A 56,359-nucleotide genomic window follows, 5' to 3' on the forward strand; every position below is an offset into this window, starting at 1 on the left:
CAACCCCTACGCAGTCCGGGCCGCGGCCCGCGCCGCCGGGGCCGCCGCCGAGCCGGAGGCGGCCGCGACCGGGGAGGGCACGCGCGTCGTCGTCGCCGTCGAGCACGGCGAGCGCGTGCTGCCGGGCCTGCTGCGCGAACTCGATCGCAGCGGCCACCCGGCGCGGACCGCGGAGCTGGCCCGCCCGACCCTCGACGACGTCTTCCTGCGGCTCACCGGCCGGAGCCTGCGCGAGCAGGACCCGAGCCCGTCCGAGGCCGGCCCGGCCGCCGAGGCCCCGAGCGTGGGAGCGGCCCCGTGACCACCGTCCCGCCTCCTCGCAAGGCGCCCGGAGCCCAGGCCCGCCCGGCCGGTGTGCTGCACGACTCCGTCAGCGTCTTCGTCCGCGAGCTGCGCCCGGTGGTCCGCGACCCCTTCAGCCTGGTGTTCTCGCTCGTGCAGCCGCTGATGTTCCTGGCCCTCTTCGGCCCGCTCCTGGGCGGGATGACCGGGCTGCCCCTCGACCAGGCCTTCCAGTGGTTCGTGCCGGGCATCGTGGTGATGATCGCGCTGTTCGGCACCGCCATGACCGGGTCGAACCTGCTGTTCGAGATCCAGTCCGGGGCGCACGAGCGGATGCTGGTGGCCCCCGTGTCCCGCTCGTCCCTCATGGTGGGGCGGGCGTGCAAGGAGATGGTGCCGCTGGTCCTGCAGGCCCTGGTGCTCTCCGGGGTGGCCGCGCTCGCCGGCTTCCGCCCGTCCCTGCCCGGCATGGTGGTGGGCCTGGCGATCCTCGCGGTCTTCGGGGTGGGGCTGGGCGCGCTGAGCTACGCCCTGGCCATCGTCTCGCGGAACCGGGACTGGATGTTCTGGACCGTGCAGCAGGGACTGCTGTTCCCGCTCATGCTGCTCTCCGGGATGCTCCTGCCCCTCGAGGCCGGCCCGCGCTGGATGCAGGCGCTCTCCCGGTTCAACCCGCTCACCTACATGGTCGACGCCGAGCGGGCCCTGTTCAACGGCCGGTTCGGCGACCCCTCCGTCGCGGCCGGCGCGCTCGCGGCGGCCGCACTGGCCGCCCTGGGGCTGGCCGTGGGGATCCGCGCGATGCGCCACAGCGTCTGAGACCCGGCGTCCGCACGCCGGGGCGCTCCCCCGGCGCCGCTCACAGCCACTTCTTCCACTTGAACACCCCGTAGAGCACCAGGCCCATGCCGAGCATGGCCAGCAGCGCGAACGGATAGCCCAGCGGCCACGCGAGCTCCGGCATGTGCTCGAAGTTCATCCCGTACACCGTGCCCACCAGGGTGGGGGCGAAGAGGATGGCCGCCCAGGAGGAGATCCGCTTGACCTCCTCGCTCTGCGCCAGGGCGGACTCGGTGAGCCGCTGCATCTCGTCGTTCTGCCGCTGCCCCACGAGGGTCGCGTGCACCGTGAGGGCGTTCTGCAGCAGCGCCCGGAACGAGTCGGCGCGGTCCGCGGCGCGGATGGCGTGGTCCTGCACGTCCCGCAGCCGGGTCTGCAGCTCCGCGTCCAGGCCGTACTTCTCGGAGCCGCGCTGCAGGGCGTCGAGCATGTGCACCAGCGGGTGCACGGCGCGCTGGAACTCGATCACCTCGCGGGAGAGCTCGTAGATGCGGCGGGAGACGTCCTGGTCCGCGGCGAAGATCTCGTCCTCGATCTCGTCGATGTCGTTCTCCAGCCCCGCGAGGACGGGCAGGTAGCGGTCGACCACCTCGTCGAGGATCCCGTACAGCACCGCCTGCGGGCCCATCCGCAGCAGCTCCGGCGAGGTCTCCAGCCGGTGGCGCACCGCAGCCAGGTCGGGGGACTCGGCGTGCCGGACGGTGACCACGAAGTCGGCGCCCACGAAGACGTGCAGCTCCCCGAACTCGACCTTCTCCACGTCGTCCAGGTACCGGGCCGGGCGCAGCACCACGAAGAGGGTGTCCCCGAAGCGCTCCAGCTTGGCGCGCTGGTGGCCCTTGAGGGCGTCCTCGACGGCGAGGGGGTGCAGGCCGAACTCCTGGGCCACGGACTGCACCTCGGCGGTCCCGGGGCGGTAGAGCCCGATCCACGCCATGCCGCCGCGGGCGCGCAGGGCCGCGTAGGTCTCGTCGAGGTCGCGCGGGCTGGAGGTCCGCACCCCGCTCACGTACACCGCGTTGTCCACCAGCGTCACCGCGCACCGCCTTCCGTCCGTCCCGGGTCCCGCCCCATCATGGCAGGACCCGGCGTCAGCCCTTCACCGCGCCGCCGGTCAGCCCGGAGACGATGTAGCGCTGCAGGAACAGGAACAGCACGACCACCGGGATCGCCGCCAGGATCGCCCCGGCGGTGAACACGCCCCAGTTCTCCCCGAACTGCACGGAGACGAACTGGTAGAGCCCCACGGCCAGCGTGTACTTCTCCGGGTCCTGCAGCACGATCTGGGCGAGCAGGAAGTCCGAGAAGGACGCGATGAAGGACAGCATCCCGACCACCACGAGGATGGGGGTGACCAGCGGCAGGATCATGGTCCAGTAGATCTGGGCGTGGGAGGCGCCGTCGAGCTCCGCGGCCTCGTCCAGGTCCTTGGGGATCGTGTTGAAGAAGCCGTACATGAGGAACGTGTTGGCCCCCAGCGCCCCGCCCAGGTAGACGGCCACCAGGCCCAGCCGGGAGTTCAGGCCCAGGACCGGGTAGACCTCGGAGATCGCGAACAGCAGCAGGAAGATCGCCACGAACGCCAGCAGCTGCGGGAACATCTGGATCACCAGCAGGGCCAGCAGCCCGCCCCGGCGGGAGCGGAAGCGGAAGCGGGAGAACGCGTAGGCCGCGGCCGCGCCCATCAGCACCGTGCCCGCGGCCGTGCTGACCGAGACGAACAGCGAGTTGCCGAACCAGGTCAGGTAGGGCTTCTGCGGGTCGCTGAGCAGGTCGGCGTAGTTGGCCCCCGTGAGGTCCGAGAACAGCTGGTTGGACCCCAGCAGGGACCCCGAGGCGGACAGCGACGCGGAGAAGGCGTAGACCAGCGGGAAGAGGGCGAAGACGCACGCGGCGATGGCGGCCAGGTGCTTCCACCCGCCGCGGGCGAAGCGCCGGCCCGCCGAGGGCCGCCGGCGCGGGGACGTGGTGGGAGTCGTGGGGGTGGACATGTCAGCTGATCTCCTCGAGAGCCTTGCTGCGGCGGAACGTCAGCGCGGAGACGACGGCCACCATGATGAAGATGAGGATGGACAGAGCCGAGGCCAGACCGTAGTCGTTGGTGCCGCCGGCGAACGCGATCTTGTAGACGAACGAGATGAGGATGTCCGTGGCGCCCACCCCGGTGGTGGACTCCAGGTCCTGCGGGCCGCCGCCGGTGAGCAGGTAGACCACGTTGAAGTTGTTGAAGTTCATGGCGAAGGACGCGATGAGCAGCGGGCCCACGGCCACCATGAGCATCGGCAGGGTGATCGAGCCGAACTGGCGCACCGGGCCGGCCCCGTCCATCTCGGCCGACTCGTAGAGCTCCCCGGGGATGGCCTGCAGGGCCCCGGTGGTCACGAGGAACATGTACGGGAAGCCCAGCCAGAGGTTGACCAGCAGCAGCGAGAGCTTGGCCAGCCAGGGGTTCTCCAGCCAGGGCACCCCCGTCCCGCCCAGCAGGACCTCGTTGACGAAGCCGAAGTCCGTGTTGAGCAGGCCCGCCCAGATGAGGATGGACAGGAACGCGGGGAAGGCGTAGGGCAGGAAGACGACGGCGCGGTAGACGTTGCGGAACCTCAGCCTCTCGTCGTTGAACAGGATCGCCAGCAGCAGGCCCAGGAAGAAGGTCAGCGCCACCGACAGGACGGCGAAGGCGAAGGTCCACAGGGTCACGGCGACGAACGGTCCGCCCAGGACGGCCGGGTCGAAGATCGCCCCGAAGTTGTCCAGGCCCACGAACACCCGCCAGCCGGGGCGCAGGACCTCGCCGTCGGGGCCGGCGAACGCGCCCTCGCCGTTGTCGGCGTAGACGGTGCCGTCCGCGGCGACCATCGCGTCGGCGGCCTCGTCGTAGGCGAGCGTGGGCTCGTAGGCGTAGGCGGTGCGGCCGTCGTCGGTGCGCAGCGCACCGTCCTCGGCCTGCCCGCTCACCGGGACCCGCAGCTCCCCGAGCTCGTCCTGGGCGCCGACGACCTCCGCGTAGGAGAGGACCTCGTGGCCGGGCGCCTCGACGACGCGCCCCTCCGTGACCGCGGCCCCCTCGAGCGGGGCCAGCGGCCGGTCCGCAGCACCCACGAGCACCCGGTCGTCCTGCACGGCGGCCAGCGCCAGCCCGTCCGGGCCCTCGAGCACCGTGACGGCGTACGCCTCGGAGCCCTCGACCCGCTGCTCGTACGTGGTGGTGAGCTGGGTGATCGCCGCGTCCTTGGTGGCGTTGTGCCCGTCCCCGTAGTTCGTGAACGCCGTGGCGGCGGTGTAGACCAGCACGAAGACCTGGAAGACCAGCAGGAAGGCCAGCCCGGGGAACAGGTACTTGGCGGGCAGCAGCCTGCGGGCCGGCAGGAAGTACACGAGGTCGGCGGCGAGGAGGGCCGCGGCGAGGAACACCAGGATGCCCCAGCTGCCGACGGCCCAGGCCGCCAGGATGCCGAAGAGGCCGAAGGCGTTGATCAGCGCCATCAGGACCAGCTTGACCACGAAGCCCGGGCCGAACCCCCGGGAGTGGGCGTGCCGGCGCTCGCGGGGGGCACCGGGCGCGGTGTCCCCGTCGGCCGTCCCGGAGGTGGCCGTCCCGTCCCGGGTGGTGGTGCTCGTGCTCATGAGATCTGTCCTTCGATGTTGTCGATCATGCGGTCCCACAGCTCCACGGGATCCCCGCGGCCGTCCACGACGGCGTTCTCGGTGGTGCCCCAGAAGCTCCACACGGCGCCCATCTCGGGAATGGCCGGCATGGGCAGGCCCGACTCGGCGATCCGCGCGTAGGCCGAGCGCAGCGGATCACCCTGCATCCGGTCCACGGCCACCTGGCTGGCCGGCGGCCGTCCCGTGCTCTCGTACAGGGCCGTCTGGGCCTCGGGGCGGGTGAGGTAGTTGGCGGCGAAGTCCTGGGCGGCGACCGGGTTGGCGGCGTGGGCGTTGACGAAGAACGCCTGGACGCCCACGAACGGGCGGGACTGCTCGTCCCCGGCCGGGGGCACGGGCAGGACGCTCACGTCCATCCCGGCGGCCTCGACGTCGGTCAGCTCCCACGGCCCGCCCAGATGGAAGGCGGACTCCCCGGTGAGGAAGGACTCCTTGGCGATGTCCGGGCTCATGGACGTGCGCAGGTCCCCGCTCCGCCCGAGGTCCTGCAGGTAGCGGGCGAAGGCGTGCCCGTCCGGGCCGCCCATGGTGAGGGTGCCGGTGTACTCCCCCTCCTCGGTGCGCTCGAACACCTCGGCGCCGAAGGAGGTCTGCAGGGCGTACAGGTGGTAGGGATCCCCGGCCTCCGCGGACTGGCTGACCGTGAACGGGTACTCGATGCCCTGCTCGTCCATGAGCCGGTGGCCGACGGCCCGCAGCTCGTCGAAGCTCGCCGGGTCCTCGGTGGTGAGCTCGTTGTTGCGCAGCAGGGCCACGTTCTCGATCGCGTAGGGCACCCCGTAGCTGACGCCGTCGTAGACCACGGCGTCGCGGGCGTTCGCCGAGAAGTCCGCGGCGCGCTCGCCCAGCTCCACCGGGACCACCACGCCGTTGGAGGCCAGCTGGCCGAGGTTGTCGTGCGGCGAGACGATGATGTCCGGGGCCTGCCCCGTGGGCGCCTGGGAGATGAAGTTGGAGATCGCCTGCGCGTTGACCTCCCGCTGGACGAACTCCACCTCCACCCCGGAGTCCGCGGTGAAGTCCGCGGCGATCTCGCGCAGGGCCGGGATCTCGTCGTCGCCGGCCTGGATCCTGATGCTGCCGGGCCCGCCGGCCAGACCGGCGACTCCGGCCGTGGGCGCGGAGGAGCACCCTGCGAGCAGGAGCACGGCCGCGGCCGCGACGGCCGTCCGGGGGATGCGTTTCATGGTGGGGGTTCCTCGGGGTCGGGCGCGATCGGGGCGTCCGGTCGGCGGCGGGGCGGCGCGGGCCGCGAGCTGCCGGTCCCGGGGGTCCGGTACGACGCCCGCACCGCGCTGAGTGAGACAGGTCACTACTGTAAGCGCTACCATTATCCCTGTCCACAGCGCTCAATCAGCCGACTGATCAGGGCGGAACGCGTGTAAGCGTTTCCACAACGGCGGTCCTGTCCGTAAGATGCCGCACATGCTGACGACCTCCGGCACACTGCCGTCCCTGCGCCTCACCCCTCTCCACGACCGCGACCGGGAGCCGAGGTGGTGGCGCTCCTCGGTGATCTACCAGGTGTACCCGCGCTCCTTCCGGGACCTCGACGGGGACGGTCTCGGCGACCTCGCCGGCATCACCGCCGAGCTGGGGCAGCTGGCCGAGCTCGACATCGACGCCCTGTGGCTCTCGCCCTTCTACCCGTCCCCGCAGCGCGACGGCGGCTACGACGTGAGCGACTACTGCGACGTCGACCCCGCCCTCGGGACCCTGGCCGACTTCGACGCCCTGGTGGCCGCGGCGGACGAGCTGTCCGTGAAGGTGATCGTCGACCTGGTCCCCAACCACTGCTCCACCGAGCACGTGCTGTTCCAGCGGGCCCTCGCGGCGGGGCCGGGCAGCCCCGAGCGCGGCCTGTTCGTCTTCCGGGACGGCCGGGGACCGTCCGGGGAGCTGCCCCCGAACAACTGGCAGTCCCACTTCGGGGGCCCCGCCTGGACCCGGGTGACGGAGCCCGGCGGAGCCCCCGGCCAGTGGTACCTGCACCTGTTCGACTCCTCCCAGCCGGACTTCGACTGGGACAACGAGCAGGTCCGGCAGGAGTTCGAGCGGATCCTGCGCTTCTGGCTCGACCGCGGAGTGGCCGGCTTCCGGGTGGACGTGGCCCACGCGCTGATCAAGGCGAAGGGGCTGCCCGACTGGGGCGGGCGCGCCGACGGCGGCAGCGTCCCCGGCTACCCCTTCAACGACGCCCCGATGTTCGGCCAGCCGCAGATCCACGACATCTACCGCCGCTGGCGCGAGGTGCTGGCGGAGTACGACGGCGAGCGGATCCTCTGCGCCGAGGCCAGTGTGGAGCCGCTGACCCGGCTGGCCGACTGGGTGCGCCCGGACCAGATGCACCAGACCTTCAACTTCTCCTACCTGGCCGCGCCCTGGGACGCGGCGGAGCTGCGGCGGATCATCACCTCCTCCCTCGAGGCGTTCGACGCCGTCGGGGCCCCCACCACCTGGGTGCTGTCCAACCACGACGTGGTGCGCCACGCGACCCGTCTCGGCCTGGGCGCGAACCCCGCCCGGCCCGGCGACGGCATCGGCCCCGAGGACGAGCAGCCGGACCACGTCCGCGGAGCCCGGCGGGCGGACGCCGCCTCCCTGCTCATGCTCGGGCTGCCGGGCGGCGTCTACCTGTACCAGGGGGAGGAGCTCGGGCTGCCGGACCACACGGGCCTGCCCGCCGAGGTCCGCCAGGACCCCACCTACCACCGCACCGGCGGGGCGCGGCTCGGCCGCGACGGCTGCCGGGTGCCGCTGCCGTGGACCCGCTCCGGCGCGTCTCTCGGCTACAGTGCCAACGGCAGGTCCTGGCTCCCGCAGCCCCCGGGCTGGGCGGAGCTCTCGCGCGAGGCGCAGCGGGAGGACCCGGCCTCCACGCTGTCCCTCTACCGCGCCGCCCTGGCGCTGCGGCGGGCGCACGGGCTCGGATCGGGCTCGCTCGCCTGGGTGGAGGACCTCGGCGGGCCGGGCTGCCTGGGCCTGGTCAACAACGACGTCCTGGTGCTGCTGAACACCGGTGACGCCGCGGTGGAGCTGCCGGACCTGCCGGTGCTGCTGCGCAGCCGTCCCGGGACGTCCGCGCCCCACGTCCTGAACCCGGAGGAGTGCATATGGCTGCAGACGGAGGACCACGGCACGACGGGTCCGTGAGCCCACCGCGGCTCCAGGACGTCGCCGCCCGGGCCGGGGTGTCCACGGCCACGGTCTCCCGCGCCCTCAGCGGCAAGGGCCACGTGTCCTCCCGGGCCCGGGCACGGGTGCAGCAGGCCGCCCACGAGCTGGGCTTCGTGGTGTCCTACCACGCCTCCAGCCTGGCCAGCGGGCGCAGCCGCAACATTGGGGTGGTGCTGCCCTACGTGGACCGGTGGTACTTCTCCACCGTGCTCGAGGGCGTGGCCGGGGCGCTCATGGAGGCCGGCTACGACCTGTCCCTCTACAACTTCGAGGGCGACCGCTACCGGGAGACGGTGCTGACCGACTTCCTGCTGCGCAAGCGGCTCGACGCCGCCGTGGCGATCTCCCTGCATCTGAACCCGGCCGAGACGCAGCAGCTGCTCGCCGCCGGGATCCCCGTGCTCGGGGTGGGCGGGCCCCTGGTGGGCGCGCCCACCATCAGCATCGACGACCACGACGTCGGGCGCCGTGCGACCGAGCACCTGATCGCGCTCGGCCACCGCCGGATCGCCCACCTCGGCGGCGCCGAGGAGTTCGGCAGCCACTTCCCCATGTCCAGCGACCGCCGCGCCGGCTGGGAGGGGGCCATGGCCGCCGCCGGGCTGGCGGCCGGCCCGGCCTGGTCGGTCGTCTCGGACTACACCTTCACCGACGCCTACCAGCGGGCCAAGAACCTGTTGGCGGACCCGGCCGACCGCCCCACCGCGATCTTCGCGGCCTCCGACGAGATGGCCGCCGGGGCGGTCCTGGCGGCGCGCGACCTCGGCCTGACCGTGCCCGGGGAGCTGTCCGTGATCGGCGTCGACGCCCACCCCATCGGGGAGGCCTTCGGCCTGACCACCATCGACCAGCACGCCCGGGAGCAGGGGGTGCACGCCGTCGAGCGGCTGCTGGAGCACCTGGCCGGGACGAACCACGAGCCGGTCCACGAGGTGCTCCCGGCGCACTTCGTGGTGCGCTCCTCCACCGGGCCGGTCCCCGGCTCCGCCGGTCGTTCCTGACCTCGGCCGGACAACGCCCCCGCCGGGCCCGCCCGGCGGGGGCGTTGTCCGGCGGGCGGGCCCGGCGGGGTCGGTCAGGCCACCGTGAACGTCCGCTCGTGCCACCCGGAGGCCCCGTCCGGGGCCGGCGGGGCCTGCTCGGCGGTCTGGACGGTCCCGTCCCGGTCCACCGCCCGCACCCGCGCGGTGTGCCGGCCGCCGGGCAGCTCGGTGCGCAGCACCCACTGCCGCCACGTGTCGTCGGAGGGCACCTCGCCCAGGTCGGCCTCCTGCCACGGGCCCTCGTCCACGCTGACCTGCACGGCGGCGATCCCGGTGTCCTGGGCCCAGGCCGTGCCGGCGAGGACGACCTCCCCGGCGTCCACGCGGCCTCCGTCCCGGGGCACCTCGATCCGGGAGGCGGTCTTGATCGGCCCGCGCGCCGACCAGCCGCGGGGGGTCCAGTAGCCCTCGTCGCGGTCGAAGCGGGTGACCTTCAGGTCCACCAGCCACTTGGTGGCGGACACGTAGCCGTAGAGCCCGGAGACGACCATGCGCACCGGGTAGCCGTGCTCGAACGGCAGCGGCTCCCCGTTCATGGTCACGGCCAGCAGGGAGTCCCGGCCCGGGTCCAGCAGCGCCTCGAGCGGGGTCCCGGCGGTGAAGCCGTCCTGGGACGTCGAGAGCACCATGTCGGCGCCCGGCTGCACGCCGGCCTCGGCGAGCAGCTCCCGGATGGGCACGCCCGTCCACACCGCGTTGCCCACCAGGTCCCCGCCCACGGGGTTGGACACGCACGCCAGCGTCACGGCGCGCTCGAGCAGCGCCCGGCCGGTGAGGTCCTCGAAGCGCAGCGTCAGCTCCCGGTCGACCATGCCGTGGATCCGCAGCTCCCACTCGGCCACGTCGATCCGCGGGACGGCCAGGGCGGTGTCGATGCGGTAGAAGTCCTCGGCCGGGGTCAGCCACGGCTCCACCCCCTCGATCCCGAGGTCCGTGCCGGCGGGGATCGTCTCCCGCACCGCCGGGGCGGGGATCCGCAGCATCTCCCGCGCCGCGGGCACCCGGGCGGCCGCGGCGGAGGCCCAGCGCCCGGCCACCCCGGCGGCGGCGCCCAGCACGGCCACGGCCGCGGAGACCCGGACGAAGCCCCGCCGGTCGAGGCCGCCCCGGGCGTCCTCCGGCGCCTCGGCCCGGCGGGTGAGCACCGTGAGGAACAGCGCCCCGGCGGCCGTGCCGACGACGACGGGGACCGCGTCCGCGACGCCCGCCCCGGCCCGGGTGAGCACCGCCAGCAGGCCGACGAGCCCCAGCACGCCGAGCAGCACGGCGCCCATCGGGCGGTTGGCGCGCTGGGCGGCCCCGAGACCGGCGCCGATCGCCACGAGGCCGGCGGCCATGACGAGCAGGAGCACGAGCTTGTCGGCGGTGCCGAACAGGGCGATCGCCGCGTCCTTCACGGGGGCGGGGACGGCGTCCACGATCACCCCGCCCACGGCGGTGAGCGGCGCGCCGACCGGCCCGGTGACCCAGGCCAGCAGCTCCGCCAGCCCCACGGCGAGGGCCGTCGCGGCGACACCGGCCAGGACCCACGGGCCGGCGCCGGCGGAGCGCCGTCGTTCCGGTCCGGCGTCCGTGCGGGGGGAGGTGGTGGTCATGGGCCCAGGATCTCAGCCGGGCCTGTGCCCCGCCTGGGCGAGCGCCGCCGCGAACCGTTCGAGGGCCGGCTCGCCCACCACGTCCCCCGGCAGCAGCGGGACCTGCAGCAGCGGAAGGTCCGGCAGCGCCTCGCGCAGGGCGGCCACGTGCGTCTCCTCGAGGGCGCGGCGCTCGGCGAGGAAGGCCCCGGCGTCGGCCGGGGAGCGCTTGTTGACCACCAGCGCCCCCACGTGCACCCCGGCGCGGACCAGCTGCCCGTGCAGCTCGACCGTCTCCAGCACGGGCAGCCGCTCGGCGGCCAGCACGATCACGAAGGCGCAGCACCGGGGATCCACCAGGACCTCGCGCAACGTCTCGAAGCGGGCGCGCCGGCGCAGCAGGATGCGCCGGATCTCGAGGTCGCGCTCCTCCCGGGGGTCCCGGGGGCGCTCGGTGCCCACGATGCTCTCGGCCGCCTCGTCCCGGTCCTCGAGCCCGCGCAGCGCGGCGCCGAACCGCTCCGCCCGGGCCCGGCGCCGCAGCAGGCCCTCGGTCCAGGCGGACATGATCTCCGGCAGGGCCATGAGGCGGGCGGTGTGCCCGGAGGGCGCGGTGTCGAAGACCACGAGGTCGTAGTCCTCCAGGCCCGTCTCCACCAGCTGGGCGACCCGCTCCAGGACCGCGGACTCGTGGGTGCCGGGCGAGTCGCGGGCGAGCCGCATGTGCTTGTCGACCTCCCCGGCGAGGTGCTCGGGCATGAGCCTGCGGACGGTGGCGCCCACGGCGGCGAGGTGGGCCTCGGTGGTGGCGAGCGGGTCCACCTCGATCCCGTCGAGGTGGCCGCCGCCGGGAACCCGGACCAGCGGGGTGATCCGGTCCCCCACCGGGCGCTCCCAGAGGTGGCCGAGGTTGTGGGCGGGGTCGGTCGAGACCACGAGCACCCGCCGGCCCGACCGGGCCTGGGCGAGGGCCGTGGCGGAGGCGACGGCGGTCTTGCCGACGCCGCCCTTGCCGCCCACGAACAGGACCCGGCGGGCCGCGGCGAGCTCTAGCAGCATGAGATGTGCTCCAGGGGCGAGCGCTCCATGCCCATCCGCCGGTGCCAGTCGTGGAACCGGTCGTAGACCACGGGGAGCAGCTCCACGGTGTAGTAGCTGGCGGGGTTGGGCACCCCGAGGGCCTCGGAGAGCACCAGCATCATGAACAGGTCCTCCTCGTCGCGCTGGGCGCGGGCGAAGGTCCGGCGGTAGGGGGCCGCGTAGAACTCGCGCAGGCCCGCCCCGAGGCGGGCCCGCGCGGTGCGCCACCGCTGCGGGAGCGTCACCGGCTCACAGGGAGCGGTCCCGCCCGGCCGCGCTGGGCAGCGGCTCCTCGTCGAGCTCCGGCGGATTCTTCCGGGCGTGGGACATCGCGATCGCGGACTCGAAGATCACCCACACGGCCGCGATCAGGATGACGATGTCGAGCACGAGCAGGAACCAGTTCTCCGCGGCCCAGAACTGCCCCAGCTGCACGATCAGCGCGTAGACGGACATCACGAGCAGGAACACCAGCGGCACCAGGACGGGCAGGACCGGGCGGCCCTTGCGCAGCAGGATCACCGCGATCATGGACAGCGTCAGGCCGGCCAGCAGCTGGTTCGAGGTCCCGAACAGCGGCCAGATGAGCATGCCGCCCGAGCCGTCCGCGCCGGCGCTGAAGGTCAGCCCCATGGCCACCGCGAGGACGATGAGGGTGGCGACCACCTTGCCGATGGTGACGCCCATGATGTGCCCGGCCTCCTGCACCACGAAGCGCTGCAGGCGGATGCCGGTGTCCATGGTCGTGGCCGCGAAGAGCACGGCCATCGTCGCGAGGATGGTCGCGCTCAGCGACGGGGGGATGCCGAGGCCGGAGTTCACGACCGAGGCGCCGCCCTCGACGAACGCGGCCACGCCGCCCTGGCCGAACGCGCTGTACACGGCCTCCCAGTCGGCGATCGTGCGGAAGCCGGCGGTCGTGGCGATGATCGCGCCCAGCGCCAGGAGGCCCTCGCCGACGGCGCCGAAGTAGCCGACGAAGCGGGCGTCCGTCTCCTTGTCCAGCTGCTTGGAGGACGTCCCCGAGGCCACGATGCCGTGGAACCCGGAGATCGCCCCGCACGCGATGGTCACGAACAGCAGCGGCACGATGCTCGGGGTGCCCGCGGGCACGGACTCGTTGAAGGCCGGGGCCACCACGGTCGGGGCGGAGATCAGCACCGCGCCGTAGAGGATGCCCAGGGCGATGAAAAGCTGCAGGCCGTTGATGTAGTCGCGGGGCTGCAGGAGCATCCATACGGGCAGCACGGACGCGATGCCCGCGTAGACGAAGAGCACCACGATCCAGAACGCGTTGGCCGGCAGGCCCAGGACCGTCTCCGGCAGGACCACCGGGAAGCGGTCGCCGAGCAGGATGAGGGCGTAGAGGGCCACGACGCCCACCACGGACACGACGGCGAGGTTCCACTTGTAGCGGTAGACCGCCTGGCCGATGAGCAGCGCCACGACGATGGCGCCCCACGTGGGGATCACCGCGGTGGGCGTGCCGACCAGGAGGTTGGAGATCACCACGGCGAACGCGGCGTTGACCATGAGCAGCACGAGGAAGATCACGACCAGGAACAGGTTCCGTCCCCGGTGGCCGATGTACTTCCCGGACAGCGACCCGATGGACCTGCCCTGGTGCCGGTTGGACGCCCACAGGGCGCCCAGGTCGTGGACGCCGGCGAAGAAGACGGTGCCGAGCGTCACCCAGAGGAAGGCGGGCACCCATCCCCAGATCACCGCGATGGCCGGGCCGACGATGGGCGCGGCACCGGCCACGGAGGTGAAGTGGTGGCCCCACAGCACGTACTTGTTGGTGGGGACGTAGTCGACGCCGTCGCCCAGCTCGTGGGCGGGGGTGACGAAGGAGTCCTGGAGCTTGTAGATCCGGCGGGCGACGAACTTCGAGTAGAGGAGGTACCCGAGGATCATCATGGCCACGCCGACGACGGCGAGGACGATGGAATTCATCTCGATCCCAATCTGTGCGGAGGCGGGGTGGATGTCTGCTGGGTCACAATCCTACCGCCGCCCCGTCACTCCTCCGGGACCGGGCCCTGTCCGGGTGCCATGAGCGCGAAGGACTCCCGGTCCGGGCCCGCCACCACCGCGAGCCGCCCGTAGGCGAAGTCGAAGGGCTCCTCCACGACCGATCCGCCGGCGGCTCGAACGCGGTCGGCGGCCGCGTCGACGCCCTCCACCTGGAAGCACACGGACCACGCCGAGGGCGCGTCCTGCGCGGCGGGGTCCGTCCCGCCGATCCCGCCCGCCGGGCGGTCGCCTCGCGGCACCGTGAAGGTGGCGTAGGGGACGCCGTCCCCGCCGGTCTCCTCGTAGTGGTAGCCGAACACCGCTGCGTAGAAGTCGCGGGCGGTGCGGTGGTCGGGCGTCGTGAGGTCGCACCACACCACGGCGCCGGGGACGTCGACGGCCTCGAAGCCGATGTGCTCACCGGACTGCCACATCCCGAAGACGGCTCCGGCGGGGTCCCGCCAGACGCCCGTCCGGCCCAGCGGGCCGATGTCCGTGGGCCCCCTCAGCTGCGTGCCCCCGGCGTCCAGGACCCGCTGCGCGCCCAGCTCGATCCGGTCCGCGGCGAGGTACACCTGCCACACGGGGGGCGCACCGGCCCGGTCCGGGTCCGCGGGGGACAGCCCGGCCACGCGGGCCCCGTCCACGAGGGCGTTGCAGTAGCCGCCGTGCTCGGGCCGCGGGTCGTCGTACTGCCAGCCGAGGACCTGCCGGTAGAACTCCTGCGTCCGGGCGAGGTCGGAGGCCACGAGGTCCGTCCAGCAGGGCGTTCCCGCAGGCCACGGTTCGGTGTGCTGCGTCATCACGGGCTCCTTCCGACACGGTCAGGGTACGCCGGGCCCCGCGCCCCCCGACCGCCCCGCCCGAGGATCGTTATCCACCCGTCCCCGTCCCTCCCCCCTCACTCCGAGGCGCGAGGTTGCGGACCTTGGGGCCGGGGTCCGGGGGTCCGCGGACGGGGTCAGGGGCATGATGGGAGCGGACCGTCGTCGCCGAACGCCCGGGAGGCCTCCCATGACCACGCTGCACGACTTCACCGCCACCACCCTGGACGGGCGCGATCAGCCGCTGTCCGCCTACGCCGGGAAGGTGGTGCTCGTGGTCAACTCGGCGAGCCGGTGCGGGTTCACACCGCAGTACGAGGGCCTCGAGCAGCTGTGGCGCAACTTCAAGCAGGAGGGCTTCGTGGTGCTCGGCTTCCCCTGCGACCAGTTCGGCCACCAGGAACCGGGCACCGAGGAGGAGATCGCCGACTTCTGCAGCCGCAACTACGGCGTCACGTTCCCGATGTTCGCGAAGGTCGACGTAAACGGCCCCGGCGCCCACCCGCTGTGGGCCTGGCTGCGGGAAGAGCGCAACGGGGTCCTGGGCGACGCCATCAAGTGGAACTTCACCAAGTTCCTGGTGGGCCGGGACGGCCGGGTGCTCCGCCGCTTCGCCCCGCGGACCGCACCGGCCCAGCTGGCCGGCAGCATCGAGTCCGCCCTGGCCCACGACGAGGCGCCCGGCCGCGCCGGGTGAGCGCGCGGCTCAGGCGGCCGCCATCTCCCGGAGCACTGCGGACAGGGCGGCCAGGCCCTTCTCCAGCTCCTCCTCCGTGATCACCAGCGGCGGGCTCAGCCGCACGGTCGCGCCGTGCGTGTCCTTGGCGATCACCCCGTGCGCCACCAGCCGCTCGCAGCACTCGCGGCCGGTGCCCAGGCGCGGGTCGATGTCGATCCCGGCCCACAGTCCGCGCCCGCGCACGGCGGTGAGGCCCAGCGGCGCGAGCTCGGCGAGACCGGCGTGCAGCCTCTCCCCCCGCTCCCGCGCCGCCCGCTGGGGCTCCCCGGTGGACAGCAGCCCGACGACGGCGCGGCCGACGGCGCCGGCCAGCGGGTTGCCGCCGAAGGTGCTGCCGTGCTGGCCCGGCCGCAGCACCGACAGGACCTCGGCGCGGCCCACGACCGCGGAGACCGGCAGGACGCCCCCGCCCAGGGCCTTGCCCAGCAGGTACAGGTCCGCCTCCACGCCCTCGTGCTCGCAGGCCAGCGTCCGGCCCGTGCGGCCCAGCCCGGACTGGATCTCGTCGGCGACGAGCAGGACGCCGCGCTCGGCGGTGCACCGCCGGACGCCCGCCAGGTAGCCCGGCGGCGGCACGATCACCCCGGCCTCGCCCTGGATCGGCTCCAGCAGCACCGCCACGGTGTCGTCCGTGAGCGCGGCCTCGAGCGCGGCGAGGTCCCCGAAGGGCACGGTGTCGAAGCCCGGGGTGTAGGGGCCGTAGTCGCGGTGCGCGTCGGCGTCGTCGGAGAAGCTGACGACCGTGGTGGTGCGGCCGTGGAAGTTGCCCGCCGCCACGACGATCCGTGCCCGGCCCGGGGCCACCCCCTTGCGCTCGTAGCCCCACTTCCGGGCGACCTTGATCGCCGACTCGACGGCCTCGGCGCCGGTGTTCATCGGCAGCATCATGTCCTGGCCGAGCAGCTCGCACAGCTCCCGGGCGAAGGGCCCGAGCTGGTCGTTGTGCACGGCACGGCTGGTCAGCGTCACCCGCTCCAGCTGGGCCCGTGCGGCCGCCAGGACCGCCGGGTGGCCGTGCCCGAGGTTCAGCGCCGAGTAGCCGGCGAGGAAGTCCAGGTACTCCCGGCCCTCCACGTCCGTGAGGGTGGCACCGTGCGCCCGGGCGACGACGACCTCCAGCGGGGAGTAGGTTCGGGCCGTGTACCGCTCGGCCGCGGCCGCGAGCTGCTGCGAGGCGGTCGCCCGGCCGGCGACGTGGACGGGGGCGTGGTTCATGGGGGTGTCTCCCGGTCGCGTCCTGGTGTTTCCTTGAGCATGTGCGCTCCGGCCCGCCGGGACAACCCCCGCGCCGGGTCCTCCGGGCCCACCCCGGGGCGCGCTTCGCCGATCCGACCGCCAGGAGGAACCGTGCTCGCCGACTTCGCCCCCCAGGACGTCCCCGTCCCCGACGGCGTGGTCCACGCCCGCACGGGCGGCGACGGCCCGCCCGTGCTGCTGCTGCACGGCTTCCCGCAGACGCACGCGATGTGGCACGCCCTGGCCCCCGTGCTCGCCGAGGAGTTCACCGTGGTCGCCGCCGACCTGCGCGGCTACGGCCGCTCCTGGACGGACAGCGAGGACTTCACCTTCCGGGCGATGGCCGCCGACCAGGTCCGGCTCATGCGCGCCCTGGGGCACGACCGGTTCCACGTCGTCGGGCACGACCGTGGCGCCCGGACCGCCCACCGCATGGCCTTCGACGCCCCCGAGGCGGTGCTCTCGGTCGCCCTGCTCGACATCCTGCCCACGCTGGAGGTGTGGCGGTCGATGGACGCCTGGCTGGTGCAGAAGTACTACCACTGGGCCTTCCTCGCCCAGGGCGGCGGACTGCCGCAGACGCTGATCGGCCACGACCCCGTCCACTTCGTGCGCGCGACGCTGCAGGGCCTCAGCGGCACCGAGGTCGGGTTCCACCCCGCCGCGCTCGCCGCCTACGAGGAGGCCGCGCGCGACCCGTCCGTGGTCGACGCCTGGTGCCGCGACTACCGCGCCGCGGCCGGACCGGACGTGGAGATCGACCGGGCCGACGAGGACGCCCGGCTCGAGCTCCCCGCGCTGGTCCTGTGGGGCGCCCGCGGCCGGGTGGGCGCCCGGGAGGACCCGCTCGAGCTGTGGCGGCGGCACTTCCCCCGGGCCGCGGGCCGGGCCGTGGACGCCGGCCACTTCCTCGCCGAGGAGCGCCCGGAGGAGGTCACGGCCGCGGTCCTGGCGCACCTGCGCGCCGCGGAGGCGCAGCCGGGCCCCCGGCACGGCTGAGCGTGGCGGGGGCCCGGTGATGCCGGTGCGGGCGTGCGGTCAGTCGTTCTCGTACTTGGTGATCGCCTCGACCTTGGCCGCCGAGGCGCTGGCCGGGTCGAAGACGTAGCCGATCCACTCCTTGGCCAGGCGCCGGGCCAGCTCGAGGCCGACGACCCGCTGGCCCATGCACAGCACCTGGGCGTTGTTGGAGAGCACCGAGCGCTCCACCGAGTAGGAGTCGTGGGCGGTCACCGCCCGGATGCCCGGGACCTTGTTCGCCGAGATCGCCACGCCCAGGCCCGTGCCGCAGATCAGCAGCGCCCGGTCGGCCTCCCCGGAGGCGACCTTCCGGGCCGCCTCCACGGCCACGTGCGGGTAGTCGGTGTTCTCGGTCTTCGAGACCCCGACGTCCACCACGCTCTCCACGCGGTCGTCGGCCTCCAGGTCCCGGCGCAGGGCCTCCTTGTAGTCGAATCCGGCGTCGTCGCCGCCGATCACGATCCGCAGCTTCTGCTCGCTCATGGGGTGCTCCTTCATCTCGTCGTTCACTGTCCGATGGTCTTTTCCCGGGTGCGGTGGTCCGTGGGTCCGGGTGGTCCGTGGGTGCGGGTGCCGGAGCGGCCTCAGCGGCCCGCGGCGATCTCCAGCAGCCGCAGATAACCCTCCAGCTGCCAGGCGGTGCGGCCGACGAACAGGCCGTCCACGCCGGGAATGCCCAGCAGGTCGGCGGCGTTGTCCAGGTTCACCGACCCGCCGTAGAGCAGGCCCTGCACGCGTGACCCCCAGGCCGCCGCGAGGGCGGCGAAGGGCTCGGCCAGCTCCGCGGTGGTGGCCGGGCGGCCGTGCTCACCGATCGCCCAGACGGGTTCGTAGGCGATCAGCACCCGGGCCAGCTGGTCCTCGGCCAGGCCCTCCAGGGCCCGGCCGACCTGCTCGAGGATGTGCGCCCCGGAACCGCCCGCGGCCTGCACGTGCGCCGGTTCGCCCACGCACAGCAGGGGCACCAGTCCGTGGCGCAGGGTCGCGGCGACCTTGGCCCGGACGGTCTCGTCCGTCTCGGCGAAGTGCTCGCGCCGCTCGGAGTGGCCGATCTCCACGATCCGGGCCCCGGCGTCGGCGACCTGCGGCACGGAGACCTCCCCGGTCCAGGCCCCGGCGTCCTCCCAGTGGGCGTTCTGCGCCCCCACCAGCACCCGGGGCTCCTCGGCCAGGACCTGGGCCACCGCGGCGATCGCGGTGGCCGGCGGGATCACGAAGGGCTGCACGCCCCCCAGTTCCCGTCCGGCCAGGGCCTCGGCCAGGCCCTGGGCCCAGGCGGTGGCCTCGGCCAGGGTCTTGTTCATCTTCCAGCTGGTGCCGACCCACACCGTCACGGCCGCCCCCTACCGTGCGTCCGGGCCCTGGGCGAGGAAATCGCCCAGGGCGTCCATGAGCACGGAGAAGGACAGCGCGCCGGGGTCCGGGGTGCCCAGGCTCTTGTCCCCGAGCACCTTCGAGCGCCCGCGGCGGGCGGTGATCTCCGCGGTGGCCTCGGCCGCCTGACGGGCCACCGCGGCGGCCTGCTTGATCGCGTCCGCCAGATCGGAGGAGGCCTCGAACTCCTCCAGCAGCCTCGCCCGGAACGGCAGGGCGGCGTCGACCATGGTCTTGTCCCCCGGCTGGGCCCCGCCCAGCCGCACGATCGCGTCGATCCCGGCCACGAGAGCGGCCACCACTTCCTCGGCCCCGGCGCCGGCGGAGTCGTCGAAGGCCCCGCCGGCGGCGGTCAGTGCCGCGCCCCACAGCGCCCCGGAGGTGCCGCCGGCCTCCTCGGCCCAGGCGTCACCGGCACGCACCAGGACCGTGCGGGCCCCGGCGCCGGCCTCCGCGGCGGCCCGGGCGGCGGCGGCCGCGCCCCGGGTGCCGTAGGCCATGCCCTGGCCGTGGTCGCCGTCGCCGGCGATGGCGTCCAGGCGGCCGAAGTCCTCCTCGTGCTCGGCCGCGGTGGCCTCCAGCACCTGCAGCGCCGTCAGGATCCGCCCGGTGACCTCCTGGGACTCCGGCGCGGCGGCCGGCACGTCCTCCTGCCCCGGGGTGTGCACCCCGGTGCGCGCCGGCCGGTCGGCCGTGTCCGGCGCGCCGCGGCGGAAGGCCGGGGTGTCGGCCGGGGCCAGCCAGTACCGCTCCAGCTCCTCGTCCAGGAACACCACGGTCAGCGACAGCCCGGCCATGTCGAGACTGGTGACGTGCTCGCCGACCTCCGGGGCCACCACGGTCAGCCCCTGGCCGGCCAGCCGCTCGGCCACCCGTCCGTAGACCACGAACAGCTCCTCGTACTTGACCGTGCCCAGCCCGTTGACCAGCACGGCCACCCGGCCCTCGTAGCCGTCCTGACCGCGCGCCGGCTCCTCCGCCAGCACGCCGTCGACCAGCAGGTCGGCGATCTCGTCGGCCGTGCCCATCGGCACCTCGCGCACTCCCGGCTCCCCGTGGATGCCCAGCCCGATCGCCATCTCCCCGGCCGGCACGTGGAACAGCGCCTCCCCGGCCCCGGGCAGGGTGCAGCCCTCGAAGGCCACCCCGAAGGAGCGCGTCGCGTCGTTGGCCTTCCACGCCACCCGCTCGGCCTCGTCCAGGTCGGCCCCGGCCTCGATCGCCGCACCGGCGATCTTGAACACCATCAGGTCCCCGGCGATCCCGCGCCGTTCCCGGTGCGCCTCGGCCGGGCCGGAGGCGATGTCGTCGGAGACCCGCACGATGCGCACGTCCACGCCCTCGGCGCGCAGCTTCTCGGCCGCCTGCCCGAAGTGCAGCACGTCCCCGGCGTAGTTGCCGAAGCCCAGCACCACGCCGCCGCCGTTCTCCGCCGAGCGCGCCACGGAGTACACCTGGGAGGCCGAGGGCGAGGAGAAGATGTTGCCGCACGGCGCGCCGTGGCCCATCCCCGGGCCCACCCACCCGGCGAAGGCCGGATAGTGCCCCGAGCCCCCGCCGATCACCAGCGCCGGCTGGCCCTCCGGGGTGTCGGTCGAGCGCACCACCCCGCCGTGGGCCAGGGCCACGTGCTCGGGATGAGCCGCCGCATAGCCCCGCAGCGCGTCGGACGCGAACTCCGCAGGATCGTTCACAAGAAAAGTCATCGTTCCAGCCTCGGTGGTCTCGGTGGGTCGGGGGCGGGACGGCCGCGTTCGACGTCGGGCGCCGCCGTCCCGCTCGGGGATCTCGGTACGGTGCGGCCGGCTCAGCCGGCGGGGGCGGACGCGCCGCCCTGCTGGGCGGTCTCCTCGTCGACCGGGCTGGGGCCCAGGTCCTCGAGCAGCCGGCCCATGGCCACGTAGGCCTTGTTGCGGTAGGCGACGAGGTCGTTCGAGCGTTCGGCGGGGATCTGCAGGAACCCGGCGCCGGACTTCGTGCCGAGCTTGCCGGCGTCGACGAGGTCCTGCAGGACCTTGGGCGTGGCGAAGCGCTCGGGGAACGAGGTCTGCAGGGAGGCGTAGCAGAAGGAGTAGACGTCCAGTCCCGCCATGTCCGCGATCGCGAAGGGGCCGAAGAACGGGAGGCGGAAGCCGAAGGTGGTGCGCACCAGCGTGTCGACGTCCTCGGCCGTGGCGATGCCCTCCTCGACCACCTGGGCGGCCTCGTGGAACAGGGCGTACTGCAGGCGGTTGAGGACGAAGCCCGTGACGTCCTTGACCACCGCCGCCTTCTTGCCGGTCAGCTCGACGATCTCCTTGGCCGCCTCGACCGTCTCGGGCGCGGTGGTCTCGTGGGGGATGACCTCCACGCCGGGGATGAAGGGCGCCGGGTTCGAGAAGTGCACGCCCAGGAAGCGACCCGGGTGCTCGACGACCTCGGCGAGCTGGGCGATGGAGATGGTGGAGGTGTTGGAGCCGATCACGGCGTCCGCCGGGGCGGCGTCGCTGATCCGGCGCAGCGTGGCGTGCTTGATCTCGAGCTTCTCCGGCACGGCCTCCTCCACGTAGGAGGCGTCCGCGACGGCCTCCTCGATGCTGGGGGCGGCCCACAGGTTCTCGCGCAGGCGCTCGACCGCGTCCGCCGGGAAGAGCCCGTCCGCGACGAACTGCTCCGCCTCCCCGAGGAGCCGCTCGAGGTTCCCCTCGGCGATCTCCTGGGAGATGTCGGCGAGCGCGACCCGGGCTCCGCCGAGGGCCAGCACCTGGGCGATGCCCCCGCCCATGTATCCCGAGCCGACAACCGCTACTGAACGCTGAGCCATGATCCCCATCTCCTCCGGTGTGCACGTGTTCCGTCTGTGGACACGGCGGCGCCGGAGCGCGGATCGGGAGCGACCTCGGACACCGACTCAGGCCATACCGTGTTTCCTATAGGATCCACGGACGCAGATGTGGTGTCAACCACACCGCGGCGGGAGGGCAGGTCGGAACGTGGCTCAGGCGCTCTCGTCCCGGAGGTCGCGGTCGGCGCGCTCGTACTCGCTGATCGCCCGCTCCCGCACCCCGCAGATGTGCCCGGCCATGGCGATCCGGGCCGCCGCGGCGTCACCCCGGCGCAGCGCCGTGAGGATCCGCGCGTGCTCCTCGATGGCGCTGCGCGCGTCCTGCACGCCCAGGCCGCTGAACAGCCGGAACCGGTGCACGTGCCCGCCGAGGGACTCGTAGGCGCCCAGGACGAACTTGTTGTTCGCCTGCTCCGCGATGAGCCGGTGGAAGCGCTCGTCGGCCTCCCAGTAGGAGCGGTAGTCGGAGAAGTGGGGCCCGTTCGGCGCGCCCCGGAGGTCGTCGATGGAGCGCTCGAGGGCCTCCAGGAACGGCCGGTCCGCGTGGCCGCAGGCGAGTTCGGCGTTGTAGGGCTCGATGAGCAGCCGTGCGTCCATGAGGTCCAGCAGCTCCTCGTGGGTCAGCAAGGGCGCCACGCGGTAGCCGCGCAGCGCGGCCCGGACCACCAGGCTCGTGGACTCCAGCCGCGCCAGGGCCTCCCGGACCGGCGTGGGGGAAACGCCCAGCTCGCGCGCCGTGCCGTCGATGCTGATCGGATCCCCGGACTTGAGCTCCCCGTCCATCAGGCGCGCGAGGATCTCCTTGTACACCTGGTCCGCCAGGATGCTGCGCTGCACCCACGCTCCGCCCGGAACGTCGTTCGTCATGTCGATGCCCTCGCTCACTTCTGCCCTGACAGGAATTGTCCCACGCCCCACCCGGGCCGGCTCCACACCGCCCTCTCGACGACGGCCGGAGGAGGCTGGACACCGGACCAATATCCTATAGGGTATTGGCCAACGGCTCCTCGGATGTGGTCTACGCCACAGTGCAGGAGTGGCCGGCCCCGCGTCCCGATCAAAGGTGACTCAGCTATGCACATCCTCCTTCCCGCCGCCACGGCGGATGCACTCGTCCTGGCGGAGAGGCCCACCTGGGCGCTCATCGCCATCGCGGTCGTGGCCATCGCCGCGCTGCTCTTCCTGATCATCAAGCTGCGCATGCACGCGTTCTTCGCCCTCATCATCATCAGCGTCCTCACGGGACTGGCGGCCGGCATCGGCGTGGGCGACGTCATGGCGGTGGTCATCGCCGGCTTCAGCACCACGGTGGGCAACGTGGCCCTGCTGGTGGGCTTCGGCGCGGTCCTCGGCCGCCTGGTCGAGGTCTCCGGCGGCGCCCAGGTGCTCGCCGACGCGATGCTCCGCCGTTTCGGGGAGAAGCGGGCCCCGCTGGCCCTGGCGGTCGCCTCCCTCTTCTACGCGTTCCCGATCTTCCTCGACGCCGGCTTCATCGTGATGCTGCCGATCATCTACACGGTCGCCCGCCGCCTGGGCGGCTCCTTCATGCTCTACGTGCTGCCCTCGATCGGCGCCTTCCTGATGATGCACGCCCTCACCCCGCCGCACCCCGGTCCCACGGCCGCGGCTACGGTGATGGGCGCCGACGTCGGCATGGTGGTGCTGATCGCCCTGCTGGTGGGCCTGCCCACCTGGTACCTGGCCGGCTACCGGCTCGGCCTGGCCCTCGCCAAGCGCTATCCGGACATGCCCGTGCCGAACCTCCTCGGCGAGGTGGACCTGGACGAGGACACCCCCCGGCCGGGGTTCTGGACCATCATCTTCGTCCTCCTGCTGCCGCTCGTGCTCATCTTCTTCAACACCCTGTTCACCACGCTCGAGGCGAGCGGGGCCGTGGGCGAGGACAACGTCCTGTTCCGCCTCTCCCGGCTCATCGGCAACACCCCGATCGCCCTGCTCATCGCCACGTTGTTCGCGATGTACCTGCTCTACCTGCGCCCGCGCCGCGGCCGGGGCAGCATCGGCGGGGCCCTGGAGGACCTGGTCGACAACGCCCTGGCCCCGGTCTGCTCGATCATCCTGATCACCGGCGCCGGCGGCGCCTTCGGCCGTGTCCTCACCGAGACGGGCATCGGCGCCACCATCGCCGAGGGGCTCGACGCCCTGGGCCTCCCGGTCATCCTGGCCGGCTTCCTCGTGGCGATCGCCTTCCGCGTGGCCCAGGGCTCGGCGACCGTGGCCGCCACCACCGCGGGCTCCATCATGGCCCCGGCCGTGGCCGAGCTGGGCCTGTCCGGGATCGCGCTGGCCGCCATCGTGGTCGCCATCGCGGCGGGGTCCATCACGTTCTCGCACGTGAACGACTCTGGATTCTGGCTGATCGGCAAGTTCTGCGGCTTCGACACCGTGACCACGCTCAAGACGTGGTCGGTGATCGGCACCGCGATCGGCTTCATGGCCTTCGCCCTCGCGTGGATCGTCTACGCCCTGGCCGCCTGATCCCTGCGGCCCCCACGCCCCTCCCCCGGCATCCCCCGACATCCCCCCCTGACATCGCAGGAGCACCCATGACGCACGGACAGTTTCCCGCACGACGCACGGCCGTCGTCACCGGCGCCGGAGCCGTCCGCGGCATCGGCCGCCACGTCGCCCGCCGGATGGCGCAGGAGGGCTGGGCCCTGGCGGTGCTCGACGTCGACGCCGACGGCGTCCGGTCCTTCGCCGACGAGCTCGCCGGACGGACGGCGCAGCCCGTGCGCGGCATCGCGGTCGACGTGGCCGACCCGGACTCGGTCGACGCGGCGTTCGAGGAGATCGACGCGCATCTTCCGCCGGTGCTCGCCGAGGTGAACCTGGCCGGCATCGCCAGCCCGCACACGCTCTTCGAGCTGACGAAGGACGTGTGGACCCGTGTGCTGGACGTGAACGCCACGGGCACGCTGCTCATGATGCAGGCCGCGGCACGCCGCATGATCGAGGGCGGGCACGGCGGGCGGATCGTCAACACGTCCTCGATCACCGCCTACGACGGCGGTGGGACCTTCTCGAAGACCGGCTACGCCGCGGCGAAGGCTGCCGTCCTCGGCCTCACCCGGGGCGGTGCCCGGGAGCTCGGCGGGCACGGGATCACCTGCAACGCCATCGTCCCCGGGCCCATCGACACCGACATCATGGGCGGCACGCTCACGGACGAGCGCAGGGCCGCCATGTCGGCGGCCGTGCCCACCGGACGCGTCGGGCGGCCCGAGGAGGTCGCCGCGCTGGTCAACTTCCTCACCAGTCACGAGGCCGGCTTCGTCAACGGCGCGTCCTACTTCGTGGACGGCGGCAAGCACATGGTCTGAGCCGGCACCCCGCACGTCCTTCCGGCGCCCCGTGCGCCACCGACACCACCCACCAAGGAGAGCACCATGCCGCACACCCCGGAGAGCTGGCCCATCGGGGCCGCCCTGCTGAACTTCACGGGCACCACTGCCGACGGCCGCGACCGCACCGCCGCCGGTCCCGAGGCCTGGAAGCAGACCCTGCGCGAGGTCCGCCTCGCCGGCTTCGACCACGTCGACCTCACCGACTCCTGGGTCCGCCCCGGCGACCTCGACACCGACGGCCGCCGGCGGCTGCTGGAGACGGCCCGGTCCTACGACCTCGCCTTCAGCGACATCGCGGTGACCCGCAAGAGCGTGATCACCCCGGACGAGGACCAGGCGCAGCGGAACATCGCCTACACCAAGCGCACCATCGACGCGGCCGTGGACCTCGAGGCGCCCATGGTCTGCGTGGGCCTGCACGACCCGTTCACCGAGGCGCAGAAGGACGCCACCTGGTTCTGGCTGGCGCCGGGCGCCGAGGACGAGGACACCGCGGAGAACCGGGCGAAGGCGGCCGAGCGCTTCCGCGAGCTCGGCGAGTACGCCGGGGAGCGGGGGGTCGGCCTGTCCCTGGAGATGTACGAGGGCACCTTCCTGGGCACCGCCGACAGCTCGGTGGAGCTCGTCACCGCCGTGGACCTGCCCAACGTGGGCCTGTGCCCCGACATCGGCAACATCGTCCGCCTGCACCGCGAGGTGGAGGACTGGCGCGAGATGCTCACCAAGATGCTGCCGCACGCCAACTACTGGCAGCTGAAGAACTACTTCCGGGACCACGATCCCGCCACCGGGTCCTACGCCTCCGCCCCGGCGCCGCTGGCCCTGGGCTACATCGACTACCGCGAGGCCATCGGCATGGCGCTCGAGGCCGGCTTCGACGGCCCCATGTGCGTGGAGCACTACGGGGGCGACGGGCTCAGCGTGACGGCCATGAACCGGGACTACATCCGCGGCATCCTGGCCGCCAAGCTCCCGGAGGACTGACTCCCGCGGAGCCGGCCACGCCGGGGATGGCGCCGTTGGGGCGCCATCCCCGGCTCCGTCGTTCCGGTCGCCCGTCGCCGCGGCGCCCGCGCTGATCGTTCAGCCGACTTACCTTTTCGGGTCCCAACCCGTAACGTGGAACCGATACGGCCCCGACGTGCACGCCGGCAGGCGTGCCGAGGGCCGCCCCGGACCGTCCCCGGCACCCCGGGACGGACCCGGGTCCGGACTAGGGAAGGAGCACCAGCATGCGCAAGATCCTCTTCATGGTCGGTACCGCCGTCTTCAGCCGCGTCATGGCGAAGCGGCGCGAGAACAAGGGCGGCCGCCGCTAGACGGCCGTGCCCGCCGCCCGCGGCCCCGGCAGGGAGCGCGGGCGGCAACGACGGACGGGCCCGCCCGGCATGATGCCGGGCGGGCCCGTTCGTCGTTGCGCTCTACTACTTCAGCGCGTTGGAGGCCCGCCGCTTGTTGAAGACGTCGAAGCCGACGGCGAGCAGCAGCACCAGGCCCTTGATGAACTGCTGGTAGTCGATGCCCACGCCCATGAGCGACATGCCGTTGTTGAGCACGCCCATGATCAGCCCGCCGGTGATGGCGCCGATGATGGTGCCCACGCCGCCGGTCACGGCGGCGCCGCCGATGAACGCCGCGGCGATCGCGTCCAGCTCGAACAGGTTGCCGGCACCGGGGCCGGCGGAGTTCAGGCGGCCGGTGAACACGAGGCCCGCCAACGCGGCCAGCACCCCCATGTTGACGAACAGCAGGAAGTCCACGCGCTTGGTGTTGACGCCCGAGAGCTGGGCCGCCTGCAGGTTGCCGCCGCGGGCGTAGACGTGCCGGCCGAAGACGGTCCGGTTCATGACCGCGCTGTAGGCGACCACGAGCACCCCGAGCACCACGAGCACGATCGGGGTGCCGCCGCGGGAGCTGGCGAGCAGGAAGGTCAGGCCCAGGACGACGACGACGCCGAAGACCAGCCGGGTGAGGAACCAGGCGCGGGGCTCGTCGTCCAGGCCGAGCTTGGCCCGGGTGGCCCGGCCGCGCAGCTGGCTGACGACCAGCAGGGCGGTGGCGAACAGGCCGAGGCCCACCGTGGTCCAGTCCAGGATGTTGGTCTCGGGCGGGAACAGGCCCGGGAAGAGGGACCCGCCGCCGAGCTGGCGGTACTCCGAGGGGAACCCGGTGATGCGCTGGTTCTCGAGCACGATCTGGGTCAGGCCGCGGAAGACGAGCATGCCCGCGAGGGTGACGATGAAGGCCGGGATGCCGATGTAGGCCACCCAGAAGCCCTGCCAGGCCCCCACGAGGGCGCCGACCGCGAGGGACGCCACGAGGGCCACCCACCACGGCAGGCTCCAGTCCCGGATCATGATCCCGGACATGGCGCCCACGAACGCGGCCACGGAGCCCACCGAGAGGTCGATGTGGCCGGCCACGATGATCATGACCATCCCGATGGCCAGCAGCAGGATGTAGCTGTTCTGGACGATGATGTTGGAGACGTTGTCCGGCTGGAGCAGGGCTCCGCCCGTGAGCACCTGGAACAGCGTCACGATGACCAGCAGGGCCAGGAAGATGCCGATCTGGCGCAGCCGGCTGGTGAGGAAGCGCCCGGCGTCGGCCACGGTCGAGGGCTTCTTCGGGCCCCTGGTGCTGAGGACCCGGTCCTCGTCGGCGAGGGTGGAAACCATGGTCAGTCCTTCTCCTTGGTCATGTGCTGCATGAGTCGTTCGGGGGTGGCCTCGGCGATGGGGACCTCGGCGGTGATCCGGCCCTCGGCGAGCGTGTAGATGCGGTCGCAGATCCCCAGGAGCTCCGGCAGCTCGGAGGAGATCACGAGGACGGCTTTGCCCTGCGCGGCCAGCTGGTTGATGATCGTGTAGATCTCGTACTTCGCGCCCACGTCGATGCCGCGCGTCGGCTCGTCGAGGATCAGTACGTCCGGGTCGGCGAACATCCACTTGGACAGCACGACCTTCTGCTGGTTGCCGCCGGAGAGCTTGCCGGTGACGGCCGCCACGGACGGCGCCTTGATGTTCATGCTCTTCCGGTAGTCCTGGGCGACCAGCGTCTCGCGGCCGCCGTCCACCCAGCCCGCGGAGGCCAGCTTGGGCAGGGCGGCGGCGGAGATGTTCCGCTTGATGTCGTCGATCAGGTTGAGCCCGTAGCGCTTGCGGTCCTCCGTGGCGTAGGCGATCCCGTGCCGGATGGCCTCCTGGACGGTCCGGCAGGTGATCTCCTGGCCGTTCTTGTACAGGGTCCCGGTGATGCCGGACCCGTAGCTGCGCCCGAAGATGCTCATCGCCAGCTCGGTCCGCCCGGCGCCCATGAGCCCGGCGATCCCGACGATCTCGCCGGCCCGGACGGACAGGTGCGCGTCGTCCACGACCACCCGGGAGTGCTCCTGGGGGTGGTGCACCGTCCAGTGCTCCACGCGCAGCACCTCCTCCCCGATCGCGGGGGTCCGCTCCGGGTACCGGTTGGTGAGCTCGCGGCCGACCATGCCCTTGATGATCCGGTCCTCGGTGACCGAGCCGTCGTGCAGGCTGAGGGTCTCGATGGTCCGGCCGTCGCGCAGGATGGTCACGGAGTCCGCGATCGCCCGGATCTCGTTGAGCTTGTGGCTGATGATGATGCAGGTGATCCCGTCCTCCCGCAGCCCGCGGACGAGGCCGAGCAGGTGCGCGGAGTCCTCGTCGTTGAGCGCGGCGGTGGGCTCGTCGAGGATCAGCAGCTTCACGTCCTTGGACAGCGCCTTGGCGATCTCCACGAGCTGCTGCTTGCCCACCCCGATGTCCCCGGCCCGGGTGACGGGGTTCAGGTCCAGGCCCACGCGCCGGAGCAGCTCGGAGGCCCGGACGTTGGTCTCGTTCCAGTCGATGACCCCGCGGGTGGCGCGCTCGTTGCCCAGGAAGATGTTCTCGGCCACGGACAGGAACGGGGACAGCGCCAGCTCCTGGTGGATGATCACCACGCCGCTGCGCTCGCTGTCCTTGATGTCGCGGAAGGAGACCGTCCGGCCGTCCAGGACGATGTCGCCCTCGTAGGTGCCGTGCGGGTAGACGCCGGAGAGCACCTTCATGAGGGTGGACTTGCCGGCGCCGTTCTCCCCGCAGATCGCATGCACCTCACCGCGGGCGACGGCGAGGTTGACGTCCTGCAGCGCCTTGACGCCGGGGAAGGACTTGCTGATCCGGCGCATCTCGAGCACGTGCTCGCTCATGCGGGTCTCCTTGTCTGGGGCTGGAGTGGTGGCGGGTCGGAGTGGTGGCGGGTCGGGATGGTGGCGGACCCGGTGGGAGAGGAATGCTGCGGCGGGACCGGCCGGGCGGAGGGGCCGCCCGGCCGGTCCGGGTCCCCTACTCGAGCTCGGAGGCCTCGTAGTAGCCGCTGTCCACGAGGACCTCCTGGTAGTTGTCCTTCGTGACGATCTGGGACTCCAGCAGGTAGGCGGGGACGACCTTCACGCCGTTGTCGTAGGTCTCCTCGTCGTTGACCTCCGGCTCCTCGCCCTTCATCAGGGAGTCGACCATCACGACCGCGCGCTCGCCGAGCTCGCGCACGTCCTTGAAGATGGTGGAGTACTGCTCGTCGTTGACGATCGACTTCACGGAGCCCACCTCGGCGTCCTGTCCGGTGACCACCGGCAGCTCGTCCTTGGAGTAGCCGCCGGAGCGCAGCGCGGAGATGATCCCGATCGACAGCCCGTCGTAGGGGGAGAGCACGCCGTCGAGCTGCTCGCCGCCGCCCACGGTGATGAGGTCCTCCATGCGGTCCTGGGCGGTGTCCGGCAGCCAGCGCAGGATGGCGGCCTGCTCGAACTCGGTCTGCCCGCTGGGCACGTTGAGGGTGCCGTCGTCCAGGTAGGGCTTGAGGGTGTCCATGGCGCCGTTCCAGAAGAAGGTGGCGTTGTTGTCGTCGGGGCTGCCGGCGAAGAGCTCCACGTTGAACGGGCCCTTCTCCCCGGTCGGCTCGCCGTTCTCGTCGAGGACCCCCAGGCCGGTGAGCAGCGAGGTGCCCTGCTGCACGCCCACCTCGTAGTTGTCGAAGGTCGTGTAGTAGTCCACCGTGTCGGACTCGTTGATGAGCCGGTCGTAGGCGATCACGGGGATGTCCTGGGACTCCGCGGTGTCGAGCACGCTGGTGAGCGTGGTGCCGTCGATCGAGGCGATCACCAGGGCCTTCGCCCCGCCGTTGATCATGTTCTCGATCTGGGAGATCTGGGTGGGGATGTCGTCGTTGGCGTACTGGAGGTCCACCTCGTAGCCGAGCTCCTCGAGCTCCGCCTTGACGTTCTCCCCGTCGGCGATCCAGCGCTCGGACTGCTGGGTGGGCATGGCCACCCCGATCCGGGCGCCCTCGTTGGAGCCCTCCTCCGCGCCGGCGCCGCGGCTGCCGCCGCAGGCGCTGAGGCCGAGGACGAGGGTCAGTGCGGTCACCCCGGTGAGGGTCCGCTTCAGGTGGGTCTTCGCGGTCATGGTCGTGCCTTTCGTCGGTCCGGTCCCCGGTGGCCGGAGGTCCGTGCTGGGTCCGTGCTGTGTGCGGTGGTGGAGGTCAGAGCTTCTGCGCCAGGCGATAGTAGGCGGAGTTCCAGCGCACCTCGCGCTGGAACTCGCGCAGGGTGGTGGAGTCGTCGATGAGCAGCAGCTCGGTGCCGGTGATCTCGGCGAAGTCGCGGATCACGTCCGCGCCCACCGCGGTGCTGAGCACCGTGTGGTGGGCGGCCCCGGCGGTGAGCCAGGCCGCGGCCGAGGTCGCGAGGTCCGGCTGCGGGCGCCACACCGCCCGGGCCACCGGCAGGTGCGGCAGCGGGGCGTCCGGGGGCACGACGTCGACGGTGTTGGCCGTGAGCCGGAACCGGTCGCGCATGTCGGACATCGCCACGACCACGCCCGGCCCGGCGTCGGTGTCGAACACCAGGCGCACCGGGTCCTCCTTCCCGCCGATGCCCAGCGGGTGCACCTCGAGGGAGGGCCGGGCCGTGGTGAGGGTCGGGCAGATCTCCAGCATGTGGGCGCCGAGGATCTTCTCCTCGCCGGGGACCAGGTGGTAGGTGTAGTCCTCCATCAGGGAGGCGCCCCCGAGCAGCCCGGCGCCCATCACCTTCGCGGCCCGCACCAGCAGCGCCGTCTTCCAGTCGCCCTCCGCGCCGAAGCCGTAGCCGCGGGCCATGAGCCGCTGCACGGCCAGGCCCGGCAGCTGGCGCAGCCCGCCGAGGTCCTCGAAGTTGGTGGTGAAGGCGCCGAAGCCGCCCTCCTCGAGGAACTGGAGCAGCCCGAGCTCCTGCCGGGCCCCGTAGCGCAGGGACTCGTGGCGCTCGCCGCCGCGGCGCAGCTCGGGGGCCACGTCGTAGAGCTCCTCGTACTCGGCGACGAGCTCGTCCACGCGGTCCTCGGCCTGGGCGTCCACCACGGCCACGAGGTCGTTGACCCCCCAGGTGTTCACGGAGACCCCGAACCGCAGCTCGGCCTCCGTCTTGTCGCCCTCGGTGACGGCGACGTTGCGCATGTTGTCCCCGAAGCGGGCGATCCGCAGTCCCTGGACCGCGGCCCGGCCGGCGCAGGCCCGCTGCCAGGCGGCGATCTGACCGGTGACCTCGGAGTTCGAGGCGTGGCCGACCACGGTCTTGCGCGGGACGTCGAGCCGGGTCTGGATGTAGCCGAACTCCCGGTCCCCGTGCGCGGCCTGGTTGAGGTTCATGAAGTCGAAGTCGATCTCGCCCCAGGGCAGCTCGACGTTGATCTGGGTGTGCAGGTGCAGCAGCGGCTTGCGCAGCGTGTCCAGGCCGGTGATCCACATCTTGGCGGGGCTGAAGGTGTGCATCCACGCGATCACGCCGATCACGTTGTCCTCGGCGTTGGCCTCCAGCGCGGTGCGGCGGATCGAGGCGGCGTCCTTGAGGGTGGGCCGCCACACCACGCGCACCGGCAGTCCGGCGTCGTCGAGCATCCCGACGATCGCGCGGGACTGCTCGGCCACCTGGCGGAGCGTCTCCTCGCCGTAGAGGTCCTGGCTGCCGGTGAGGAACCAGACCTCGTAGGGCTCAAGAGTGGTGCTGAGAGGGCTCAAGGGAGTGCGCTCCTGGGGTCGAGGGGGTGGTGGCGGGCTGTTGGCCGTAGACGTTCTGGTACCGGTCGAAGAGGGAGTCCACGTGGCCGGGGTCGATGGGCAGCGGCTCGCCCAGCTGGCGGGACAGGTGCACGGTGCGCGCGACGTCCTCGAGCATGGCGGCGGCCTTGACGGCGTCGCGGGCGTCCTTGCCGATCGTGAAGGGACCGTGGTTGCGCATCAGCACCGCGCGGGAGCGGTGCCCGGAGAGGGTCTCCACGATGCCGCGCCCGATCGAGTCGTCGCCGATGATCGCGAAGGGCCCCACGGGGATCTCCCCGCCGAACTCGTCCGCCATGGCCGTGAGGACGCAGGGGACGGGCTCGCCGCGGGCGGCCCACGCCGTGGCGTAGGGCGAGTGGGTGTGCACCACTCCCCCGACCTCGGGCATGTGCCGGTACACGTAGGCGTGGGCGGCGGTGTCGCTGGAGGGCGAGCGCTCCGCGCCCGGGGTGCCGGGCACGGGCCGGCCGTCGAGGTCGCAGAGGATCTGGTTCTCGGGGCCGAGCTCGTCGTAGCTCACGCCGCTGGGCTTGATGACGAAGAGGTCGGTGCCGGGGACCCGCCCGGACACGTTGCCGGCGGTCCACACCACCAGGCCGTAGCGCACCAGCTCGGCGTGCAGGTCGGCGACCTCCTGCCGGGTGCGGGCCACGCGCTCCTCGAGCTCGGGCGTCAGGGTGTTCATGCGGAGACCTCCTGGGTGGATCGGGCCTGGCGGCGCAGCGCCTTGAGCCGGCGCATGACGTCGTTGCCGCCGCGGCCGAAGTGGTCGTGCAGCGCGGTGTACTCGGCGTACAGCGCGGAGTAGGCCTCGGTGCGAGCCGGGTCCGGGGTGTACGCGCCGTGCTCCAGCCGGCCCATCGCCCCGGCGGCGGTCCGGACGTCGGGATAGGCGCCGGCGGCCACGGCCGCGTGGATCGCGGAGCCGAGGGCGGGGCCCTGGTCGCTGCCGATGACGGAGATCGGCATGCCCAGCACGTCCGCGTAGATCTGCATCAGGAACGCGTTCTTGATCAGGCCGCCGGCCGCCACGAACTCGGTGACGGGGATCCCCGAGGCCGCGAACGTCTCGACGATGGTGCGGGTGCCGAACGCGGTGGCCTCCAGCAGCGCCCGGTAGACCTCGTGGGGGCGGGTGGCGAGGGTGAGCCCCACGAGCAGCCCGGAGAGCTCGTGGTCCACGAGCACCGAGCGGTTGCCGGACTGCCAGTCCAGGGCCACGAGCCCGTGGGCGCCCACCGGCTCCCGGCTCGCCTGCTCGGTGAGCAGCTCGTGCACGCTCAGCCCACGGGCGGCGGCCTCCTCGCGGAGGGTGCCGGGCACGAAGTGGGCGGTGAACCAGCCGAAGATGTCCCCCACCCCGGACTGGCCGGCCTCGTAGCCGTAGAGCCCGTCGATGATCCCGCCGTCCACCACGCCGCACATGCCGGGGACCTCCCGCAGGGTGGCCGAGCTCATGACGTGGCAGGTGGAGGTGCCCATGATCGCGACCATCTGCCCCGGGTCGGTGGCCCGGGCGGCCGGGGCGCAGACGTGGGCGTCGACGTTGCCGACGGCCACCGCGATGCCGGCCGGCAGGCCCGTCCACGCGGCCGCCTCGGCGCTGAGCGTGCCGGCCGCGGCGCCGAGGGCGCCGACGGGGTGGTCGACCTTCTCCTCGGCGAAGCCGGCGAAGTCCGGGTTCAGCGCGGCCAGGAACTCCCGGTCCGGGTACTGCCCGTCCTGCAGGATGCCCTTGTAGCCGGCCGAGCAGGCGTTGCGCACGTAGTTGCCGGTCAGCTGCCACACGATCCAGTCCGCGGCCTCCACCCAGTGGTCCATCCGCTGGTAGAGCTCCGGGTCCTCCTCGAGCAGCTGCAGGCCCTTGGCGAACTCCCACTCGCTGGAGATCAGCCCGCCGTAGCGGGGCAGCCAGCGCTCCCCCCGCCGGGCGGCGAGCTCGTTGATGCGGTCGGCCTGGGGCTGGGCGGCGTGGTGGCGCCACAGCTTCACGTAGGCGTGCGGACGGTCCTCCAGCCCGGGCAGCTCGTTGAGGGGCGTGCCGTCGGCCACCACGGGGACCATGGTGCACGCGGTGAAGTCGGTGCCGATGCCCACCACGGCGGCGGGGTCCACGCCGGCGGCGCGCACCGCCGCGGGCACCGCCTGCCGCAGCACCTCGACGTAGTCGGCGGGCACCTGCAGGGCCCACTCGGGCGGGAGGGGCGCCCCCGTGGCGGCCAGCACGGTGTCCATCACGCCGTGCCGGTACTCGTGCACGGCGGACCCCAGCTCGGCGCCGTCGTGCACCCGCACGACCACGGCCCGCCCGGAGAGGGTGCCGTAGTCGACGCCGACGACGTACGTGGGGGTGGTGCTGCTCTGGCTCACGGTGGACCTCGTTGTCGCTCGAGCCGTTCCGCCCGGACCCGGCGGTCGGTTGCCGCCGGAGCCGAATGTGAACGGTCACATCTGCATGTCCGGGACAACGTACACCGCCATGGAGTGAGGTGCACCACAGTGTCACATAACGGTTTGGTAACGGACGGATCGGGGGGGGGGGTTAGGCGGGCGGCGGCGCCGTGGAGCGGCGCCGCACGAGCTCGGGCACCACGTCCCCGGCCTGGACAGGGCCGTCGCCGCGCAGCTCCGCCAGGAGCACCGCCACGCAGCGCCGGCCGAGCTCGGGGAAGTCCTGCCGGACGGTCGTCAGCGGCGGCAGGAAGTGCGCCGACTCGGGGACGTCGTCGAAGCCGACCACGCTGATGTCCTCCGGCACGCGCAGCCCGGTCTCCGCGAAGGCGTGCACCAGGCCGAGCGCGATGTGGTCGTTGCCCGAGACCACGCCGGTGAAGTCCCGTCGCTCGCGCAGCACCAGGCCCACGCGGTAGCCGGACTCCGCCGTCCACTCCCCCGCGGTGGCGAGCGCGGGCTCGAGCCCCCAGGCGGCCATCTCCTCGCGGTAGCCCTGGCGCCGGGCGTCGGTCTCGACCCAGCCCTCCGGGCCGGGCACGTGCAGCACCCGCCGGTGGCCCAGCTCGAGCAGGTGCCGGGTGGCCCGCCGGGCGCCGGCCAGCTGGTCCACCGACATCCGGTGGTCCGTGCCGTGCAGGGAGTGCACCGTGACGAAGGGGATCCGGATGGAGAGCTGCTCGATCACCTCCAGGGTGGCCGACTGCGGGGCCAGCAGCACCAGCCCCTCGACCGCGTGGCCCATCAGCCGGTCGAGCGCCGCCTCGATGGAGGCCCGGTCCGCGTGGTCGATGTGCGCGGTGTCCACCACGTAGCCGGCCTCGGTGGCCGCGGTCTGGACCGCCTGCAGGCTCGCGGTGGGCCCGTACTCGGCGCCCGAGGAGACCAGGGCCCCGATGATCCGGGACTCGCTGGTGACCAGGGCCCGCGCGGCCCGGTTGGGCCGGAAGCGCAGCTCCTCCATGGCCTCCAGCACCCGCCGGCGCGTGGAGTCCCGCAGGTTCGGGTGACCGTTGAGCACCCGGGAGACCGTCTGGTGGGAGACCCCGGCCGCCCGTGCCACGTCCCGGATGTTCGGGGCGCGCTGAGGGCGCGCGGCGCGTGCGCCGTCCTCGTCGATCATGGCCGAAACGGTACTCCACGGGTTCGGCCGGGCACATCCGGGACGCCCCCGGCCCCCCGGCGGCGGGGCCGGCGCGGCGGGGATGCTTGCGCGCGGAGGCCGCCGCACCGCATGGTTGACCCCGGTGCCACCCGATCGGCGGGGCGCCGTCCCCCGCGGAGGCGGAGGACTCCCACCGAACGCGGAACGGACGACACGACGCATGGAACACCGCACACTGGGCCGAACCGGACGCACCGTCTCCACCGTGGGCCTGGGCACCTGGCAGCTGGGCGCCGACTGGGGCGAGGTCGAGCCGGCCGAGGCCACCGCGGTCCTGGAGGCCGCCGTGGAGTCCGGGGTCGACTTCTTCGACACCGCCGACGTCTACGGCGACGGGCGCAGCGAGCAGACGATCGGGGCGTTCCTGCAGGAGCACCCGGAGCTCGACATCACCGTGGCCACGAAGATGGGCCGGCGCGTGGACCAGGTCCCCGAGAACTACGTCCTGGCCCACTTCCGGCAGTGGGTGGACCGCTCCCGCCGGAACCTGGGCACCGACACCCTCGACCTGGTCCAGCTGCACTGCCCGCCCACCCCGGTCTACAGCGACCAGGAGGTCTACGACGCGCTGGACACCCTCGTGGAGGAGGGGTCGATCCGCCACTACGGCGTCAGCGTGGAGCGCACCGACGAGGCCCTGGCCGCGATCGCGCGCGGGAACACCGCCACGGTGCAGATCATCCTCAACGCCTTCCGGCTCAAGCCACTGGACGCCGTGCTGCCGGCGGCGCGGGAGGCCGGCGTCGGGATCATCGCCCGGGTGCCCCTGGCCTCGGGCCTGCTCTCCGGGAAGTACACGAAGGACACCCGGTTCGCGGAGGACGACCACCGCAACTACAACCGCACCGGCAGCGCCTTCGACGTCGGCGAGACGTTCTCCGGGGTCGACTTCGAGCGCGGCCTCGAGGCGGTCCGGGAGTTCTCCGAGCTGCTGCCGGAGGGCACCCCCACCGCCCAGGCCGCCCTCGCCTGGGTGATCGCCCAGGAGGGCGTCAGCACGGTGATCCCGGGGGCGCGCAGCGTGGAGCAGGCCCGCGCCAACGCCTCGGCCGCGGACACCGGGTCCCTGGGCCGTGACCTCGACGAGGGGGTCCGCCGGATCTACGACGCCTACTTCCGCGAGAGCGTCCACCCCCGCTGGTGAGCGGGCCCGTCGTCGTGGTGCCCGGCCCCGGGGACGGGCACCACGACGACGCGGCGGGACCGGCTGCGGCCCCGGGATAGCGTGGGGGGATGGGCTGGCACATCGGCACCTCCTCGACGGCGGGTGAGGACGCCGGCGGCGCCGGGGAACGACGGATCGCCGTCCTCCCCTCGGTGCCCGGCCCCGCACGGAGGTCCCGGCGCTATCCCACCGCCTGCGGCTCGGCCGCGAGCTCGGATCGGAGGGCCGCCACGAAGGCGTCGACGTCCCCGGCCGTGGTGTCGAAGCTGCACACCCAGCGCACCTCTCCCGTCGCGGCGTCCCAGTCGTAGAACCGGAAGCGCCGCCGGAGGCGGTCGGCGACGCCGCCGGGCAGGACGGCGAAGACGGCGTTCACCTGGGTCGGCTGGGTGAAGGCGACACCGGGCATCGACCCGTCGGCGGCGCCCGCCTCGATGCCGTCGCGCAGGCGCCGGGCCATCGCGTTCGCGTGACCGGCGGTGCGCAGGTACAGGTCCCCGTCCAGGAGCGCCAGCAGCTGGGCCGAGACGAACCGCATCTTCGACGCGAGCTGCATCTGGTGCTTGCGCAGATGGACCAGCCCCTGGGACGCGGCCCCGTTCAGCACCACCACCGCCTCGGCGCCCAGCGCCCCGTTCTTGGTGCCGCCGAGGCTGAGCACGTCGACGCCGGCGTCGGTGGTGAAGGCGCGCAGGGGCAGGCCGAGGGCGGCCGCCGCGTTCGAGAGCCGCGCCCCGTCCAGGTGGACGGACATGCCGTGCGCGTGCGCGTGGTCCGTGACGGCGCGGATCTCGTCCGGCGTGTACAGGGTGCCGAGCTCGGTGGACTGGGTGAGGTGGACCACGAGCGGCTGGGCGCGGTGCTCGTCCCCCCAGCCCCAGGCCTCCGCGGCGATCCGTTCGGGCGTGAGCTTGCCGTCGGCCGCGGGGACGGGCAGGAGCTTGATGCCGGCGGACTTCTCGGGGGCGCCACCCTCGTCGACGTGGATGTGCGCCGTGTCCGCGCAGATCACGGCGCCCCAGCGCGGGAGCATCGACTGGAGGCCGACGACGTTGGCGCCCGTGCCGTTGAACACCGGCCACACCGACGCGCCCTCGCCGAAGTGCCGCACGATCACCTCCTGCAGGCGTGCCGTGTACTCGTCCTCGCCGTAGGCGGCCTGGTGGCCGCCGTTGGCCTCGGCCAGGGCGTCGAGCACCTCCGGGTGGACCCCGGAGTAGTTGTCGGAGGCGAATCCCCGCAGCTCCGTGTCGTGCAGCCTCGTCATGGGGTGCGTCGTCCTTCCTGGTCGAGTTCGATCGTGGAGTCGTTCAGTGCCGCGGCCTCGGCGCCCCACAGCCCGGCACAGGCCGTGGCGAGGCGCTCCTCCAGGCCGGCCAGGGCCCGCACCCGGAAGATCACGGCCGCGGCCCGCAGCGGGGTGCCGGCCTCGCGGGCGGACCTCGCGTACCCCTGGGCCACCGCCCGGGTCCACGCCTCGCCGGCGGCCTTGACCGCGGCGTAGTTGGCGCCGCCCGCCAGCGGACGGGCGACCGCGGTCGAGGACACGATCGCCAGCCGGCCCGCCGATGAGGCCCGCAGGTCCTCGTCGAAGGCGCGGCTCAGGTGCCGCAGCGCGGAGAACGAGGGCTCGAGCGCCCGGTAGTCGTCCTCCGTCTGCCCGGCGAGCCCGCCGCCGCCGCGCCAGCCGCCGACGAGGTGCAGGAGCCCGTCGATCGGCACACGGTCGTGGCGCAGCCGGCGGGCGAGCGCGAGCACCGCGGGCTCGTCCGCGAGGTCCAGCGCGTCCACGCGGGCTCCTTGGGCTGCGAGCGGCGCGAGCTTCTCGGCGCTGCGGCCCGTGGCGACGACGCGGGCCCCGGCGGCGGTCAGGACGCGGGTCGCCGCCAGCCCGGAGGCGCTGGTCGCGCCGGCGATCAGCACGGTGCGGCCGCTCAGGTCTGTCAGGTCGGTCATCGCTCAGCCGTCCGAGGCGCGGATGCCGGTCGTCGAGGCGATGACGGCTCGCATCCTCTTCTCGAGCGCCTCGAAGAACATCGAGAGGGGGAACTCGTCGTCCAGCACCAGGTCCGTGTACCCCTTCGGTGGTCCGGCGAGGACCTCGCGCGGGAGCCCCTGCGCCCACGCCGAGGCGGGGTGCGGGGTGACCACGGAGGCGACGAGCTCGTAGGCCTTCAGCCAGTGCACCGTCTTCGGCCGGTCGATCGACTCCCAGTACAGCCGGTCGATGGCGTCGCCGAGCCCGACCACCGCGTCGGCGACCCGGTCCCAGTCGATGCTGAGCTCGACGTCGCGCCACTGCAGCACGTGCCGGCGGTGGAGCCAGGCGAACAGCAGCTGCCCGCCCAGCCCGTCGTAGTTGCGGACCCGCGACCCGGTGACGGCGAAGCGGAAGATCCTGTCGAAGATCACCGCGTACTGCACGAGCCCGGCGTGCCGGCGGGTCTGCTCCTCGAGCCCGGTGAGCTCCTCGCCGGCCGCCGCGCGCGCCGTGAGCGCGCGCTCGATGGTGAGCGACTCGCGGAACGCCGTGAGGTCGCAGCGCAGCTCCTCCAGGGAGTACAGGAAGAACGGCATGCGCTGCTTGATCATGAAGGGGTCGAACGGCAGGTCGCCGCGCATGTGCGTGCGGTCGTGGATCATGTCCCACATCACGAAGGTCTTCTCGGCCAGGTCCTGGTCGGCGAGCAGCGCCGCGGCCTCGTCGGGCAGGTCCAGCTGGGTGATGCCGGCGGCCGCGGTGACCACACGGCGGTAGCGCGCCGCCTCGCGGTCCTGGAAGATGGCGCCCCAGGTGAACCGCGGGGTCTCCCGCCCGGCGACCGTCTCGGGGAACAGCACCGCCGAGTTCGTGTCGTAGCCCGGGGTGAAGTCGATCAGCCGCAGGGACACGAACAGCTCGTTGTCGTAGTCCCCGGCCTCGAGCGCGGCGATGAACTCGGGCCAGATCACCTCGACGATCAGGGCCTCGACGTACCGGTGCGCCGACCCGTTCTGGGTGCACATCGGGAACACGACGAGGTGCCGGAGGCCGTCGACCCGGTGCCGCTGCGGCTGGAACTCGACCAGGGAGTCCAGGAAGTCCGGCGCCCCGAACCCCCCGTCCGCCCAGCGGGCGAAGTCGGCCGGCAGGGCCGTCAGGTACGCCGCGTCGTGCGGGAACAGCGGAGCCAGGTCCGCGACCGACGCCACGATCCGCCCGACGAGCTCGCGCGCCGCCGGGTGGTCGGAGGCCTCCGGAATCGATCCGTCCGCGATCTGCAGCGCCTGCAGGTCCGTGGCCGCCGCTCTGAGCCGCAGCCACGCGGGGTGCGACTCCACGGAGCAGGCGTCCTCCACGACCTCGGGCTCTCCGATGACGGCCGGCACGGTCTGCAGTGACGTGGACATGAAAACCCCCCCATCCGGGAAATCGACGGAAATTCTACGGTGACACCGCTCACATGCAGGAAGATTCACACGCACCGGGGGGACTGTCAACCCTCGCGCCCCGAGCAGCTGATACCGTTCGGCCCATGGACGACCCTGTCGACGTACGCCTGGCCACCGAGGTGTCCCACGACCCGCGCGCCACCCTCGCCCAGCTGTCCGAACGGGTCGGCCTCTCCGCCTCGGCCGTGCAGGCTCGCCTGCGCAAGCTCGAGGGCAGCGGTGTGATCGTCGGCTATCAGGCGATCCTCGACCCCGAGGCCGTCGGCAGGCCGCTGTCGGCGTTCATCGAGATCACCCCGCTCGATCCCCGGCAGCCCGACAACGCCCCCGAGCTGCTCCAGCCGCTCACGGCGATCGAGGCCTGCCACTCGGTGGCCGGGGACGCCGCCTACATGCTGTTCGTCCGGGTGGGCTCGCCCAGGGAGCTCGAGGCGCTCGTCAACGAGGTCCGCCACACGGCCTCCGTCAACACCCGCACCACAGTGGTGCTGCAGACCTTCTACGAGCACCGGCCGATGCTCCCCGCCGCCGGGGCCTGAGGCCGGCACCGACACCGGCCCCCGCGAGGAGCCCGGACCGACCGGAGGCGCCGCCCGGAACCCGCCCGGACGGCGCCTCGCCCCGCCTCCGCGGCGGGCAGCCTGCACAGATCAGGAGCTCAGGAGATCTGCAGCCCGCCGTTGATGTCGTAGGTCGCCGCGGTGATGTACCCGGCGTCCTCGCCGACGAGGAAGGCGAGCAGTGCGGCCATGTCCCGCACGGTGCCCACGCGGCCCACGAGGATGTCCTCGGCCATGCCCGCCTTCCGCTCCTCGCTCAGCGTGCCGCCCATGATGTCGGTGTCCACGGGGCCGGGGGCGATGCAGTTCACCGTGATCCCGTGCTCGCCCATCTCGCGCGCCACCGCCCGGGTGAAGCCGATGATCGCGGCCTTGGAGGCGCTGTAGGCGGACTTGGAGTAGGTGCCGCCCCCGCGCTGGGCGGAGATCGAGGAGATGCTGACCACCCGGCCCAGCTTCCGCTCGATCATCCCGGCCAGGATCCGCTGGGTCACCAGGAACGTGCCGGTCATGTTGATCGCGAAGACCCGGTCCCAGGTCTCGCGGGTCTCGTCCATGAAGTCGGTGGGCGAGCTGATCCCGGCGCAGTTCACGAGGGCCACGATCGCGGGCAGCTCGGCCTCCACCCGGGCCACGGCCTCGTGCACGGAGGTCTCGTCCGACACGTCGGTGCGCAGCCCGAGCGCCGGCACGCCGTGCCGGTCGGCGATGTCCCGGGCTGCCTCGGCGGCCGCGTCGCCGTCGATGTCCAGGATGGCCACGCTCCAGCCCTGGCTCGCGAGCAGGTCCGCGGTGGCGCGGCCGATGCCCCGCTCGGAGGCGGCGCCGGTGAGCACGGCGGTGCGCTGGGCGGGGAAGGCAGGGGTCTCGGTCATGTCAGTCATCTCCTGTGCTGTGGTGGTCGAGCGGGTTCGGGGTCGGGTGGTCGCGTGCGGGGGCGGCCGGGCGGCCGATGTAGTGCTCGTAGTCCTCGTAGGTCTGGTCCAGGTGCTCCTCCATCGCCGTGCGGGCGGCCGCGGGTTCGCGGGAGGCGATGGCCGCCAGGACCAGCCGGTGGTGCCGGATGGCGTGGCGCTGGACCTCCGGGAAGGCCGAGGTGGCCCGCCGCTCGGTGTAGAGCAGCTGGGAGAGCTGGCCCAGCAGCACGGGCACGAACGGGTTGCCGGAGGCGCGCAGCACGGCGTCGTGGAAGGCCATGTCCGCGGCGGTCACGGCCTCGAGGTCCTGCGCGGCGTGGGCCCGCTCCAGCTCCTGGACGGCGGACTCCATGGCGGCGAGGTCCGCGTCGGTCACGTGCTGGGCGGCCAGCTCCGCCGATCCGGTCTCCACCATGCGCCGGACCTCCAGCAGCCGCAGGGCCACCTGGTTCGAGGCCACGCCTCGGGAGGCCGCCTTCAGGATGGCCTCCAGGCCGGTCCACGCGTCCGGCGGGTTGACGAAGGTCCCGAGCCCGCGACGGACCTGGACGATGTTCTGCGCCTGCAGGGCCTTGAGCGCCTCCCGGACGGTGAGCCGGCTGACCTCCTGCTCCCTCGCGATCTGCGCCTCCGGCGGCAGGGCCTCGTGCGGTGCGATCTCGCCGCGCAGGATGCGCTCGAGCATCTCCTCCGCGACCGACTCGACCAGCGACTTCCTAGCCATCGGCACGCCACCCCGGCCTGCGGGGGACGGTCCGGCGGCCGGTGGTGCCGTCGCCGAGGACGAACGTTGGAGAAGTCACAGCAGCCCTGCCCCCTTGTCAGATGTCTTATCTGTGATTAGCCTCACATGAACCGTTCCGCCCGTCAATTCCCCGGCACCGGGCACCGCCGCCCGGGCGCCGCGCGTCCTCCACCGTCCGCAAGGAGCTGCATCACCGTGGATCTCCAACTCCTCCTGGCCCTGGTCCTGGGCATCGCCACCATCATCGTCCTGGTGCTGCGCACCCGCCTGGACGCCTTCGTGGCCCTCCTCATCGCCGCGCTCGTCACGGGTCTGGTCGCGGGCCAGCCCGTGCTCGAGATCGTCGACGCCATCACCACCGGATTCGGCAACACCCTGGCCTCCATCGGGATCGTGATCGGCCTCGGGGTGGGCATCGGCAAGATCCTCGAGGTCTCGGGGGCCGCCAACGCCCTGGCCCTGGCCTTCCTGCGCGTCTTCGGCCACGGCCGCGAGCCCTGGGCGATGGGCAGCGTGGGCGCGCTGGTCTCCATCCCGGTGTTCTGCGACTCCGGCTACGTGATCATGAACCCGCTGGCCCGCTCGATCGCCCGGGTGAAGCGCGCCGGCTACGTGACGCTCGCCCTGGCCCTGGGCTGCGGCATGACCCTGACCCACCACCTCGTGCCGCCGACCCCGGGCCCGCTGGCCGTGGCCGGCATCCTCGGGGCGGACCTCGGCGCGCTCATCCTGGGCGGCCTGGTCTTCACCGTGGTCCTGCTGCCCGTGGTGGTCCTCTACGCGCGCTGGATCGGCCCCCAGCTCGAGCCCCGGGTCGAGGAGCACGTGCGCGAGGCCGTCTACGGCACGGTGGCCACCGCCGGCGTGGGCGGGTCCGCCTCCGCCGGGACGGGCTCCTCGGGCGCCGGCACCTCGGACGCCGGGCTCCGGGACGGGCTGGACGAGGAGGCCCGGCAGCCGGTCACCGCCGATCCCGCCGTCGACCTCGGCGAGCCGCCGGCCGGGGCGAAGCCGCACCGGGTGGGCGCGTTCGTGGCGTCCCTGCCGCTGCTCATCCCCCTGGCCCTGATCATCCTCAACACCGTCACGGGAGCCATCGACCAGAACGCCCAGGGCGTCATCGGCGGCGACGAGTACGAGCCCTCCGCCTGGGCCGTCCCGTTCGCGTTCATCGGCAACCCCGTCGTGGCGCTGATCATCGGCATGGTGCTGGCCCTCTACGTCCTGCTGCCCCGGTGGACGCCGCGCAACAAGGCGCACGGCTGGTTCGCCGAGGCCGCGGCCTCGGCCGGGCTCATCCTGCTCATCACGGGTGCCGGCGGCGCGCTGGGCCAGGTGCTGCGCAGCTCCGGGGTGGGCGACGCCCTCGCCGAGGCCATCGCCGCGACCCCGCTGCCCGCCTTCCTGGTGCCGTTCCTGATCGCCACGCTGGTGCGCATCGCCCAGGGGTCCGGGACGGTCGCCATGATCACCGCGGCCTCCGTGTCGGCGCCGCTGGTCGGGACCCTGGGCATCGACCCCGTCGTCGCCGCCCTGGCGTGCACCGCCGGGTCCATGGTCTTCAGCTACTTCAACGACTCCTATTTCTGGGTGGTCACCCGCTTCACGGGTCTGCAGGGCACGGACGCCCTGCGCGGCTGGTCCGGTATCACCACCGCGGTGTGGGCCGGGTCCATCCCGCTGCTGTTCGTGGCGAACCTGATCCTCAGCTGATCCGCACGGACCCCGCAGGGGCGGCGCGCCGGGAGCGCGCCGCCCCGTACGCTGTCCGGAGATCCCCGCTTCCCGTTCCGAAAGGACGCACCGTGCTCACCGACGCTTCACCGGCCACCGCCCGGCGGGCCCGCCGGGGCCTCGGCTTCCTCGGCGTGCTGCTGATCGGGGTGAACCTGCGGGTGGGCTTCGTGACCGTGGGCCCGCTGCTCGAGGAGATCAGCCGCGACCTGGGCATCTCCGCCGGGCAGGCCGGGCTCCTGACCGGCCTGCCTCTGGCCATGTTCGCGCTGTTCTCCCCGGTGGCGCCCGCGGTGGCGGCCCGGACGGGCCTGGACCGGGCGCTGTGGCTGTCCCTGCTGCTGCTCACGGCCGGGATCGTCGGCCGTTCCGCGCCGGTGCCCGGGGCCGTGTGGCTCGGCACCGCCCTGGTGGGCATCGGCATCGCGTTCCTCAACGTGCTGCTGCCCTCGCTGGTGAAGCGGGAGTTCCCGCAGCGGGTGAGCCAGGTGACCGGGCTCTACACCTCGATCCAGGGCGCGGTCGCGGCGGCCGGCTCCGCCCTGGTGGTGCCCATCGCCCACGCCGGGACGGGTGGGTGGCGTCTGGCCCTGGCGGTGTGGGCGGTGCTCGCCGCGCTCGCGCTGCTGCTCCTGCTCCCGTGGCTGCGGCAGCGGCCCGCCGCCGCCGGCCCGCACGGGACGGCAGCGGACCGCTTCCGCTCGCCCTGGCGCTCTGCCCTGGGCTGGCAGGTCACCCTGTTCATGGGTCTGCAGTCGGTGGCGTTCTACGTCTACATGGCGTGGCTGCCCAGCATCGAGCGCAGCCACGGCGTCTCGGCGACCACCGCCGGCACGCACATGGCCCTGTTCCTGCTGGTCGGCATGGCGGCCAGCCTCAGCTCCGGGGCGCTGATGCACCGGTTCGGCGACCAGCGGGCCGTGGCGTTCGGCGGGGCCCTGCTGGCGCTGGTCTCCTACGCGGGCCTGGCCGCCGCCCCGGGCCTGGTGCTGCTGTGGGTGGTGCTCGGGGCCGCCGGCTGCGGCAGCCTCATCGTCGTGGCCCTGTCCCTGTTCAGCCTGCGCTCGAGCGGCCATCAGCAGGCCGCGGCGCTGTCCGGGATGGCCCAGTCCGTGGGCTACGGGCTGGCCGCGGTCGGACCCGCCGTCTTCGGCGCCCTGTACGACGCCGGTGGGCGCTGGGAGCCGCCGCTGCTGATCATGGCGGGCCTGATGGTGGTGCTGTGCGGCGTCGCGCTGCTCGTGGGCCGGGACCGCGTCATCGCTCCGCCGGCCTGAGGCGCGGCCGGACAGCGCAGCGCCGCCCGGCCGAGCGGCGGGGCGGCGCTGCGGTCAGGACCCGGTGCGGCGGATCAGGCCATGTGCGGCCGGGCGAACCACTGCTTGATCGGGGCCTTGAACGCGGTCACGAGCCACAGGACGTTGACCACGACGAAGGCAATCGCAAGGATCAGCGAGACGATGCCGAGGCCTGCGATCGCCATACCGCCGACGAGCAGACCGAGGACAGTCGAGACGACGCTGATGATGCCCAGGACGATGCCCAGAATGCGGGCCCAGTTCTTGCCCTTCTTCAGGAACACGTAGATCAGGGCGTACAGGGCCATCGCGACGACGATCAGCACGATGGAGGTGATGGTCGCGGTGCCCTGGAGCGAGGCGATCTGGTCTGCGGATAGGCCCGACTCCTCGAGCACAGCTGTTTGGTCCCCGGAGAAGCTCGTGAACAGCGAGACGAGCTGGCTGAGCAGGTAGAGCCCCGCCGAGGCGAGGGTCAGGGTCAGCAGCCGGCCGAGCTCGGGCGGGGCCGCGGCGGGCCGGCCGCCGCCGTACTGGTCGCCGCCGGACGCGTTGTAGCTGGGCGGGCCGGAGGGCTGGCCGGGCCGGTCGGGATACGGATTGCTCACAGGGGTCTCCTTCGGTGGTACGGACAGAGCACGCCCTCCCATCCTCCCCGGGAATTCGCGACTGCACCTCCGCCGCGCGGCCGAGGCGTGCCCCCTTTTCTGCGCCGGGCCTCCCCCGGGAGAGGCAGCGCCGCTCAGGCGAGGAGCCGCGCGTAGACCACGTAGTTGTCGTCGAACAGCCCGGTGGCCGGGTCGTAGCCGTCGCAGGTGATCAGCCGCAGTTCCGCCCCCGCGGTGTCGCCGTAGACCTCATGGGTGGGAAACGCGTTCTTGGCGTACTGCTCCCCGCGCTCGACGGCGAAGACCGCCGTGCTGCCGTCCTCCCGCAGCACCTCGATCCGGTCCCCGGGCACCAGCCCGCGCAGACCGGCGAACACCCCGGGCCCGCCGTCGGTGGCGTTGACGTGGCCCAGCAGCACCGCGGGCCCGCGCTCGCCCGGGGTGGGCGAGCCGGTGTACCAGGACGCGGGTGCGCCGGGATGGGTGGGCGGCACCTCGAGCGAGCCGTCGGCGCGCAGGCCGAGGTGCAGCAGCTCGGAGGAACCGCCCGCCGACGGGATCCGGACCGACACGGGCGCGGAGGCCGCCAGGGCCACCGGACCCGGAGCCGGGACGGGAGCGGCCTCGGCACCGGGCGCCGGCGGTGCCGAGGGTGCGGCGACCGGACTCGGTGACGACCTCACCGGGGGTCCGGCCGGCTCGTCCGCCGGAGCGGCCGGCGAGGAGCGCGGGGAGGAGGTCGCGGACGCCGTCGGCGACGGCGCCGTGGGCTGCGCGGGCGCCTCGGCCGCGCAGCCGCTCAGCAGCAGCAGGAGGAGTGCGGCCGCCGCAGGGGCCAGGCGGCCCCTGCGGCGGCCGGTGGTCGGATCCGTCACGGGGATCGGCTCCCGGTGCGCCGGACGGGCTCGGGCTACGCCCGGGCGGTGCTGCGCCGGCGCACCGCCACCGCGGCTCCGGCGGCCAGTGCGAGGCCGCCGCCGAGGACGAGTCCGCCCGTCCCGGAGCCGTCCTGCACGGCCGCGCCGGTGTCGGCACCGCCCACGGGTACCCCGTCCATCTGGGTGTACGGGTCGATGCCGGGCACCTCGCCGGGCTGGGCGTCGGGGCCGGGACCCGCACCGGGGATCCAGTCGATGATGGTGTGGGTGTACCCGCCCTGGTCGTTCTCCACGGGGATGCGCGTGGGGTCGTAGGTCCAGTCGGCGCTCTCGCACACGACCCCGTCGCCGTCCTCGTCCACGAGGCTCGCGCTGTAGCTGACCGAGCCGACGGGGATGTTGTAGACGCCGTACTGGTTGGCCGTGGCGCAGTCGGTGAAGACCATCGGATCACCCGGCGCGGCCGTCGCCGGTGCCGCCGTCAGCGCCGAGAACCCGAGGGCAATCATCAGGGCCGCACCAGCTGTGTTCTTGTTCATGGAGTCCTCACAATCTCGCAGAGGAAGGGTTTGCAAAGGCATCGTAGGCAGGCGGGGAGTGCGGCGTCACGTGTCAAATCGTGATCCGTTCCCGGGCGCGCCGCGAGCACGCAGATGACGCCGCGGCATCCCCGATGTCCGGCCTGACCGGGCACTGTGTGACGCTCCCCCGCGCGTGCATGACGCCCGCCCCTCGCCGCCCGCTGCGGCGGCATCCCCCGGCCCGGGGACAGAGGTCCCGGGGCCGGACCCGCTCAGGCCCCGGTGTCGGGGCGCTCGTACCCGCCGAGGGTCAGCCGGCTCGCGGCGGCCTCGTCCGCCACGATCGTGGTGCGGCGGTGGAACTGCAGCACCGACGCCGGGCACCGGGCCGCCACCGGCCCCTCCACCGCCGCGGCGACGGCCTGCGCCTTGCGCTCGCCCTGGGCGACCAGGAGCAGCTGCCGGGCCTCCAGGATCGTGCCCAGCCCCTGGGTGAGACAGTGCGTGGGCACGTCGTCGGGAGCGTCGAAGAACCGGGCGTTGTCGGCGCGGGTCTGCGCGGACAGCGCCAGGACCCGGGTGCGGGAGCTCAGCGCCGAGAGGGGTTCGTTGAAGCCGATGTGGCCGTTGGTGCCGATGCCGAGGATCTGCAGGTCGATGCCGCCGGCCGCGGCGATCGTCTGCTCGTAGTCCTGGGCCGCGCCCTCCAGGTCCGCGCGGACGCCGTCCGGCACGTGGATCCGCTCGGCCGGCAGGCCGAAGGGCTCCGCGACCTCCCGCCGCAGGTACGCGGCATAGCTGTGCGGGTCGTGGCCGGGCAGACCGACGTACTCGTCGAGGGCGAAGCACTCGAGGCGGGACAGGTCCAGTCCCTCCTCCCTGCGGCGGCGGGCCAGCTCCCGGTAGATGCCCACGGGCGAGGAGCCCGTGGCCACGCCGAGCACCAGGGCGGGCTGCGCGACGATCCGATCGGCCACGACGCCGGCCGCGTGCGCCGCGACGTCCGCGGGGGTGGGCAGGACGACCACGTCCACTCCGGGCCTCCTTCGCTCGGCGGGACCTCCATTGTCCCCCGGAGGCCGGGCCGTCCGCCGGACACCCCGCGGGATCAGTCCACGAGCTGGGCGTAGACCACGTAGTTGTCGTCGAACTCGCCGGTGGCGGGGTCGTAGCCGTCGCACGTGATCAGCCGCAGCTCGGGGCCCTCGGTGTTGCCGTAGACGGACAGTGTGGGGAAGGCGTCCTTGGCGTACTGCTCCCCGCGCTCGACGGCGAAGACCGCCGTGCTGCCGTCCTCCCGCAGCACCTCGATCCGGTCCCCGGGCACCAGCCCGCGCAGACCGGCGAACACCCCGGGCCCGCCGTCGGTGGCGTTGACGTGCCCGAGCAGCACGGCAGGCCCCACCTCCCCCGGGGCGGGCGAGCCGGTGTACCAGGCGGCCGGCGCGCCCGGGTCACCCGGGGGGACGTCCAGGGAGCCGTTGTCGCGCAGGCCGAGGTGGAGCAGCTCCGAGTCGGTGCCGGCGGCCGGGATGCGGACCGAGACGGGCGCGGAGACGGCCGTGCCCGCCGGGTCGGCGGCGGGAGTCGGCGTGGCGGACTCCCGCGGCGTCGGGGCTGGGGTCTCCGGGGCCGTCGTGACCGACGGGGTCGGTGCGGACGACCGGGCGGCGGACGCGCCGGCGGACGGCCCCTCCTCCGGCTGCGCGGGGCCGGTGCCGGCGCAGCCCGCCAGCAGGAGCGCAGCGACCGCCGCGGAGGCCAGGTGGCCCCTGCGGCGGTCGCTGGACGAGCTCTTCACGGACGACAACCTATCCGATCGGCTCGACGTGCCGGGCGGTCTCAGACCCGGGCGGCGCGACGGCGCACCACCACGGCGGCACCGGCGGCCGCGGCCAGGGCCAGGCCGCCGCCGAGGGCGACACCGCCGGCCGGGGACTCGTCCTCGACGACGACACCGGTGTCGGCCGCGCCCGCGGGCACCTGACCCATCTGGGAGTACTGGTCGGTGGCCCAGGACTCGGGCACCCAGTCGACGATGACCTCGGTCTGAACACCATCGTCGGTGCCGTCGGCGTCGCAGCCGAAGCCGTCGCGGTCGCGGTCCAGGTGCAGGCCGTAGCGGGGGTCGGAGGCCGGGATGTTGACGGCGCCCACAGCGCGGGCCTCCGTGCAGTTGTCGAACACGCCGTCCGCGACAACCTGCTCTGCCACAGGCGGGACGGGCGTAACAGGAACGTTGGGTGCGCCGGGCGTGAGAAACCCGATGCCCGGACCGTTGGCCTCACATGCCCGACCGTCACCTTCGGAGTCGAGGTCAGGGCTGTACTCGGGCGTGCCCCGAAGGATGATGCCGTAACCGGCGTTCTTGGCCTCGGTGCAGTTCTGGAACACCGGCGCTGCCGTCGCCGGCGCCATGGACAGGCCGGTGAATCCGGCGGCGGCGAGCACGGCCGCTCCTGCTGCGATCTTCTTCATGGGGGTCCCCTTGGATCGTTCCGTTGTTTGCAGACGCATCGTATGAACGACAGGCCACCGTTGTGGGGACACGCCGCCGGCCGTGTCGCGCAACGGCCGAAAAGCCCGGGATTCCGGGCCTCACGCGGTCGCGCCGGCACGAACGCCGGGGTTTCCGACCGGTCGCCGACGCCACAGCGCCTGCCGGATATCCCCCAAGCAGGGGACACGACAACAAAGTCATCTGCCGGGGGACTCGGCCCACGCTCCCCGCATCGGTCCGCCCGGGCCGCGGCGTGGTCCCGGTGGCCGCCCGGGGCGGGCGTCGTTGGGCCTGCGGGCACGAACACGTGCCACAGGGGCTCCGCGCGCGGCGTCCCGGACCGTGCGCGCGATCCGGAGGCCCCCGCGCCCCGGTGGTCACCGTTCCAGGGTCCGCCTCGGCGGCACGCCGTAGACCGCCCGGTAGGCGCCGGCGAACCGCCCCGGGTGGGCGAAGCCCCAGCGCGCGGCGATCTCCCGCACGGTGTCCCCGCGCACGGGGTCGCCGGCGAGCAGGTCGGCGTGGGCGGCGGCCAGCCGGGTGGTGCGCAGATAGGCGGCCGGGGTGAGGCTGCGCGGGTGGTTGGCCCGGAAGGCGCGCACCAGGGCTTCGGTGGTGGTGCCGGCGGCGCGGGCGGCGTCCTCGACGGTGACGGGCAGGGAGGCGTGGTCGTCGAAGAAGGCCACCGCGATGCGGTAGACCCGTGTCTGGGCCGCCATGGACAGGGTCCGCTCCTGGCGATCCCCCACCAGGGGGAAGCACTCCAGCATGGCCACGGCCAGGTGGCGGGTCAGCTGCGAGCGCACCAGGGGCTCGGCGAAGGCCGCGGAGTCCACCGTGTCACGGGCCATGCCGGCAAGGTCGGCCCAGTACCGTCCCAGCCGGTCGGTGACCGGCCGTGCGGAGGCGAAGGCCACGGGCGCCTCGGTGCCGTAGACGGTGTCGGCGACTCCCTGCAGCAGCGGACGGGTGAGGTTGATGGTGGTCGCCGCCAGGGCGTCCCCGACGACCAGAATGGGGTGACCGGGACGGAACAGCACCGGGGAGCGGAGGCCGGTGCCGGCCTCCGTACCGGTCGACCACTCGTAGCGGGTCGCGCGGCCGTCGGTGACGCCGAACACCTCGGTGTCTCCCCAGGAGGAGAACGGCCCGTCCAGGCCCAGCCGCACCACCGACAGGTGCTCGTCGCCGTCGTGGCGGTGCCGGTAGCAGAACTCCGGACGGGCAGGGGTGAACGAGAAGGGCACGCGCACCTCGGCGAAAAGGGACGCGACGGCCTCCGGCTCCCTGACCGTGACCTCACGGTGGAACAGTGCGCTCATCGGTGTTCTCCCCGTCGACTCGCTGTGCGCGGATGAGACGTCCGGGCGCTGCCCCCCACCGGACCTCCCGCTCCAGTTTACGGCCCCTCCCCCCTGACCGGGACACGACCACGAGAACCCCGAGCCGGTCACCACGGCCCGCCGCCGCGCTCCGGCCGCGCCCTGGCCCCCTGCGCCCCACGGTGAGGCGGAATAATCTGGACCCATGGGCTCGTCAGAGGGATGGTCGGTCCTGACCACCCGTGACCCGGAGGAAGGCCGCGCCGCGCTCCAGCAGGCCTACCGCCGTCTGCGCCTGCCGCGACCGGAGGTGAGCAGGTTCGAGCTGTCCCTGGCCGGCACCGCCTACGGGCCGCTGACCGCCCAGCGGCTGCGGCTGATCGGCTGGGACAGCACCGGCGCCAACGACAGCACCGGACTGCTGCGCATCGGCTGCGTGACCCACGGCCGATTCCTGGCCCGTTCCCACCGCACCGAGGTCACCGGGGGGCCCGCTTTCCTCTTCCCCTCCGGCCCCTACGCGGCCCGGTGGAAGGACCTGGGGCTGAACACCCTCACCGTCGAAGCCGCGTTCGTCGAGGACCACGCCCGGGCGCTGACCGGGCGCACCGACTTCCGGCTGGAGTTCACGGGGCACCACCCGCTCACCGAGACCCACCGGAAGTACTGGCAGGCCACGGCCGGGCACGTCGTCGAGCACGTAATGGTCAACCGGGTCGCCGCGGCCAGCCCGCTGCTGCTCGAGCAGAGCCTGCGCGGCCTGGCCACCGCGGTGCTGCAGACCTTTCCCAACAGCTTCCTCGAGCACGGCGAGGACCCGCACCCTTCGGCGCAGGTCCACCCCGCGGCGCTGCGACGGGCGATCGCCTACATCGAGACCCACCTGGCCGAGCCCATCGGCCTGCCCGAGATCGCCGCGGCGGCCCGGCTGAGCCCGCGGGGCCTGCAGGCGGCCTTCCGCCGCCACCTCGACACCACACCCATGGCCTACCTGCGCACGGTCCGGATCGACGCCGCCCACACCGACCTGCTCACCGCCGCCTCGCGCGGGGACACCGTGACCGCGGTGGCCGCCCGGTGGGGCTTCGCCCACCCGGGTCGCTTCGCCGCCGCCTACCGCGCCCAGTACGGGGAGGCGCCGGGGGACACCCTGCGCCGCTGACCCGGCCGTCCCCGCGCGAGGTCTCACCCGCCGGCCGGCGGCCCGCGCACCGGCGACCTAGCGAGCCGCGCCGGCGGGACCGAGTTCACGGACCACGTGCGCGACGACGGGGCCGAAGTCCGGTGCAGCCTCCGCCGGGCCGGCCGTCAGCGCGGTCACGTACAGGGCGGCCCAGGCGGCGGCGCGGCGCCACACGTCGGCGTCGCAGTGCCCGGTGCCCTCGGCGACCGCCCGGAACGCGGCGCGCTGTGGAGCGTCGAGGACCAGCCACGCGGCGGCGAGGTCCGAGGCCGGGTCCCCGGCGCAGACGTCGCCGAAGTCGATGAGCCCGGCCAGCCGCCCGGCCCGGTGCACGAGGTTCCAGGGGTGCGGGTCGCCGTGCAGCCAGACCGGCGGCCGGGACCAGGGCGCGGCCCGCACCCCGTCCTCGACGACGCCCCGGAGCCGCTCGGCGGTCCCCCGCCCGAGCGCGGCCGCCGTGGCCGGCCAGGAGACGGGCACGGTGCGGAGCCGCTGGGCGAGGGGGACGCCCCGGTAGGGATTGTGCGGGGCGTCCGGCGGCGCGGGCGCGTGCAGGGCGCTCAGCGCCCGGGCCAGGTCGGTGGCGAGCCGGGCGCGGCGGGCCACGGGCAGCAGCGCGACGGCCTCCCCCTCGACCCACCGCGTGAGCAGCCAGGGCCAGGGGTAGCCGGCGCCGGGCCGGCCGGCGAACACCGGCACCGGCGCCTCGATCCCGAGGGCGCCCAGCGGAGCGCTCGCGGTGGCCGTCCAGCGCTGCTCGTGCACCAGGCAGGGCACGGCGGCCTGCCGGACGGGCAGGCGCACCGCGTGGGCGGGCCCCAGCCGGAACATCGCGTTGTCCCAGCCCTGAGAGGTCGGCACCGGCGGCAGCTCGGCCAGCGCCCGCAGCGCGGCGGGCAGCTGCTCCTGCAGGAGGCGGCGCACCAGCGTAGTCGTCGGACGGAGCTCGGGTGCGGACACGACCTCAGGGTACCGACGGAGGCCCCGGCCCGGGCGGGCCGGGGCCTCCCGGGGACGGTCAGGGCTGGGCGGGCAGCACGTACCGGCCGGTCTTGTCGGTGGCCAGGGCGAGGGAGGAGATGTACTGCTTCTCCCCGTGCGGGCCGGGCTCGGCGGAGAGCAGCATGTCCGGGCGCTCGAACTCCAGGCCGCTGACGTGGCAGAGGAGCTTGGCGTCGGAGGGGTTGCCGTCGGCGTCGAACATCGGCAGGTCGATGCCGTCGTCGGTGCGCCGCAGGTAGTACTTCCCGCGGGTCGCCACGGCCAGCAGGGGCGGGCAGACCAGCGCCAGGCCGATCGCGAACATGGGCGAGTACGGCTGCACGGCGGCGCCGAACGCCCCGAAGAACACGGCGATCGAGATGCCCGCGGAGAGCAGCATCGAGACGAAGCCGACCGGGTTGACGGCGTAGAGCATGCCGCGGCGGAACTCGGGGGCCTTGGGCGAGAGCTTGAGCAGGTACTTGTTGACGGCGATGTCGGTGGCGACCGTGACCACCCAGGCCATGGCGCAGTTGGCGTAGAAGCCGAGGATCGTGTTGAGGAAGTCGAACATGTTCGCCTCCATCAGCACCAGGGCGATGGCGAGGTTGACCAGGACGAAGACCATGCGGCCCGGGTAGTGCCGGGTGAGGCGGGTGAAGCTGTTGGTCCACGCCAGGGAGCCGGAGTAGGCGTTGGTGACGTTGATCTTCAGCTGCGAGACCACCACGAGGACCAGGGCCAGGGTGAGCGCGAGCCAGGTCGGCATCATCTCCTCGTAGACGCCGAGGAACTGGTGGACGGGCTCGGTGGCGGTGGCGGAGGCGGCCGGGTCGAGCTTGGCCAGCAGCCAGACCGTGATGAACAGGCCGGTGGCCTGCTTGAGGGCGCCGAAGACCACCCAGCCGGGCCCGCCCAGGACCACGGCGGTCCACCACGCGCGGCGGTTGGCGGCGGTCTTGGGCGGCATGAAGCGCAGGTAGTCGATCTGCTCGGCGATCTGCGCCATCAGGGACAGGCACACGCCGGCCGCGAGCATGACCGCGGCCATGCTGACCCCGCCGTCGCCGCTCTCGCCCCGGTAGGCGAAGAAGGTCTCGACCGAGCCGGGGTTGGTGAGCACGAGGAAGGCGAGCGGGAAGACCATGAGCAGCAGCCACAGCGGGGTGGTCCACACCTGGAGCTTGGCCAGGGTGTTCATCCCGTAGATCACCAGGGGGATCACCACGAGCGTGGAGATCGCGTACCCGATCGCCTGCGGGATGCCCAGCACCAGCTCGAGGCCCTGGGCCATGATCGAGCCCTCCAGGGCGAAGAAGATGAAGGTGAACGTCGCGAAGATGATGTTCGTGACCACGGACCCGTAGTAGCCGAAGCCCGAGCCGCGGGTGATCAGGTCCAGGTCGATGTTGTACCGGGCCGCGTAGTAGGCCAGCGGCAGCCCGGTGGTGAAGATGATGACCGCGGCCACGAGGATGCCCAGCAGGGCGTTGGCCGTGCCGTGCGCCATGCCGATGCTGGCGCCGATGGAGAAGTCGGCCAGGTAGGCGATGCCGCCCAGGGCGCTGGTGGCCACCACGCCGGGGCCCCACTTGCGGTAGGAGCGCGGGGCGAAGCGCAGCGTGTAGTCCTCGAGGGACTCCCTGGTCGCCTGGCTGACGTCGCGGTCGGGGGTGCCGGGGGCGTGCGCCCCCGCAGGGGCGGGTGCTCCCGCGGAGGGATCGGCAGGCGGCGGGAGGAGCTTCTCGGACATGGCGGCTTCCTTCGGTCGAGGGGTCTCGCCTGCGAACCTAGGGAGGCCGTGCGGCCGGGCCGTGTCAGCGCTGTTTCACGGCCGTAAATGCGGTGCCCTGCCCGGGCGCCCGGCCCGTCCGCCGCGCGTCGCTGTTGCTCCTGCCCGTTCCCCCGGGCGCATCACATCCCTAGGCTGTGACCATGGCCACACCACGGACCCGCACCCGGCCCACCGTCAACTCCGACATGGGCGAGGGCATCGGCCTGCACCGCTTCGGCAACGACCCGGAGCTGCTGCAGGTGGTGGACCTCGCCAACGTCGCCTGCGGCTTCCACGCCGGGGACCCGGACATCATGTCCGCCACGGTCGCCGCGGCCGTGGCCCACGGCGTGCGGATCGGGGCGCACCCCTCCCTCCCGGACCAGTGGGGCTTCGGCCGCCGCGCCATGGTACTCACCCCGGAGGAGGTCGAGTCCCTGGTCCGCTACCAGGTGGGCGCCCTCACCGGTTTCCTCCTCCAGCACGGCGCGGAGCTGCATCACCTCAAGCCGCACGGCTCGCTCTACGGCATGGTCGCGAAGGACCCCGCGCTGATGGAGTCCGTGGCCGCGGTCGCCGCCGACTACGGCGTGGCGGTGCTGGGGATGGCCGGCACCGCCCACGAGACGGTGTGCGCCGAGCGCGGCGTGCCGTTCGTGGCCGAGCTCTACGTGGACCTGGACTACAACCCCGAGGGCGGGCTGATCATCCAGCGCACCCCGCACGCCACCGACCCGAACGCCGCCGCCGAGCGGGTGGCGCAGGCCCTGCAGCAGGGCACCGTGCGCGCACAGGACGGCACGGAGCTGCCCATGCGCTTCGAGTCCGTCTGCGTGCACTCCGACGCCCCCGGGGCGCCGGCGGTCGCCCGGGCGGTGCGGGAGGCGATCGACGCCCACGTCCCCGCCGGCTGACCCGGCGGAGGACCCGGAGGACCACCCGTCAGAACCAGCAGCACCGACCG

Annotated in this window: 50 protein-coding genes and 1 pseudogene; 15 read left to right on the plus strand and 36 right to left on the minus strand. The window is 73.1% G+C overall.

Annotation, left to right across the window (positions count from 1 at the left end; translation table 11 throughout):
* Positions 1–301: pseudogene (locus tag ABL57_RS11205) on the plus strand (ABC transporter); the annotation flags it as partial.
* Complete coding sequence (locus ABL57_RS11210) at positions 298–1,101, plus strand: ABC transporter permease (protein WP_047803561.1); 804 nt, start codon at positions 298–300, stop codon at positions 1,099–1,101. The pseudogene ABL57_RS11205 and the gene ABL57_RS11210, both read left to right, overlap by 4 nt.
* A 40-nt stretch (positions 1,102–1,141) precedes the next feature.
* Here ABL57_RS11210 and ABL57_RS11215 read toward each other — a convergent pair whose 3' ends face one another.
* From ABL57_RS11215 to ABL57_RS11230, 4 genes are read right to left on the minus strand one after another with little or no spacing between them, the layout of a single operon-like run.
* The gene (locus ABL57_RS11215; protein ID WP_047803562.1) at positions 1,142–2,158 is read right to left on the minus strand and encodes a magnesium and cobalt transport protein CorA; all 1,017 of its coding nucleotides are present in this window, start codon (positions 2,156–2,158) and stop codon (positions 1,142–1,144) included.
* A gap of 55 nt (positions 2,159–2,213) precedes the next feature.
* Positions 2,214–3,113 carry a sugar ABC transporter permease gene (locus tag ABL57_RS11220; RefSeq protein WP_047803563.1) on the minus strand — a complete coding sequence of 300 codons (900 nt, stop codon included), beginning with the start codon at positions 3,111–3,113 and terminating at the stop codon, positions 2,214–2,216.
* 1 nt (position 3,114) lies between these two features.
* Positions 3,115–4,746: an ABC transporter permease subunit gene (locus ABL57_RS11225; protein ID WP_047803564.1), complete on the minus strand. Its 1,632-nt coding sequence runs from the start codon at positions 4,744–4,746 to the stop codon at positions 3,115–3,117.
* Positions 4,743–5,975: a maltose ABC transporter substrate-binding protein gene (locus ABL57_RS11230; RefSeq protein ID WP_047803565.1), complete on the minus strand. Its 1,233-nt coding sequence runs from the start codon at positions 5,973–5,975 to the stop codon at positions 4,743–4,745. The genes ABL57_RS11225 and ABL57_RS11230 overlap by 4 nt, the downstream gene beginning before the upstream one ends.
* A 238-nt stretch (positions 5,976–6,213) precedes the next feature.
* Here ABL57_RS11230 and ABL57_RS11235 point away from each other — a divergent pair, with 238 nt between their 5' ends.
* Together ABL57_RS11235 and ABL57_RS11240 are read left to right on the plus strand one after the other, a co-directional pair.
* Entirely contained in the window at positions 6,214–7,941 is a 1,728-nt protein-coding gene (locus ABL57_RS11235; protein ID WP_053004924.1) for an alpha-amylase family glycosyl hydrolase, read from the plus strand.
* Positions 7,938–8,966 (plus strand): LacI family DNA-binding transcriptional regulator, encoded by a 1,029-nt coding sequence (locus ABL57_RS11240; RefSeq protein ID WP_082157401.1) that lies wholly within the window; start codon positions 7,938–7,940, stop codon positions 8,964–8,966. The genes ABL57_RS11235 and ABL57_RS11240 overlap by 4 nt, the downstream gene beginning before the upstream one ends.
* A gap of 74 nt (positions 8,967–9,040) precedes the next feature.
* On the opposite strand, the gene ABL57_RS11245 is transcribed toward ABL57_RS11240, so the two are convergent.
* From ABL57_RS11245 to ABL57_RS11265, 5 genes are all read right to left on the minus strand, one after another.
* Positions 9,041–10,603: a molybdopterin-dependent oxidoreductase gene (locus tag ABL57_RS11245; RefSeq protein ID WP_047803568.1), complete on the minus strand. Its 1,563-nt coding sequence runs from the start codon at positions 10,601–10,603 to the stop codon at positions 9,041–9,043.
* Positions 10,604–10,615: 12 nt separating this feature from the next.
* Entirely contained in the window at positions 10,616–11,641 is a 1,026-nt protein-coding gene (locus ABL57_RS11250; RefSeq protein ID WP_047803569.1) for an ArsA family ATPase, read from the minus strand.
* Positions 11,632–11,907, minus strand: coding sequence for a cory-CC-star protein (locus tag ABL57_RS11255; protein ID WP_047803570.1), 276 nt, complete (start codon positions 11,905–11,907; stop codon positions 11,632–11,634). The genes ABL57_RS11250 and ABL57_RS11255 overlap by 10 nt, the downstream gene beginning before the upstream one ends.
* Positions 11,908–11,911: 4 nt before the next feature.
* Entirely contained in the window at positions 11,912–13,618 is a 1,707-nt protein-coding gene (locus ABL57_RS11260) for a carbon starvation protein A (RefSeq protein ID WP_047803571.1), read from the minus strand.
* 65 nt (positions 13,619–13,683) lie between these two features.
* On the minus strand, positions 13,684–14,481 hold the full coding sequence (locus tag ABL57_RS11265) for a VOC family protein (RefSeq protein ID WP_047803572.1): 798 nt from the start codon (positions 14,479–14,481) through the stop codon (positions 13,684–13,686).
* A 211-nt stretch (positions 14,482–14,692) separates the two neighbouring features.
* On the opposite strand from ABL57_RS11265, the gene ABL57_RS11270 reads away from it, so the two are divergent.
* The gene (locus ABL57_RS11270) at positions 14,693–15,199 is read left to right on the plus strand and encodes a glutathione peroxidase (RefSeq protein WP_047803573.1); all 507 of its coding nucleotides are present in this window, start codon (positions 14,693–14,695) and stop codon (positions 15,197–15,199) included.
* A gap of 9 nt (positions 15,200–15,208) precedes the next feature.
* Here the strand turns inward: ABL57_RS11270 and rocD are convergent, their stop codons facing one another.
* A complete protein-coding gene (rocD, locus tag ABL57_RS11275) occupies positions 15,209–16,456 on the minus strand; it encodes an ornithine--oxo-acid transaminase (protein ID WP_047803574.1) in 1,248 nt (415 codons plus the stop codon).
* A 132-nt stretch (positions 16,457–16,588) separates the two neighbouring features.
* On the opposite strand from rocD, the gene ABL57_RS11280 reads away from it, so the two are divergent.
* Positions 16,589–17,476: an alpha/beta fold hydrolase gene (locus tag ABL57_RS11280; RefSeq protein ID WP_047803575.1), complete on the plus strand. Its 888-nt coding sequence runs from the start codon at positions 16,589–16,591 to the stop codon at positions 17,474–17,476.
* Positions 17,477–17,515: 39 nt separating this feature from the next.
* Here the strand turns inward: ABL57_RS11280 and ABL57_RS11285 are convergent, their stop codons facing one another.
* The 5 genes from ABL57_RS11285 to ABL57_RS11305 all read right to left on the minus strand — a co-directional run bounded on the left by ABL57_RS11285 (position 17,516) and on the right by ABL57_RS11305 (position 22,562).
* Complete coding sequence (locus ABL57_RS11285) at positions 17,516–17,980, minus strand: ribose-5-phosphate isomerase (protein WP_047803635.1); 465 nt, start codon at positions 17,978–17,980, stop codon at positions 17,516–17,518.
* Positions 17,981–18,081: 101 nt separating this feature from the next.
* On the minus strand, positions 18,082–18,831 hold the full coding sequence (locus ABL57_RS11290) for a triose-phosphate isomerase (RefSeq protein ID WP_082157403.1): 750 nt from the start codon (positions 18,829–18,831) through the stop codon (positions 18,082–18,084).
* A 9-nt stretch (positions 18,832–18,840) separates the two neighbouring features.
* Positions 18,841–20,577, minus strand: coding sequence for a dihydroxyacetone kinase family protein (locus ABL57_RS11295; RefSeq protein WP_047803576.1), 1,737 nt, complete (start codon positions 20,575–20,577; stop codon positions 18,841–18,843).
* Between the two features lie 101 nt (positions 20,578–20,678).
* Positions 20,679–21,674, minus strand: coding sequence for a 3-hydroxyacyl-CoA dehydrogenase family protein (locus ABL57_RS11300; RefSeq protein ID WP_047803637.1), 996 nt, complete (start codon positions 21,672–21,674; stop codon positions 20,679–20,681).
* A 174-nt stretch (positions 21,675–21,848) separates the two neighbouring features.
* A complete protein-coding gene (locus ABL57_RS11305; RefSeq protein WP_047803638.1) occupies positions 21,849–22,562 on the minus strand; it encodes a GntR family transcriptional regulator in 714 nt (237 codons plus the stop codon).
* Between the two features lie 207 nt (positions 22,563–22,769).
* Here ABL57_RS11305 and ABL57_RS11310 point away from each other — a divergent pair, with 207 nt between their 5' ends.
* From ABL57_RS11310 to ABL57_RS11320, 3 genes are all read left to right on the plus strand, one after another.
* Positions 22,770–24,194, plus strand: coding sequence for a GntP family permease (locus ABL57_RS11310; protein ID WP_047803577.1), 1,425 nt, complete (start codon positions 22,770–22,772; stop codon positions 24,192–24,194).
* A 68-nt stretch (positions 24,195–24,262) separates the two neighbouring features.
* Entirely contained in the window at positions 24,263–25,039 is a 777-nt protein-coding gene (locus tag ABL57_RS11315) for an SDR family NAD(P)-dependent oxidoreductase (protein ID WP_047803578.1), read from the plus strand.
* A 66-nt stretch (positions 25,040–25,105) separates the two neighbouring features.
* Positions 25,106–26,047: a sugar phosphate isomerase/epimerase gene (locus ABL57_RS11320; protein ID WP_047803579.1), complete on the plus strand. Its 942-nt coding sequence runs from the start codon at positions 25,106–25,108 to the stop codon at positions 26,045–26,047.
* 440 nt (positions 26,048–26,487) lie between these two features.
* On the opposite strand, the gene mmsB is transcribed toward ABL57_RS11320, so the two are convergent.
* The 7 genes from mmsB to ABL57_RS11355 all read right to left on the minus strand — a co-directional run bounded on the left by mmsB (position 26,488) and on the right by ABL57_RS11355 (position 35,735).
* On the minus strand, positions 26,488–27,741 hold the full coding sequence (gene mmsB, locus ABL57_RS11325) for a multiple monosaccharide ABC transporter permease (RefSeq protein ID WP_047803580.1): 1,254 nt from the start codon (positions 27,739–27,741) through the stop codon (positions 26,488–26,490).
* A gap of 2 nt (positions 27,742–27,743) precedes the next feature.
* The gene (gene mmsA, locus ABL57_RS11330; RefSeq protein ID WP_047803581.1) at positions 27,744–29,273 is read right to left on the minus strand and encodes a multiple monosaccharide ABC transporter ATP-binding protein; all 1,530 of its coding nucleotides are present in this window, start codon (positions 29,271–29,273) and stop codon (positions 27,744–27,746) included.
* Positions 29,274–29,409: 136 nt separating this feature from the next.
* On the minus strand, positions 29,410–30,528 hold the full coding sequence (gene chvE / locus ABL57_RS11335; RefSeq protein ID WP_047803582.1) for a multiple monosaccharide ABC transporter substrate-binding protein: 1,119 nt from the start codon (positions 30,526–30,528) through the stop codon (positions 29,410–29,412).
* Positions 30,529–30,604: 76 nt separating this feature from the next.
* Complete coding sequence (gene araA / locus ABL57_RS11340; protein ID WP_047803583.1) at positions 30,605–32,119, minus strand: L-arabinose isomerase; 1,515 nt, start codon at positions 32,117–32,119, stop codon at positions 30,605–30,607.
* A complete protein-coding gene (locus tag ABL57_RS11345) occupies positions 32,094–32,846 on the minus strand; it encodes an L-ribulose-5-phosphate 4-epimerase (protein ID WP_047803584.1) in 753 nt (250 codons plus the stop codon). Before ABL57_RS11345 ends, araA begins: the two co-directional genes overlap by 26 nt.
* On the minus strand, positions 32,843–34,531 hold the full coding sequence (gene araB, locus ABL57_RS11350; RefSeq protein ID WP_047803585.1) for a ribulokinase: 1,689 nt from the start codon (positions 34,529–34,531) through the stop codon (positions 32,843–32,845). Before araB ends, ABL57_RS11345 begins: the two co-directional genes overlap by 4 nt.
* A gap of 172 nt (positions 34,532–34,703) precedes the next feature.
* Positions 34,704–35,735: a LacI family DNA-binding transcriptional regulator gene (locus ABL57_RS11355; RefSeq protein ID WP_047803586.1), complete on the minus strand. Its 1,032-nt coding sequence runs from the start codon at positions 35,733–35,735 to the stop codon at positions 34,704–34,706.
* Positions 35,736–35,937: 202 nt separating this feature from the next.
* On the opposite strand from ABL57_RS11355, the gene ABL57_RS11360 reads away from it, so the two are divergent.
* Positions 35,938–36,921 carry an aldo/keto reductase gene (locus tag ABL57_RS11360; protein ID WP_047803587.1) on the plus strand — a complete coding sequence of 328 codons (984 nt, stop codon included), beginning with the start codon at positions 35,938–35,940 and terminating at the stop codon, positions 36,919–36,921.
* Positions 36,922–37,123: 202 nt separating this feature from the next.
* Here the strand turns inward: ABL57_RS11360 and ABL57_RS11365 are convergent, their stop codons facing one another.
* Genes ABL57_RS11365 through ABL57_RS11375 form a run of 3 tightly spaced genes read right to left on the minus strand, consistent with a single transcriptional unit; the run spans position 37,124 to position 40,332 of the window.
* On the minus strand, positions 37,124–38,209 hold the full coding sequence (locus ABL57_RS11365) for a low specificity L-threonine aldolase (protein WP_047803588.1): 1,086 nt from the start codon (positions 38,207–38,209) through the stop codon (positions 37,124–37,126).
* Positions 38,206–38,898: an SDR family oxidoreductase gene (locus tag ABL57_RS11370; RefSeq protein ID WP_047803589.1), complete on the minus strand. Its 693-nt coding sequence runs from the start codon at positions 38,896–38,898 to the stop codon at positions 38,206–38,208. Before ABL57_RS11370 ends, ABL57_RS11365 begins: the two co-directional genes overlap by 4 nt.
* Positions 38,899–38,901: 3 nt before the next feature.
* On the minus strand, positions 38,902–40,332 hold the full coding sequence (locus tag ABL57_RS11375; RefSeq protein WP_047803590.1) for a DUF6421 family protein: 1,431 nt from the start codon (positions 40,330–40,332) through the stop codon (positions 38,902–38,904).
* A 125-nt stretch (positions 40,333–40,457) separates the two neighbouring features.
* On the opposite strand from ABL57_RS11375, the gene ABL57_RS11380 reads away from it, so the two are divergent.
* Positions 40,458–40,913 carry an Lrp/AsnC family transcriptional regulator gene (locus ABL57_RS11380; RefSeq protein ID WP_047803591.1) on the plus strand — a complete coding sequence of 152 codons (456 nt, stop codon included), beginning with the start codon at positions 40,458–40,460 and terminating at the stop codon, positions 40,911–40,913.
* A gap of 119 nt (positions 40,914–41,032) precedes the next feature.
* Here the strand turns inward: ABL57_RS11380 and ABL57_RS11385 are convergent, their stop codons facing one another.
* Positions 41,033–41,809 (minus strand): SDR family NAD(P)-dependent oxidoreductase, encoded by a 777-nt coding sequence (locus ABL57_RS11385; RefSeq protein ID WP_047803592.1) that lies wholly within the window; start codon positions 41,807–41,809, stop codon positions 41,033–41,035.
* 1 nt (position 41,810) lies between these two features.
* Positions 41,811–42,575 carry a FadR/GntR family transcriptional regulator gene (locus ABL57_RS11390; protein WP_047803593.1) on the minus strand — a complete coding sequence of 255 codons (765 nt, stop codon included), beginning with the start codon at positions 42,573–42,575 and terminating at the stop codon, positions 41,811–41,813.
* Between the two features lie 216 nt (positions 42,576–42,791).
* Between ABL57_RS11390 and ABL57_RS11395 the strand changes: the two genes are divergently transcribed.
* Both ABL57_RS11395 and ABL57_RS11400 read left to right on the plus strand, forming a co-directional pair.
* Positions 42,792–44,309 carry a GntP family permease gene (locus ABL57_RS11395; protein WP_047803594.1) on the plus strand — a complete coding sequence of 506 codons (1,518 nt, stop codon included), beginning with the start codon at positions 42,792–42,794 and terminating at the stop codon, positions 44,307–44,309.
* A 92-nt stretch (positions 44,310–44,401) separates the two neighbouring features.
* Positions 44,402–45,607, plus strand: a complete 1,206-nt coding sequence (locus tag ABL57_RS11400) for an MFS transporter (protein WP_047803595.1) — start codon at positions 44,402–44,404, stop codon at positions 45,605–45,607.
* A gap of 74 nt (positions 45,608–45,681) precedes the next feature.
* Here the strand turns inward: ABL57_RS11400 and ABL57_RS11405 are convergent, their stop codons facing one another.
* From ABL57_RS11405 to ABL57_RS20750, 7 genes are all read right to left on the minus strand, one after another.
* Entirely contained in the window at positions 45,682–46,236 is a 555-nt protein-coding gene (locus tag ABL57_RS11405; RefSeq protein ID WP_053004925.1) for a hypothetical protein, read from the minus strand.
* 134 nt (positions 46,237–46,370) lie between these two features.
* Positions 46,371–47,111, minus strand: a complete 741-nt coding sequence (locus ABL57_RS11410; protein WP_047803596.1) for a class F sortase — start codon at positions 47,109–47,111, stop codon at positions 46,371–46,373.
* Positions 47,112–47,146: 35 nt separating this feature from the next.
* Positions 47,147–47,653, minus strand: coding sequence for an excalibur calcium-binding domain-containing protein (locus tag ABL57_RS11415; RefSeq protein WP_047803597.1), 507 nt, complete (start codon positions 47,651–47,653; stop codon positions 47,147–47,149).
* Positions 47,654–47,907: 254 nt separating this feature from the next.
* Positions 47,908–48,669 carry a glucosamine-6-phosphate deaminase gene (gene nagB / locus ABL57_RS11420; RefSeq protein WP_047803598.1) on the minus strand — a complete coding sequence of 254 codons (762 nt, stop codon included), beginning with the start codon at positions 48,667–48,669 and terminating at the stop codon, positions 47,908–47,910.
* A 74-nt stretch (positions 48,670–48,743) separates the two neighbouring features.
* Positions 48,744–49,436: a class F sortase gene (locus ABL57_RS11425; RefSeq protein WP_047803599.1), complete on the minus strand. Its 693-nt coding sequence runs from the start codon at positions 49,434–49,436 to the stop codon at positions 48,744–48,746.
* A gap of 41 nt (positions 49,437–49,477) precedes the next feature.
* The gene (locus ABL57_RS11430; RefSeq protein WP_160310796.1) at positions 49,478–50,113 is read right to left on the minus strand and encodes an excalibur calcium-binding domain-containing protein; all 636 of its coding nucleotides are present in this window, start codon (positions 50,111–50,113) and stop codon (positions 49,478–49,480) included.
* 399 nt (positions 50,114–50,512) lie between these two features.
* On the minus strand, positions 50,513–51,457 hold the full coding sequence (locus ABL57_RS20750) for a helix-turn-helix domain-containing protein (protein WP_053004926.1): 945 nt from the start codon (positions 51,455–51,457) through the stop codon (positions 50,513–50,515).
* 205 nt (positions 51,458–51,662) lie between these two features.
* Here ABL57_RS20750 and ABL57_RS22690 point away from each other — a divergent pair, with 205 nt between their 5' ends.
* Complete coding sequence (locus ABL57_RS22690) at positions 51,663–52,619, plus strand: helix-turn-helix domain-containing protein (protein WP_053004927.1); 957 nt, start codon at positions 51,663–51,665, stop codon at positions 52,617–52,619.
* A gap of 57 nt (positions 52,620–52,676) precedes the next feature.
* Here ABL57_RS22690 and ABL57_RS11445 read toward each other — a convergent pair whose 3' ends face one another.
* On the minus strand, positions 52,677–53,600 hold the full coding sequence (locus tag ABL57_RS11445; RefSeq protein WP_152683379.1) for an aminoglycoside phosphotransferase family protein: 924 nt from the start codon (positions 53,598–53,600) through the stop codon (positions 52,677–52,679).
* 58 nt (positions 53,601–53,658) lie between these two features.
* Positions 53,659–55,374: a cytosine permease gene (locus ABL57_RS11450; RefSeq protein WP_047803601.1), complete on the minus strand. Its 1,716-nt coding sequence runs from the start codon at positions 55,372–55,374 to the stop codon at positions 53,659–53,661.
* A 182-nt stretch (positions 55,375–55,556) separates the two neighbouring features.
* Here ABL57_RS11450 and ABL57_RS11455 point away from each other — a divergent pair, with 182 nt between their 5' ends.
* Positions 55,557–56,309: a 5-oxoprolinase subunit PxpA gene (locus ABL57_RS11455; protein WP_047803602.1), complete on the plus strand. Its 753-nt coding sequence runs from the start codon at positions 55,557–55,559 to the stop codon at positions 56,307–56,309.
* The last annotated feature ends 50 nt before the right edge of the window (positions 56,310–56,359 follow it).

The sequence above is a fragment of the Kocuria sp. SM24M-10 genome (genome assembly GCF_001027955.1).
GTDB classification, from domain to species: Bacteria; Actinomycetota; Actinomycetes; order Actinomycetales; family Micrococcaceae; genus Kocuria; species Kocuria oceani.

Coding starts and splice junctions, on each gene's coding strand:
- ABL57_RS11220 (WP_047803563.1), bottom strand. CDS start 3,113: ATGTCCACCCCCACGACTCCCACCACGTCCCCGCGCCGGCGGCCCTCG.
- ABL57_RS11225 (WP_047803564.1), bottom strand. CDS start 4,746: ATGAGCACGAGCACCACCACCCGGGACGGGACGGCCACCTCCGGGACG.
- ABL57_RS11230 (WP_047803565.1), bottom strand. CDS start 5,975: ATGAAACGCATCCCCCGGACGGCCGTCGCGGCCGCGGCCGTGCTCCTG.
- ABL57_RS11235 (WP_053004924.1), top strand. CDS start 6,214: ATGCTGACGACCTCCGGCACACTGCCGTCCCTGCGCCTCACCCCTCTC.
- ABL57_RS11245 (WP_047803568.1), bottom strand. CDS start 10,603: ATGACCACCACCTCCCCCCGCACGGACGCCGGACCGGAACGACGGCGC.
- ABL57_RS11250 (WP_047803569.1), bottom strand. CDS start 11,641: ATGCTGCTAGAGCTCGCCGCGGCCCGCCGGGTCCTGTTCGTGGGCGGC.
- ABL57_RS11260 (WP_047803571.1), bottom strand. CDS start 13,618: ATGAATTCCATCGTCCTCGCCGTCGTCGGCGTGGCCATGATGATCCTC.
- ABL57_RS11265 (WP_047803572.1), bottom strand. CDS start 14,481: ATGACGCAGCACACCGAACCGTGGCCTGCGGGAACGCCCTGCTGGACG.
- ABL57_RS11270 (WP_047803573.1), top strand. CDS start 14,693: ATGACCACGCTGCACGACTTCACCGCCACCACCCTGGACGGGCGCGAT.
- rocD (WP_047803574.1), bottom strand. CDS start 16,456: ATGAACCACGCCCCCGTCCACGTCGCCGGCCGGGCGACCGCCTCGCAG.
- ABL57_RS11285 (WP_047803635.1), bottom strand. CDS start 17,980: ATGAGCGAGCAGAAGCTGCGGATCGTGATCGGCGGCGACGACGCCGGA.
- ABL57_RS11295 (WP_047803576.1), bottom strand. CDS start 20,577: ATGACTTTTCTTGTGAACGATCCTGCGGAGTTCGCGTCCGACGCGCTG.
- ABL57_RS11300 (WP_047803637.1), bottom strand. CDS start 21,674: ATGGCTCAGCGTTCAGTAGCGGTTGTCGGCTCGGGATACATGGGCGGG.
- ABL57_RS11305 (WP_047803638.1), bottom strand. CDS start 22,562: ATGACGAACGACGTTCCGGGCGGAGCGTGGGTGCAGCGCAGCATCCTG.
- ABL57_RS11310 (WP_047803577.1), top strand. CDS start 22,770: ATGCACATCCTCCTTCCCGCCGCCACGGCGGATGCACTCGTCCTGGCG.
- ABL57_RS11315 (WP_047803578.1), top strand. CDS start 24,263: ATGACGCACGGACAGTTTCCCGCACGACGCACGGCCGTCGTCACCGGC.
- ABL57_RS11320 (WP_047803579.1), top strand. CDS start 25,106: ATGCCGCACACCCCGGAGAGCTGGCCCATCGGGGCCGCCCTGCTGAAC.
- mmsB (WP_047803580.1), bottom strand. CDS start 27,741: ATGGTTTCCACCCTCGCCGACGAGGACCGGGTCCTCAGCACCAGGGGC.
- mmsA (WP_047803581.1), bottom strand. CDS start 29,273: ATGAGCGAGCACGTGCTCGAGATGCGCCGGATCAGCAAGTCCTTCCCC.
- chvE (WP_047803582.1), bottom strand. CDS start 30,528: ATGACCGCGAAGACCCACCTGAAGCGGACCCTCACCGGGGTGACCGCA.
- ABL57_RS11345 (WP_047803584.1), bottom strand. CDS start 32,846: ATGAACACCCTGACGCCCGAGCTCGAGGAGCGCGTGGCCCGCACCCGG.
- ABL57_RS11355 (WP_047803586.1), bottom strand. CDS start 35,735: ATGATCGACGAGGACGGCGCACGCGCCGCGCGCCCTCAGCGCGCCCCG.
- ABL57_RS11360 (WP_047803587.1), top strand. CDS start 35,938: ATGGAACACCGCACACTGGGCCGAACCGGACGCACCGTCTCCACCGTG.
- ABL57_RS11365 (WP_047803588.1), bottom strand. CDS start 38,209: ATGACGAGGCTGCACGACACGGAGCTGCGGGGATTCGCCTCCGACAAC.
- ABL57_RS11370 (WP_047803589.1), bottom strand. CDS start 38,898: ATGACCGACCTGACAGACCTGAGCGGCCGCACCGTGCTGATCGCCGGC.
- ABL57_RS11375 (WP_047803590.1), bottom strand. CDS start 40,332: ATGTCCACGTCACTGCAGACCGTGCCGGCCGTCATCGGAGAGCCCGAG.
- ABL57_RS11380 (WP_047803591.1), top strand. CDS start 40,458: ATGGACGACCCTGTCGACGTACGCCTGGCCACCGAGGTGTCCCACGAC.
- ABL57_RS11385 (WP_047803592.1), bottom strand. CDS start 41,809: ATGACCGAGACCCCTGCCTTCCCCGCCCAGCGCACCGCCGTGCTCACC.
- ABL57_RS11390 (WP_047803593.1), bottom strand. CDS start 42,575: ATGGCTAGGAAGTCGCTGGTCGAGTCGGTCGCGGAGGAGATGCTCGAG.
- ABL57_RS11415 (WP_047803597.1), bottom strand. CDS start 47,653: ATGAACAAGAACACAGCTGGTGCGGCCCTGATGATTGCCCTCGGGTTC.
- ABL57_RS11430 (WP_160310796.1), bottom strand. CDS start 50,113: ATGAAGAAGATCGCAGCAGGAGCGGCCGTGCTCGCCGCCGCCGGATTC.
- ABL57_RS20750 (WP_053004926.1), bottom strand. CDS start 51,457: ATGAGCGCACTGTTCCACCGTGAGGTCACGGTCAGGGAGCCGGAGGCC.
- ABL57_RS22690 (WP_053004927.1), top strand. CDS start 51,663: ATGGGCTCGTCAGAGGGATGGTCGGTCCTGACCACCCGTGACCCGGAG.
- ABL57_RS11450 (WP_047803601.1), bottom strand. CDS start 55,374: ATGTCCGAGAAGCTCCTCCCGCCGCCTGCCGATCCCTCCGCGGGAGCA.
- ABL57_RS11455 (WP_047803602.1), top strand. CDS start 55,557: ATGGCCACACCACGGACCCGCACCCGGCCCACCGTCAACTCCGACATG.